The 41,814-nt window shown below is 71.1% G+C and carries 33 protein-coding genes and 2 pseudogenes; 6 read left to right on the top strand and 29 right to left on the bottom strand.

Annotated features, from left to right (window positions below; genetic code table 11):
* Positions 1-338 precede the first annotated feature (338 nt).
* From MED15_RS24270 to MED15_RS24170, 21 genes are all read right to left on the bottom strand, one after another.
* Positions 339-2,447, bottom strand: a complete 2,109-nt coding sequence (locus MED15_RS24270) for a ThuA domain-containing protein (protein WP_112590413.1) — start codon at positions 2,445-2,447, stop codon at positions 339-341.
* A 75-nt stretch (positions 2,448-2,522) separates the two neighbouring features.
* Positions 2,523-5,378 carry a PQQ-dependent sugar dehydrogenase gene (locus MED15_RS24265; RefSeq protein ID WP_181549399.1) on the bottom strand — a complete coding sequence of 952 codons (2,856 nt, stop codon included), beginning with the start codon at positions 5,376-5,378 and terminating at the stop codon, positions 2,523-2,525.
* A gap of 218 nt (positions 5,379-5,596) precedes the next feature.
* Positions 5,597-6,664, bottom strand: a complete 1,068-nt coding sequence (locus tag MED15_RS24260) for a polyprenyl synthetase family protein (RefSeq protein WP_112590410.1) — start codon at positions 6,662-6,664, stop codon at positions 5,597-5,599.
* The gene (locus tag MED15_RS24255) at positions 6,661-8,076 is read right to left on the bottom strand and encodes an alkaline phosphatase family protein (RefSeq protein ID WP_112605369.1); all 1,416 of its coding nucleotides are present in this window, start codon (positions 8,074-8,076) and stop codon (positions 6,661-6,663) included. Before MED15_RS24255 ends, MED15_RS24260 begins: the two co-directional genes overlap by 4 nt.
* Positions 8,073-9,272, bottom strand: a complete 1,200-nt coding sequence (gene eboE / locus MED15_RS24250; RefSeq protein WP_112590405.1) for a metabolite traffic protein EboE — start codon at positions 9,270-9,272, stop codon at positions 8,073-8,075. Before eboE ends, MED15_RS24255 begins: the two co-directional genes overlap by 4 nt.
* Positions 9,272-10,129: a TatD family hydrolase gene (locus tag MED15_RS24245; RefSeq protein WP_112590402.1), complete on the bottom strand. Its 858-nt coding sequence runs from the start codon at positions 10,127-10,129 to the stop codon at positions 9,272-9,274. Before MED15_RS24245 ends, eboE begins: the two co-directional genes overlap by 1 nt.
* Positions 10,130-10,738 carry an EboA domain-containing protein gene (locus MED15_RS24240; protein WP_091409016.1) on the bottom strand — a complete coding sequence of 203 codons (609 nt, stop codon included), beginning with the start codon at positions 10,736-10,738 and terminating at the stop codon, positions 10,130-10,132.
* 43 nt (positions 10,739-10,781) lie between these two features.
* Positions 10,782-11,708: a sugar phosphate isomerase/epimerase family protein gene (locus tag MED15_RS24235; protein ID WP_112590400.1), complete on the bottom strand. Its 927-nt coding sequence runs from the start codon at positions 11,706-11,708 to the stop codon at positions 10,782-10,784.
* Positions 11,705-12,664, bottom strand: a complete 960-nt coding sequence (locus tag MED15_RS24230; RefSeq protein ID WP_112590397.1) for an SCO3242 family prenyltransferase — start codon at positions 12,662-12,664, stop codon at positions 11,705-11,707. Before MED15_RS24230 ends, MED15_RS24235 begins: the two co-directional genes overlap by 4 nt.
* The gene (locus MED15_RS24225; RefSeq protein WP_112590395.1) at positions 12,648-13,814 is read right to left on the bottom strand and encodes an inositol-3-phosphate synthase; all 1,167 of its coding nucleotides are present in this window, start codon (positions 13,812-13,814) and stop codon (positions 12,648-12,650) included. The genes MED15_RS24230 and MED15_RS24225 overlap by 17 nt, the downstream gene beginning before the upstream one ends.
* A 643-nt stretch (positions 13,815-14,457) precedes the next feature.
* On the bottom strand, positions 14,458-15,633 hold the full coding sequence (locus tag MED15_RS24220; protein ID WP_373861117.1) for a Gfo/Idh/MocA family protein: 1,176 nt from the start codon (positions 15,631-15,633) through the stop codon (positions 14,458-14,460).
* Positions 15,634-15,687: 54 nt separating this feature from the next.
* The gene (locus MED15_RS24215; protein WP_112590389.1) at positions 15,688-16,740 is read right to left on the bottom strand and encodes a substrate-binding domain-containing protein; all 1,053 of its coding nucleotides are present in this window, start codon (positions 16,738-16,740) and stop codon (positions 15,688-15,690) included.
* 97 nt (positions 16,741-16,837) lie between these two features.
* Complete coding sequence (locus MED15_RS24210; protein WP_112590387.1) at positions 16,838-17,965, bottom strand: ABC transporter permease; 1,128 nt, start codon at positions 17,963-17,965, stop codon at positions 16,838-16,840.
* Complete coding sequence (locus MED15_RS24205; protein WP_181518705.1) at positions 17,962-19,470, bottom strand: sugar ABC transporter ATP-binding protein; 1,509 nt, start codon at positions 19,468-19,470, stop codon at positions 17,962-17,964. Before MED15_RS24205 ends, MED15_RS24210 begins: the two co-directional genes overlap by 4 nt.
* Positions 19,471-19,603: 133 nt before the next feature.
* Positions 19,604-20,782 carry an ROK family protein gene (locus MED15_RS24200; protein ID WP_091408992.1) on the bottom strand — a complete coding sequence of 393 codons (1,179 nt, stop codon included), beginning with the start codon at positions 20,780-20,782 and terminating at the stop codon, positions 19,604-19,606.
* Between the two features lie 260 nt (positions 20,783-21,042).
* The gene (locus MED15_RS24195; RefSeq protein ID WP_112737054.1) at positions 21,043-22,062 is read right to left on the bottom strand and encodes a YihY/virulence factor BrkB family protein; all 1,020 of its coding nucleotides are present in this window, start codon (positions 22,060-22,062) and stop codon (positions 21,043-21,045) included.
* Between the two features lie 64 nt (positions 22,063-22,126).
* Positions 22,127-22,936, bottom strand: coding sequence for an ABC transporter permease (locus tag MED15_RS24190; RefSeq protein WP_112725995.1), 810 nt, complete (start codon positions 22,934-22,936; stop codon positions 22,127-22,129).
* Between the two features lie 68 nt (positions 22,937-23,004).
* Positions 23,005-23,793 carry an ABC transporter permease gene (locus tag MED15_RS24185; RefSeq protein ID WP_112725996.1) on the bottom strand — a complete coding sequence of 263 codons (789 nt, stop codon included), beginning with the start codon at positions 23,791-23,793 and terminating at the stop codon, positions 23,005-23,007.
* A 168-nt stretch (positions 23,794-23,961) separates the two neighbouring features.
* Positions 23,962-24,309, bottom strand: a complete 348-nt coding sequence (locus tag MED15_RS33615; RefSeq protein ID WP_167457718.1) for a hypothetical protein — start codon at positions 24,307-24,309, stop codon at positions 23,962-23,964.
* 52 nt (positions 24,310-24,361) lie between these two features.
* Positions 24,362-24,553, bottom strand: coding sequence for a DUF397 domain-containing protein (locus MED15_RS24175; protein WP_112606220.1), 192 nt, complete (start codon positions 24,551-24,553; stop codon positions 24,362-24,364).
* Positions 24,544-25,347 carry a helix-turn-helix domain-containing protein gene (locus tag MED15_RS24170; protein ID WP_244220567.1) on the bottom strand — a complete coding sequence of 268 codons (804 nt, stop codon included), beginning with the start codon at positions 25,345-25,347 and terminating at the stop codon, positions 24,544-24,546. The genes MED15_RS24175 and MED15_RS24170 overlap by 10 nt, the downstream gene beginning before the upstream one ends.
* A gap of 251 nt (positions 25,348-25,598) precedes the next feature.
* Here MED15_RS24170 and MED15_RS24165 point away from each other — a divergent pair, with 251 nt between their 5' ends.
* Positions 25,599-25,835 (top strand): flavin reductase, encoded by a 237-nt coding sequence (locus MED15_RS24165; RefSeq protein WP_112590369.1) that lies wholly within the window; start codon positions 25,599-25,601, stop codon positions 25,833-25,835.
* Positions 25,836-25,997: 162 nt separating this feature from the next.
* Here the strand turns inward: MED15_RS24165 and MED15_RS24160 are convergent, their stop codons facing one another.
* Positions 25,998-26,537: a hypothetical protein gene (locus tag MED15_RS24160; RefSeq protein ID WP_112725999.1), complete on the bottom strand. Its 540-nt coding sequence runs from the start codon at positions 26,535-26,537 to the stop codon at positions 25,998-26,000.
* A 314-nt stretch (positions 26,538-26,851) separates the two neighbouring features.
* Positions 26,852-27,784: an ABC transporter ATP-binding protein gene (locus tag MED15_RS24155; protein ID WP_091408968.1), complete on the bottom strand. Its 933-nt coding sequence runs from the start codon at positions 27,782-27,784 to the stop codon at positions 26,852-26,854.
* A 423-nt stretch (positions 27,785-28,207) separates the two neighbouring features.
* Between MED15_RS24155 and MED15_RS24150 the strand changes: the two genes are divergently transcribed.
* Together MED15_RS24150 and MED15_RS24145 are read left to right on the top strand one after the other, a co-directional pair.
* Positions 28,208-30,235, top strand: a complete 2,028-nt coding sequence (locus MED15_RS24150; RefSeq protein WP_425271090.1) for a TRAP transporter permease — start codon at positions 28,208-28,210, stop codon at positions 30,233-30,235.
* Positions 30,232-31,251 carry a TAXI family TRAP transporter solute-binding subunit gene (locus MED15_RS24145; protein WP_112606206.1) on the top strand — a complete coding sequence of 340 codons (1,020 nt, stop codon included), beginning with the start codon at positions 30,232-30,234 and terminating at the stop codon, positions 31,249-31,251. The genes MED15_RS24150 and MED15_RS24145 overlap by 4 nt, the downstream gene beginning before the upstream one ends.
* Before the next feature lie 9 nt (positions 31,252-31,260).
* Here the strand turns inward: MED15_RS24145 and MED15_RS24140 are convergent, their stop codons facing one another.
* Positions 31,261-31,797 carry a hypothetical protein gene (locus MED15_RS24140; protein WP_112590355.1) on the bottom strand — a complete coding sequence of 179 codons (537 nt, stop codon included), beginning with the start codon at positions 31,795-31,797 and terminating at the stop codon, positions 31,261-31,263.
* Positions 31,798-33,700, bottom strand: a pseudogene (dnaG, locus tag MED15_RS24135) (DNA primase).
* A gap of 166 nt (positions 33,701-33,866) precedes the next feature.
* Between dnaG and MED15_RS24130 the strand changes: the two are divergent.
* A complete protein-coding gene (locus tag MED15_RS24130; protein ID WP_167457717.1) occupies positions 33,867-35,018 on the top strand; it encodes a low temperature requirement protein A in 1,152 nt (383 codons plus the stop codon).
* Between the two features lie 7 nt (positions 35,019-35,025).
* Here MED15_RS24130 and MED15_RS24125 read toward each other — a convergent pair whose 3' ends face one another.
* The 3 genes from MED15_RS24125 to MED15_RS24115 form a co-directional block, all read right to left on the bottom strand.
* Positions 35,026-35,874, bottom strand: a complete 849-nt coding sequence (locus MED15_RS24125; protein ID WP_112590346.1) for a siderophore-interacting protein — start codon at positions 35,872-35,874, stop codon at positions 35,026-35,028.
* 15 nt (positions 35,875-35,889) lie between these two features.
* Positions 35,890-37,161: a deoxyguanosinetriphosphate triphosphohydrolase gene (locus MED15_RS24120; protein WP_112590344.1), complete on the bottom strand. Its 1,272-nt coding sequence runs from the start codon at positions 37,159-37,161 to the stop codon at positions 35,890-35,892.
* 101 nt (positions 37,162-37,262) lie between these two features.
* The gene (locus tag MED15_RS24115; RefSeq protein ID WP_112590341.1) at positions 37,263-37,616 is read right to left on the bottom strand and encodes a VOC family protein; all 354 of its coding nucleotides are present in this window, start codon (positions 37,614-37,616) and stop codon (positions 37,263-37,265) included.
* A gap of 253 nt (positions 37,617-37,869) precedes the next feature.
* Between MED15_RS24115 and MED15_RS24110 the strand changes: the two genes are divergently transcribed.
* A complete protein-coding gene (locus MED15_RS24110; protein WP_112590338.1) occupies positions 37,870-38,370 on the top strand; it encodes a roadblock/LC7 domain-containing protein in 501 nt (166 codons plus the stop codon).
* A 42-nt stretch (positions 38,371-38,412) separates the two neighbouring features.
* Here MED15_RS24110 and ppdK read toward each other — a convergent pair whose 3' ends face one another.
* Complete coding sequence (gene ppdK / locus MED15_RS24105; protein WP_112590415.1) at positions 38,413-41,121, bottom strand: pyruvate, phosphate dikinase; 2,709 nt, start codon at positions 41,119-41,121, stop codon at positions 38,413-38,415.
* Between the two features lie 317 nt (positions 41,122-41,438).
* Here ppdK and MED15_RS24100 point away from each other — a divergent pair.
* Positions 41,439-41,814 (top strand): annotated as a pseudogene (locus MED15_RS24100) (glycoside hydrolase family 20 zincin-like fold domain-containing protein); the annotation flags it as partial.

Here is a 41,814-nt window from a genome sequence, read left to right as displayed (position 1 = left end):
CCCACCCTTTCCACCCACACCCCCGTCCCGACCCCACCCCCGGCGCCAACCCCCGGCGTCCCCCGCAACGCGCCCACCCTGTCGGCGCTCTCGACGGCACCGCGTCGACGGGCCGCGTGTCACGGGCGAGATCTGCGTCGGGGCACACACCGGTGCGAGCGCTATACCTGTGAGTCATAACTATGACTCACAGGTATAGCGCTCGCGGGTGACACCTCCCGAGCCTCGCCGCTCCGCCAGAGCCGACGAACCCGGCCGGTCGGGGCACACCCGGCCGGGCATGGTCGGCCGCCGGAGCGGGAGGGGCCAACAGCGTCGACCCCTCCAGCCCTAGTCGGTCAGGGCAGGGTCCACTTCTGGTTGGCCGCGTTGAGGCAGGTCCAGAGGTGCACGACGGTGCTGTCGGCGGAGTTGTTGCCGGAGACGTCCAGGCACTTGCCCGACGACGGGTTGCGGAGGGTGCCGTCGGACGCGGCCGCCCAGTTCTGCGCGCCGCTGCCGTTGCAGGTCCAGAGCTGGATCTTGGTGCCGTCGGCGGTGCCGCTGCCGGAGACGTCCAGGCACTTGCCGAGCGCCTTGATCGTCGAGTTCGGCGTCACGGTCCAGGTCTGCGCCGTGCTGCTGTTGCAGGTGTAGATCTGGATCTGGGTGCCGTCGGCGGTGCCGGCGTTGCGCACGTCCAGGCACTTGCCGGCGAGACCCTTGATCGGGCCGACACCGGTGCCGCCCCCACTGCCCTTGACCAGGGTGAAGTCGTCCAGGTCGAAGAGCCCCGTGCCGCTACCGGTGAAGGTGAGGTAGAGGTTCTGGGTGCTGGACGGGACGTTGGACAGTGCCGTGGAGACGTTGGCGAAGGTCGTCCAACTGCCGGTGTTGGGCACCGCGACAGTGCCGAGCACCGGGCCGGTGGCCGAACCGGTGCGCACCTGGATGGCGCCACCCGCGCCGCCGGAGACGACCCGGGCCGTGAACGAGGTGACCCCGGCCAGGTTGACCCCGTTGTACGCGGCCCAGTCACCCGGGTCGATGTAGCCGACGGTCTGCCCACCGTTGGCGCCCGCCTTGGTGAACGCGGAGACGCCGTTGGCCGAGCTGAACGCCTCGGCCTGGATCGTGCCGGTGGGCGGCGGCGTGGTGCCCAGCTCCTTGATCCGGATGTTGCGGAAGGAGGCGTCGTCCCCGGTGCCGTGGTTCTGAATGCCGATGTGACCGGCCAACGAGCGGACCGGGTTGGTGTTGGTGAAATCGTTGATCTTCACCCCGTTGAGGAAGATCTGTAGCCGCTCGCCCTCGACCAGCAGCTCGTACGTGTTCCACTCCCCCGCCGCGTTCAACGCCGCGTCGCGGGCGGCGATGTCGGCGGACTTGTAGGTGTAGACCGCGCCGGTGGTGCGGTCGGCCGCGTCGGTGGCGTCGATCTGGATCTCGTACCCGTTGTCGACAGCCGACCACGGGTCACTCGACGGTGGGAACCCGATGAAGATGCCGGAGTTGTCGTCACCGGCCAGCTTCCAGTCCATCTTCAGCGAGTAGTTGGTGAACTGCTTGGCGTTGTACCAGTACAGCCCCATGCCGCCGACCGAGGTCAGGGTGGCGTCGGTGTTGGTGAAGCTGCCCGGGCCGGCCTGTGACCAGCCGGCCGTCGAGCCGTTGAACAGCGGGGTGTAGCCGGTCTCGGGCCGGCAGTCGGCCTTGCTCCGACCGGAGGCGTACCGGATGCCGCCGAGCAGGTGGTTGCGGAACCCCGCCTCCGCGTACGACGCCTGGGTGTGCCCCGCGCCGGTGTAGAAGGACCGGCCGCCGCTGTAGCTCTTGCACCAGCTCAGCGGGTGGTCGGCGCCCATCCCGCCGCCGGAGTACGACGACTCGTCGAGGGTGGCCAGCACGTGGGCGCTCGACCGGGCGTTGGTGCGGTAGTTGTACCACTCGTCGGTGCGGGTCCAGGTCTGCGGCAGGTGAGCGGTGGCCGCGTGGCCCCGGTCCTCCACCTTCATGTTGGCCTGCTGGATGGCGGGGTGCGAGGCGAACCACGCGCCCACGAGGTTGCCGTAGAACGGCCAGTCGTACTCGGTGTCGGCTGCGGCGTGCACACCCACGTACCCGCGGCCGGAGCCGATGTACGACTCGAAGGCGGTCTGCTGGCTGGCGTTGAGCACGTCGCCGGTGGTGTTGAGGAAGACGACAGCCTCGTACTGGTTGAGGTTGCTCGTGGTGAACGCGGCGGCGTCCTCGGTCGCGGTGACCGTGAAGTTGTTCGCCGCGCCCAGGTCGCGGATGGTCTGGATGCCGACCGGGATCGCGTCGTGGCGGAAACCAGCGGTCTTGGAGAAGACCAGCACGTCGTACGGGGCGTCGGCGGCGCTGGCCGGGGTGGCCGGGGTGGTGCAGGCGATGACGGCGAGTGCGGCCATGGCCGCACCGAGGACGGGTCGCAGGCGTCTGCGCATATCGCTCTCCTAATTGCGGTTAGGAGGGGCCCCTCGCATCACACTAGGCGTTGTCGAAGGGCCCCTCCCGCCAGCTCAGGGCAGGGTCCACTTTTGGTTGGCGGCGGCGGTGCAGGTCCAGAGGTGGACCACCGTGCTGTCAGCGGAGCTGTTGCCGGAGACATCGAGGCACTTGCCCGACGACGTGTTGCGCAGCGTGCCGTCGGCCTGGGCCGCCCAGTTCTGCGCGGCGGTCCCGTTGCAGGTCCAGAGCTGGATCTTGGTGCCGTCGGCGGTGGCACCGCCCGACACGTCCAGGCACTTACCCAACGACTTGATCGTGGAGTTGGGGGTGACCGCCCAGGTCTGCGCGGCACTGCCGTTGCAGGTGTAGATCTGGATCTGCGTGCCGTCGGCCGTGGCGGCGTTGCGCACGTCCAGGCACTTGCCGCCGAGGCCCTTGATCGCCCCAGCCCCACCGGCCGGGGGTGTCCCGGTGACGAGGGTGAAGGCGTCCAGGTCGTAGAGCGCCCCGGTGCCCGACCCGGCGAAGGTCAGGTAGAGCGTGGTCGTGCCGGTCGGCGGGTTGCTGATCGTCCCGGTGACAGTGGTGAAGGTTTCCCAGCCGCCGGTCACCGGGACCGTGGCCGAGCCGAGCACGGTGCCGGTGGCCGAGCCGGCCCGGACCTGGAGGGTGCCACCGGCGCCCGCCGAGGAGACCCGGGCGTTGAACGAGGTCACGTTGCCCAGCCGGTACGGCTGGAACGCGATCCAGTCGCCGTTGTTGATGTCGCCGACGGTCTTGCCACCCTCGGCCGGGGTCTTGCTGAACACGTTGATCCCCGACGAGGTGCCGTAGAACTCGGCCTGGCGGTGCCGCGGCGGCAGCGTGTGCTGGGTGTGCGTGGTCAACCCACCGGCGTCGGTGTACTCGGCGTCGAAGATCGCGAAGATGTTCGCCGCGTCGTCGTGCTCACCGTCGACCGGGATGGTGATCGAGCCCGAGCAACCGGTCTTCGAGGTGATCTGGTGCCCGTGCTGGTCGTGCCCGAGCACGTAGGTCATCTTGACCTTCGTGCAGTCGATGGTGCCGTCCTCCGGGTCGGACACCGTGATGCTGTACGCCACCGTGTCCCCGAAGCCGAACAGCTGACCGTTGCCCGGGTTGTTGATCGTGACGGTGGGCGCGGTGTTGCCGACGCTGATCTGCACGCTGCTGCTGCCGGTGGCGCCCTGCGGGTCGCGCACCGTCAGCGTGGCGGTGTAGGTGCCGTTGGCGCTGTAGGTCTTCGTCGGGTTGGCGGCGGTCGAGGTGGTCCCGTCACCGAACGCCCACGCGTAGGTCAACGCGCCGCCCTCGGGGTCGGCCGAGCCGGCCGAGGAGAACGTCACAGCGAGCGGGGCCGCGCCAGAGGTGCGGTTGGCGCTGGCCTTCGCGGTGGGCGCCCGGTTGCCGCCGCCGACGTAGTCGAAGCGGTAGAGCGCCGAGTTGGCGTCACCGTTGAAGTAACCGGTGCCGTAGTCGAGCACGTAGTACGCGCCGTCCGGGCCGAACGCCGAGTCCATCACCTGCTTGCCGACCCACGGGAAGGTGTCGATGGCGCCCCGGGAGCCGTCGGAGTTGACGTGGATCGGCTTGATCCAGCCTCGGCCGAACTCGGTGGCGAAGAACTGCCCGTCGAACGACTGCGGGAACTTGGTGGTGGAGGTCGACGAGGCGTTGTACCGGTAGACCGGGCCGCCCATCGGCGACTCGGAGCCGCCGCCGAACTCGGTCGGGGTGCCGGCGTCACCGGCGTACCGGATCCAGGCGGGCTGGGCCGGCGGCAGGGTGGTCAGGCCGGTGTTGCGGAACGAGTTGTTTGTCGGCCCGCCGGTGCAGTTGTACTTCGCGCCGCTGGCGCTGGTCGCGAAGTCGAACTCGTTGTACGTCTCGGTGCTGGTGTTGGTGCCGGTGCAGTACGGCCAGCCGTAGTTGCCCGGTGCCGCGACCCGGTTGAACTCCACCTGGCCGGACGGCCCGCGGGTGGAGCTGGTGGAGCCGGCGTCCGGCCCGTAGTCACCGACGTAGACCACCCCGGTGGCCTTGTCCACGCTGATCCGGAACGGGTTGCGGAACCCCATCGCGTAGATCTCCGGCCGGGTCCTGGCCGTGCCGGGGGCGAACAGGTTGCCCGACGGGATCGAGTACGTGCCGTTGGCGTTCACCTTGATCCGCAGGATCTTGCCGCGCAGGTCGTTGGTGTTGCCGGCGCTGCGCTGCGCGTCGTACGCGGGGTTGCGGTTGGTCCGCTCGTCCAGTGGTGAGTAGCCGGACGACTCGAACGGGTTGGTGTCGTCGCCGGTGGACAGGTAGAGGTTGCCGGCGGCGTCGAAGTCGATGTCCCCACCGACGTGGCAGCACACACCCCGGCTGGCCGGGACGTCGAGCACGTCGACCTTGCTGGCCTGGTTGAGCGTGAAGTCCGAGTTGAGGGTGAACCGGGAGAGGCGGTTGACCCCGTCAAAGGCCGAGAAGTCGGTGCCGGTGGCCGGCGCGTCGCCGCCGGGGGTGGAGAGCGGCGGGGCGTAGTAGAGGTAGATGTAGCGGTTCGAGGAGAAGCCCGGGTCGACGCCGACGCCCTGCAACCCCTCCTCGTCGTGCGTGTAGACCGACAGGGTGCCGACCACGGAGGTGGTGCCGTTGGCGTCGGTGCGGCGCAGGGTGCCGTTGCGGGCGGTGTGCAGGACCGAGCGGTCCGGTAGCACCGCCAGCGACATCGGCTCACCCATGTCGGTCACGCCACGGGCCAGCTCGACCTGCTGGAAGTCGCTGGCGACGATCGTGTGTGCCTGGGCGGGTGCCGAGCCGGCGGCGAAGGTGACAGTGCCGGCGGCGACCGCCAGCAGCAGCGCGGATCCGGCGGAGAACCATCGTCGGGACCGTTGTCTGGGTGCGTCCTTCATGGACATCTGTGCTGTCCCTTCCTGACGTGTGACTGCCAGGCCGGGCGCGCGCCGTCGCGCCGGATGCCGTAGCGGTGGTGGGGGGTCGATGGGTTACCGCGCCGCCGGTTCACCTCGACGAAACATTGTCGTGTTGGTCACGACACTAAGTCGCACGTGTCGATGTGTCCATACCTTCCGGCGGTTCAGCATCAACTTTCGTCGATTTGATCGAAAGTCGCCGGTCAGGCGCGTCGGTCGATCGCCTGCCCGGCCAGCGCAACCAGGGCCGCGCGGGCCTCATCGGCCACCATGGCGTTCTGCAGGGCGGAGAGCGCGGCCTCGGTCCGGACCCGGATCATCTGCTCGATCCGCTCCCGCGCGCCGGTCGCCTCGATGATGTCGCGCAGCTCCGCCGCGCCCTCGGCGTCCAACGCCGGGTTGCCGAACAGCTCCCGCAGCCGGATGGTCTGCGGCCGGTCGGCGGCGCTGCGGGCCAGCGCCATCATGACGGTGGGCTTGCCCTCACGCAGGTCGTCCAGGACCGACTTCCCGGTGACCGCCGGGTCACCGAACACGCCCAGGACGTCGTCGCGGAGCTGGAACGCGTCACCCAGCGGGTCACCGAACTCGCCCAAGGCGGCGATCAGCTCCGGCCCCGCGCCGGCCAGTGCCGCACCGATCTGCAACGGCCGGGTGACCGTGTACCGGGCAGCCTTCATCCGGATCACGGTGAGCGCGCTGGCCACCGAGCCGTCACCCACGCCCGAGACCAGGTCCAGGTACTCCCCCGCGATCACCTCGGTACGCATCAGCGCGAACACGCCGTACCCCCGGTGCACCTGCTCGGTGCTCAGCCCGCACTCGTGGAACATCTGATCCGACCAGGCCGCGCAGAGGTCCCCGCAGAGCAGCGCGGTGTTGCGGCCGTACGCCTCGGGGTCGCCGCGCCACGACGAGCGGGCGTGCAGGTCGGCGAAGAGCCGGTGCACCGACGGCTCACCCCGGCGGCGGTCGCTGCCGTCCAGGATGTCGTCGTGGATCAGCGCGAACGCGTGGAACAGCTCCAGGGCCGCCGCGGCCACCACGATCGGGGTGCCGTCGGCCGCGCCCGCGCCGCGCCAGCCCCAGTAGCAGAAGAGCGGCCGTAACCGCTTGCCGCCGGCCAGCACGAACCGTTGGAGCGCGGTGAACACGCCCCGCGGCGCCCCGTCCGGCCAGTCCGGGCCCTGCCGGCTGAGAAACCCGGCCAGCTCCGCGTCGAAGCGCGCCCGCAGCTCGCTGGCGTCGGTGGGCACGACGGTGACCGTCATGAGCCCTCCCCCGACCCGACCGCGCCGCCGGGGCTCAGCCCGGCCAGCTCCAGCAGGAGCGCCTTGACCTCGGTCGCCGCGATCTTGTCCCGGGCCGCGGTCGCGTCGGAGCAGAGCAGCACCGGGCCGTCCGCCGGGTCGTCGGGCAGCCGCCCGTGCGAGCCACGCACCGCCCGCGCGCCGGCATCGAGGCCGACAGCGCTCATCAGGTACCGCATGCCGAGCTTCTTGCGGGCCAGGGCCACCCCGGCGCGGGCCTTCGCGGCACCGGGGTTGGCCGGGTCGAAGAACAGCTCCGCCGGGTCGTAGCCCGGCTTCCGGTGAATTTCGACCAGCCGGGCGAAGTCCGGTGCCTGGGCGTCGTCCAGCCAGTAGTAGTAGGTGAACCAGGCGTCCGGCTCGGCCACCAGCACCAGCTCACCGGCGCGCGGATGGTCCAGCCCGTGTGCTGCCTTGCCCTCGGCGTCGAGCACCTCGGCCACCCCGGGCAGGCCCGCGCAGAGCTTCGCCACCGCCGGCACGTCGGCCGGGTCCCGGACGTAGACGTGCGCGATCTGGTGGTCGGCGACCGCGAACGCCTTCGACGTCCACGGATCGAGGTACTCCATGCCCGCCTGGGTGTGCACCCGCAACAACCCCTCGGAGCGCAGCAACCGGTTGACGTCCACCGGCCGGGACACGTCGGTGATGCCGTACTCCGACAGCACCACCACTGTGGCGTCCCGGGCCCGGGCGGCGTCCAGGAGCGGGCCGAGCACCGTGTCCAGCTCCGCAGCCGCCGCGGCGGCCTGGGCCGACGAGGGACCGAAGCGTTGCAGGTCGTAGTCCAGGTGCGGAACGTAGACCAGGGTCAGGTCGGGTGACACGTCGGCGAGGATCTGCTCGGCCGCCTGGCAGATCCACCGCGACGACGGCAACCCGGCCGTCGGCCCCCAGTAGGTGAAGAGCGGGAAGGTGCCCAGCCGCCCGGTGAGCGCGTCGTGCAGCTCCGGCGGGTCGGTGTAGCAGTCCGGCTCCTTGCGCCCGTCGGCGTAGTAGACCGGGCGGGGCGTCACCGTCCAGTTGACGTCGGCGCCCATCGCGTACCACCAGCAGACGTTGGCCACCGTGTAGCCGGGTTCGGCCCGACGGGCGGCCTGCCAGAGCTTGTCCCCGCCGACCAGCGCGTTGTGCTGCCGCCACAGCAACACCTCGCCCAGCTCCCGGAAATACCACCCGTTGCCGACGATCCCGTGCCCGCTGGGCTGCTCGCCGGTGAGGAAGGTGGACTGCACCGAGCAGGTCACGGCGGGCAGCACGGTGCCGAGCTCGGCCCGGAAGCCGCCGTCGGCGACCCCCCGCAGTCGAGGCATGTGCGCCAGTAGTCGGGGCGTCAACCCCACCACGTCGAGGACCACCAGTCGCCGGCTCATCGCGTCACTCCCATGCTCACGGTTCGTTCTGCGGTCAGGCCGAGGCCGACCAGTTCGTCCCGGGCGAAGGCCAGTTCCGCGGCGATGCCGGCGGCCAGCTCCGCGTCGGTGCCGGGCCGTCGGGCGGCCGGCAGCACCCCCCAGGTGTACGTCTCGACGTCGAGGTGGTCGCAGCCGGCGGTCGGGCCGTCGAAGAGCGCTCTCAGGGCCGCGCGGAGCACCGGCAGGGTAGAGCCGAGCGGTTCCTCGGGTGGGGCGTGCAGCGGCACGTGGTAGTGCACCCGCCACGGCCCGGGCAGCGCCCGGTCCAGCGCCTCGTCCAGGTCGTCGGCCGCGTACCTCGGGTCGGCCGGGTCGGCCAGACCGGCGCACCCAGCGCCCCGGGTCTGGTGCAGGAAGCGCGGCTCCACCCAGCGGCGCAACGCCTCGGCTCCGCCCTCCGGGTCGGCGGCCTCGACGGCGGCCGAGACCTGCACCTTCACCACCGGCAGTCCGGCCGCCCGCAGTCGTTCCAGCGCCTCGGCCGGCTCCTCCCAGGCGCAGGCCAGGTGGGCCAGGTCGACGCAGACACCCAGCCGGTCCGTGTCCATCCCGGACAACAGCGCGGCCGCCTGACCGGTGCTCTCCACCACACAGCCGGGCTCCGGCTCGAAGGCGACGCGCACCTCGCGGCCGGTGTCCCGCTGCACGTCGGCCAGGCCGGCTGCCAGCTGGTCCAGTCGACCTCGGGCCGCGTCGGCCCGGCCGGTGTCCCACGGTTGACGCCAGGCCAGCGGCAGCGTGGAGATCGAACCTCGGGCGGCGTCGTCGGGCAGCAGGTCGGCGAGCACCCGGGCCAGGTTCACTGTGTAGGTCAGGCGCTGCTCGGTGGTCCAGTCCGGGTGGTACACGTCCTGCTTGACCACCGGGGCCTGGAAGGCCGCGTACGGGAAGCCGTTGAGGGTGACCACCTCCAGGCCGCGCGCGTCCAGCTCGGTGCGCAACCGGCGGCGTAGCGTCGGGTCGGCGGCCAGCTCGGCGGCGACCGGGGCGGCCAGCCACAGGCCGAGCCCGAGCAGGTCGCTGCCGAGCGCCTCGCGGACCGGCACCGCGTAGGTGTCCAGTTGACCGAGGATGCCGGCGAGGTCCTCGGCGGGGTGCACGTTGGTGCAGTAGCCCAGGTGGACGGTCTCGCCGCCGGCATGTCGCAGCCGCATCAGCTGCCGCCACGCAGGATCGAGTTGCCGGTCTGCGGGTCCACCGCGGCGGCGACGTCCAGGTCGCTGAGGTCGAGCCGCCCCGACTGCCCGTAGAACTCCACCGGGTTTCGCCACAGCACCTTGTCGACGTCGTCGTCGCCGAAGCCGGCCGCGAGCATCGCCTCGCCGGTGGCCCGGGTCAGCAGCGGGTCGGAGCGTCCCCAGTCGGCTGCCGAGTTGACCAGCATCCGTTCCGTGCCGTACTCCCGCAGCAAATCCACCATCCGCTGCGGGGTCATCTTGGTGTCCGGGTAGATGGAGAAACCCAGCCAGCAGCCGCTGTCACGGACCAGCTTCACTGTCACCTCGTTGAGGTGGTCGACGACCACCCGACCCGCGTCGATGCCGGACTCGGCGACCACGGCGAGGGTCCGCTCGCAGCCGCGCGCCTTGTCCCGGTGCGGGGTGTGCACCAGGGCCGGCAGGTCGTACGCCACAGCGAGGGCGAGCTGCGCAGCGAACGCCTCGTCCTCCTCGGGCGTCATCGAGTCGTACCCGATCTCGCCGACCGCCACCACCGCGTCCTTGTCCAGGTAGCGGGGCAGCAGGTCGAGGACCGGCCGGCAGCGCGGGTCGTTGGCCTCCTTGGGGTTCAGCGCGATGGTGGCGAAGTGGCGCACCCCGAACTGCCCGGCCCGGAACGGCTCCCAGCCGATCAGGGAGTCGAAGTAGTCGGTGAACGAGGCGGCGCTGGTGCGCGGCTGCCCCAGCCAGAACGCCGGCTCCACCACCGCGCGCACTCCGGCGGCGGCCATCCGTTCGTAGTCGTCGGTGGTGCGTGAGGTCATGTGGATGTGGGGGTCGAAGATGCGCATTCACGCCTCCCGGGGCAGTGCGGCGGTGAGCCGGTGGAGCAGGTCGTTGGCGTCGGCGGGCAACTCCCGGCCGGCGGCGTGCCGTTCGGCGGCCAGCGCGGCCAGCATCGCGGTCAGCTCGCCGTCGGCCCGGGTGTCCAGGTCGGCCACGTTGGCCAGGGGGACGCCGCTGAACACGCACTTGAGCACCGCCTGCCGCCAGGCGGCCTGGTCGAGGTGCCGGGCGTACGGGCCGAGCGCGGCGGCGACCAGCCGGGTGTCGTTGGTCCGGATCGCGTCGTGCAGCAACGGGACCCCGTCGGCGCCGATCGGCAGCAGCGGCAGGGCGCGCAGCACGGCTCGTCGCTCGGCCGCGTCACCGTGCTGGTAGAGGCGCTCGGCGTACGCCGCGTGCTCGCCGGGCAGGCTGGTGAGCAGCAGCACCCGGGCCGCGTCGTCGGCGGTCCAGCCGGGGGCGTCGGGCAGCGCGGCCCGCCCGCAGCGTCGGCCGACGGCGGGAAAGAGCCGGGTGATCGCGGTGGGCTCGGTGGTGACCCGGCGCAGCGCCGTGTCCAGCCAATCGGGATCGGGTACGCCTCCCAGCGCGGCCCGTAGTGAATCCGGTGTCATCCCGTCTCCTCCCCTTGTTGCTACGCGGGCACCCCAGTTGTTGCTATGCAGGCACCCCAGGAATGTCTGCGGGCGGTTCGTCCTTCGCGCGGCCGGCCAGTGCGGCGGCGCGCAGGAACTCGATCGACCGGGCGGCCACGGCGGGTGCGGCGTGCGAGTCGCGGGGCAACTCCACAGCGACCAGCCCCTGGTAGCCGGCCGCCGCCAGGGCGGCCAGCACCGGCGGGAAGTCGATCTCGCCGACGCCGAACTCCAGGTGCTCGTGCACGCCTCGGCGCATGTCGTCGATCTGCACGTTGACCAGGTGGTCGGCCACCTCGGCGACGCACTGCGGCACCGGCCAGGGCTCCAGGCACCGGCAGTGGCCGATGTCGAGGGTGATGCCGAAACGGGCCGGGCTGTCCAGTGCGGCGTGCAGCCGACGCCAGTCCGCGATGTCCTGCACGAGCATGCCCGGCTCCGGTTCGAAGCCGACTGTGACGCCGGCGGTCTCGGCCGCGTCGACCACCGTGGCGCAGCCAGCCACCAGACGGTCCCAGGCGCACTGCGGTGACACCGCCTCGGGTCGGACACCGGCCCAGAACGAGACGGCCTCCGCGCCCAGGTCGGCGCCGATCCGCACGGCCCGGCGCAGGAACTCGATCCGCCGGGTCGGGTCGTCGTGCAGCAACGTCGGTGCGTGCTTGTGCCACGGGTCGAGCAGGTAGCGGGCGCCGGTCTCGATGACCACCGCCAGGCCCAGCGACTCCAACCGTCGACTGACCGCGGCGACCCGGCGGGTGAGCCCGGGCGCGAACGGGTCCAGGTGGTCGTGGTCCAGGGTGAGCGCCACCCCGTCGTAGCCGAGGTCGGCGATGACGGCGAGCGCGTCGTCGAGGCGGTGGTTGGCGAAGCCGTTCGTGCCGTACCCGAGGCGCAGCGTGGTGGCGTCGGCGGCCGGCGCACCGGGCCGGGGCTCGGGGACACTCATGTCGGGGAGACCTTACGGGCCAGCCGTCGACCCAGCGGCGCGGCCGCCGCGACGGCCACCCCGAGCAGACCCGCTCCACCCCGGGCGGTGAGGGCCCCCTGGAGGGCCGGCAACCCGGTGATCCCGGCGCCGACGGCCGCGCGGACCCGCCCGGCGGACGGGTCCCGGACCACCTCGGCCTGGGCCGCGCCGTACCGGGCGGCGTACCAGCCGGCCAGCACTGCGGGTAGCACCGCCGCGATCGTGGCCGACCGACTGCGACCCGCGCGCACGCCGGTCCCGTCGACGGTCTCGGCCCGGTCGGTGGCCCCGGTCTGGTTCGTCGTTCGGAGGGCTGCGCGTCGGGCGCCCGGCACGGCGACGGCGGCACTGGCGGCGACCAGCGCGGTGCCGGCGAGGGTGCGCATCGGCAGGGTGGCGTCGGCGCCGGTGACCTCCCGGCGGGACAGCGCGGTGACCGTCCAGGTGTGCGCGGCGACGGTGGCCGCCGCCGGCAACGCTCGGGTGATCCGGCCGCCGGACGCGCCGAGCAGCACGTCCAGCCCTCGGCAGGCGGCCATCACGGCCGGGCCGGCCGCGGTGTTCTTGGCCAGCAGGTCGTACCCCCAGATGGTGGCGGCCAGCGGCACGGCGAGCGCGGCGGCGCGTCGACCGCCCGCGGCGGCGGCCAGGCCCACGCCGGCGGCCGTGAGGCCCGCCGCGAGACCGACAGCGGCGGCCGGGGTGATCCGCCCGCTCGGGATCGGCCGCTCGGGCCGTTCCTCGGCGTCCAGGCGCCGGTCGGCCCAGTCGTTGGCGGCCATGCCGGCCCAGTAGAGCAGCACCGAGGCGCCGGCCAGGGCGGGGGTACGCGGGCTCAACGCGCCGGCCGCCGCGGCCCCGGCGATCACGTCACCGGGCACCGAGAGCGCGGCCGGCGCCCGGACCAGCTCGGCGAGATCAGCCAACGTTGTCATGGTCACCGTCCCCGCCGTCGTGCAGGTGCCGGGTGAAGGCGGTCAGCCTGGCCCACTGCTCGCCCAGCGAGTGGGTGGGCGCGCCCAGCGGGTCCTTGAAGAAGAAGCCCAGATCGGCCAGCGGCCCCACCTGCCCGGCGGCGTGCGCGGCGGCGGTGAGTCGGGCCAGGTCGAGCACCAGTGGCGCGGCCAACGCGGAGTCGCAGCCGTGCCAGGTGAACTCCATCCGCATGCCGGTGCCGAGGAATCCGCTGAAGGTGATCAGATCCCAGGCGGTCTTGAAGTCGCCCAGCTCCTCGACGTACTCGATGCGGGTGCCGCCCTGCGGGACGTAGCCCAGCGTCTCGCCGAGCACCCGCTGCTTGCTCTGCACCTTCGCCGCGTTCGCGGCCGGGTCGGCGAGGGTGGCGCCGTCGCCACCGCCGAGCAGGTTGACCCCGGACCAGGAGCCAACGGCCAGGTTGCGCATCGCGAACATCGGCGCGAGCACCGACTTGACCAGGGTCTCCCCGGTCTTGCCGTCGTGCCCGGCGTACGGCAGTCCGGCCTCCTCGGCCAACGCGGCCAGCGCCGGCAGCCGCAGCCCGGTGGACGGGGTGAAGTCGACGTACGGGCAGCCGGCGAGGACCGCCGCGTACGCGTAGAGGGAGCTGACCGGCAGCACCTCGTCCGGACCGTCGAGGGCGGCGCGTAGCGCGACCGGGTCGGCGTGCGCGGGGTGCGGTCGAGGGGCCGGCTCGGTGGCGGACACGTTGACCACCACCACCCGGTCCAGCTCGTGCCGCTGGCGGAAGCTGGTCAGGTCGCGGACCACGGCCTCGGCGCGGTCGGCCTGGGTGTTGCCGACCGGCGCGGGGCGCAGTTCCTGATCGACCACGCCCAGTTCGTCGCGGAGGGCGGCGACCAGTCGCCAGGGGATGACACCGGCGTCAGCGAGGGCCTCGGCGCGCTTGCACAGCGGAGTGGTGGCCAGGTCGTGCCCGCCGAAGACCAGGTCGGCGAAGGCCGGCAGGGCCGGACCGCGCAGCTCGGGAAGCTCGGTGACGCAGCCGGTGGGCCCGGCCAGGCCGGCCCGCAGCGCGAGCCCCCCGACGATGCTGGTGGTCGCGACGGAACCGCGCGCTCCTACCAGCCAGACACCTGTTCGCATGGTGCTCCTTCCCCATTCACGAGGAACCGTCGGTACCGCTAAATATAGGAATATCAGAATATGTTTCGGAAAGATACGGCCCGGTTTCGGAAAGTTTCGAGCCGGGTGGATGGGCCCCGTCCGCTCGCCCCGCACCGGAACAGCACCGGCTTCCGACGTCGGCGTCGGCGGCGACGACGCCGGACCGGATCCCGGCAGGTGCGAGCAGACGGGGCTGGTAGGCAGGGTCGGGTCGGCGTCTCGACCCTGCCTCCCCCGCATCCGGCCGGTCGGGGCATTGGCATGCCCCGGCCGGGCGTCTCAGGCCGCCGCGCCCACCGGAACACCTACCGAACCACGCCCCGCCGGGAACCGGCGAGCGGATGCGGTACGGGTGGGGGCGGCGGCGGGCGGTGTCATCAGGTCCTCCGGAGGTCACCGGTGGTGGCGGTCCTCCGGTGCGGCCGGGGAATCCCGGTCCGGTCGCACCGGACGACCGTCCTGCTCGTGCGCCACCGGGCCGTAGGGCCCGGCTGCACGCTCTCCGAAGCCGACCTCTGTCCCGGCCACGGGGCGCAATCCGTGGCTGGTCCCTCGCCGGTCGGCTTCGGAAAGCCGGTCGGGCGATGGCGGTGCGAACACCGCCGTCGCGGATGGTCAATGGTCAGACGGCCGCCGCGGTCAGCGCCGGTTCCACCTCGGCCCAGGAGGAGCCGAGCTCCGCCGAGCGGGCCACCGCGTCCAGCACCAGCTGGACCTGCAACGCGTCGGCGAAGGAGGGAGTCGGGTCGACACCGGTGGCGACCGCCTCGATGAAATCGCGCATCTCGTGCGTGAACGAGTGCTCGTAGCCGATGATGTGGCCCGGGGGCCACCACGCCGACATGTACGGGTGCTCGCCCTCGGTCACCAGGATGCGGCTGAAGCCCTGCTCCACGGCCGGGCGGGTCGCGTCGTAGAACTCCAGCTCGTTGAGGCGCTCCAGGTCGAAGACCACACTGCCCAGCGAGCCGTTGATCTCGACGCGCAGCGCGTTCTTACGGCCGGTCGCGAAGCGGCTCGCCTCGTACGTGGCCAGGGCGCCACCGTCGAGCCGGGCCACGAAGACAGCGGCGTCGTCGACGGTGACCGTCCCGGTGGGCGCGGTGTGGCCGTCCACCGAGGCCGCCAGACCGCTCGACTCGGCCGGCAGCGGCCGCTCCTTGACGAAGGTCTCGGTGACCGCGCTGACGCCGCTGATCCGCTGACCCGTGACGAACTGGGTCAGGTCGATGATGTGCGCACCGATGTCACCGAGCGCGCCGGAGCCCGCCCTGTCCTTCTGCAACCGCCAGACCAGCGGGAACTGCGGGTCCACGATCCAGTCCTGCAGGTACGTCGCACGGACGTGTCGAATCACCCCGAGCCGTCCGTCGGCGACCAACTGGCGCATCATCGTGACCGCGGGGACCCGGCGGTAGTTGAACCCGCACATCGACCGCACTCCGGCGGCCCGGGCGACGTCCGCCGCAGCGGTCATCGCCCGTGCCTCCTCCACCGAGTTGGCCAATGGCTTCTCGCACAGAACGTGCTTGCCTGCGGCCAACGCGGCGAGAGCGATCTCGGCGTGGCTGTCGCCCGGGGTGCAGATGTCGACAACGTCGATGTCGTCCCGGTTGATCAGGTCACGCCAGTCGGTGGTGTACGCGTCCCAGCCGAGTGTGTCGGCGGCGTCAGCCACCTTCGCTGTGTCTCGGCCGCAGATCAACGCCATCCGGGCCCGCGCCGGCAGGTCGAAGACGCGATTCACGGTGCGCCACGCCTGTGAGTGCGCGGCGCCCATGAACGCGTAGCCGACCATGCCGACCCGCAGTTCTTTGTCTGTCGTGGACAAGGTGGGTCTCCCCCCGGTATGTCAGAACCCGAGCTTGTCGTAGCTGCTCGCGTTCTCCTTGGTGATCGTCTCCGAGGCCAGGGTCACTTCCTTGGGCACCTGCAGCTCCGTCAGGTCGCCCAGGCCCCGACCCTGCGCGATGAGCCGCGCGAGCGAGACCGCCGAGGAGGCCATCGACGGGTTGTAGGTGACAGTGGCCTTCAGCACGGTGTTGTCGGCCTTGATGGCGTCGATCGCGAGCTTGGAGCCCGCGCCGCCGACCATGAAGAACTCCGACCGGTTGGCCTGCTTGATGGCCGCGAGCACACCGATGCCCTGGTCGTCGTCGTGGTTCCAGATGGCGTCGATCTTCGGCAACGCCTGGAGCAGCTGGGACGCCTCGCGCTGACCGCTGTCGGAGGTGAACTCGGCCGACCGACGGTTCTTCACAGTGAACCCGTAGGTCGCCAGGGCGGCCTTGAAGCCCTCGCTGCGCTCGACGGTCAGCGGGATCTCCAGACCGGCGATCTCACCGATGACCGGGTTGGCGACGCCCTTGTCCTTGAGCATCTTGCCGATGTAGTGCCCGGCCGAGACGCCCATGCCGTAGTTGTCGCCCTTGATGACCAGCCGCGAGGCCAGCGCGTCGGGGAACGCCCGGTCGAGGTTCACGATCGGGATGCCCGCCTGCATCGCCTGGAGGGCAACGGCGTTGACCTCCTTGCCGTCGTGCGGCAGCACGACGATGATGTCCGGCTTCTGGGCGATCAGCGTGCCGAGCGTGGAGCGCTGGGCCTCGGAGTTCGACCCACCGTCGACCTCCTTGAACTCCACGTCCGAGTAGGCAGCGGCCTGCGCCTTGGCGTTGGCGTGGATCGCGCCCATCCAGCCGTGGTCGGCGGCCGGGGCGGAGAAGCCGATGACGACCTTCTTGCCCGGGGCGTTGTTGCCTTCGCTGTTTCCGGCGGCCTTGGTCTGGGTGCTGGCGGCCGGGGTCTCGTTGCTGGTGCAGGCGGTGAGGAGGGTGGCAGCGCCCACTGCGGCTCCACCGAAGAGCAACCGGCGGCGCGACAGGTCGCGACTGTGCTGGGTCATGAATGACCTCCTGGGAGCGGGATTTGACTTATTGAGGGTGTGCGAGGCCCGGCCACCGTCGAATGTCTCGACGTCGCCAGGACAACGGTGCGGTGCGTCAGGTTGCGGTGGTGACCCTGTTCCGCGCGAGGAGCCGAGTGACTGACTTGAACTGGAACTGCTGGACCAGGACGGCGGCGACGATGATGCCGCCCTTGACCATGTTCTGCGCCTCGATGGAGAGGCCGTTGATGGCGAAGAGGTTCGTGATGGTGGCGAAGATGATGACGCCGAGCAGCGAGCCGACGATCGTGCCCCGGCCGCCGCTGAGCAGCGTCCCGCCGATGATCGCCGCGGCGATCGCGTCCAACTCGTACAGGTTGGCCATCGCCGCCTGCGCCGAGGTCGCCTGCGAGGTGAGCATGATGGCGGCGATACCGCAGCAGAGACCGGAGAGCGCGTAGAGCAGCATGGTGTGCCGCCGGACGTTGATGCCGGCCAGCCGGGCCGCCTCCGGGTTGCCGCCGACGGCGATGGTCCGCCGGCCGAAGGTCGTGCGGTTGAGCACTACCCAACCGGCCAGCACTACCGCGCCGAGGATGTAGACCAGGATCGGGATCCCGATCACCTTGCGCGCCGCGATGTCGTTGATGAACGTGCTGCTCGACACCTGGGTCTGCTTGTTGGAGATCGACGCAGCGAGCCCTCGCGCGGCCACCAGCATCGCGAGCGTCGCGATGAAGGGGACCAGCCGCCCGTACGAGATGAGCACACCGTTGACGAGGCCGACGCAGATGCCGACCGCGAGGGCGGCGAAGATCATGCCGCCGGCGCCGTAGCTCTGGGTGGCCACAGTGGTGCACCAGACCCCGGCCAGCGCGACGATCGCGCCGACCGACAGGTCGATGCCACCACCGATGATCACGAAGGTCATCCCGACAGTGACCACGCCGACCACCGAGGCCAACTGGAGAATGGCCAGGACGTTGTTCCAGACCCAGTTCGGGTCGCCGTACAGGTCGGGCTTGGTGATCGCGCCGACCACGATGAGCGCGGCCAGCACCCCGATCAGACCGAGGTTGCGCTTGGCGCCGTCGCCACCGTCACCCCGCCACCAGGAGAGCTTGCCCCCGGATCCTGCCTTGTTGCCGGCCACCGCCGTCTCCGCCGGGTCCACCGGCGGCGACTGCGCCGGAAGCTGCGGGCGCTCCGGTGTCGCGGTGGGAGTGGGAGTCGCGTCGCTCATGCCGGTGCGCCTTCCATCAAGGACCCCGCCATCACGAGGTCAAGCACAGTGTTCTCGTCGAGTTCGCCGGCCGCGGCTTCGCGGACGACCCGCCCTTCCCGCATCACCAGCACCCGGTCGGCCAGACCCAGCACCTCGGGCACCTCGCTGGAGACCAGCAGCACCCCCACGCCCTGAGCGGCCAATGCCCGGATGACCTGGTAGAGCTCAGCCCGGGCGCCCACGTCCACGCCCCGGGTCGGCTCGTCGAGAAGCAGTAACTTGGTGCCGCCGAGCAGCCAACGCCCGACCACCACCTTCTGCTGGTTGCCACCGGACAGCGTGCGTACCGGCCGGTCGACGTCCCGGGGCCGCAGCTCCAGGGTCTCCGCGATCCGGTCCGCCTCGGCGCGTTCCTTGGCGGCGTTGGTGAAGCCGAGCCGCGCGTACCGGCCGAAGGTGGCCAGCGTGACGTTGCGGTAGATCGGCTCGCCGAGCAGCAGCGCCTGGCTCTTGCGTTCCTCCGGGGCCATTCCCATGCCGGCGCGAACCGCCGCGCCGACGCCGGGCCGTAGGACCTTTCCGTCCATCTGCACCGTGCCGGCCTCCGGGAGGCGCGCACCGTAGATCGTTTCCAGCAGCTCGGAACGACCGGAGCCGACCAGCCCTGCGATGCCCACGATCTCCCCGGCACGCACGTTCAGCGACACGTCGGCGAACTCGCCAGTGCGGGTCAACCCCTCCACCTGGAGCAGGTCCGCACCCGCGGAGTCGTCGGTCGGCCGGTCCGGGAAGACGTACTCGATGGTGCGGCCGGTCATCCGGCTCACCAGGTCGCGGGTCGGGGTGTCGCGCGCCGGCAGGTTCGCCGCCGTGGTCCGGCCGTCCTTGAGTACGGTGACCCGGTCGCCGATCTCGCGGATCTCCTCCAGGCGGTGGGAGATGTAGATGACGGCGATGCCCTGAGCGGTCAGCTCTCGGATGATCCGGAACAGGTTGCCGACCTCGTCGTGGGCCAGCACCGCGCTCGGCTCGTCCATGATGATCAGTCGGGCCTCGTGCGACAGCGCCCGCGCCATGCTGACGATCTGCTTGCCGGCTGCCGGCAGCGACCGGACCATCCGCCCCGGCGGGATCTCACCGTGGCCGAGCCGGCTGAGGATCTGCCGGGTGTGCCGGGCCATCCGGCCGCGCCGGACGAAACCGAAGCTGCGGTACTCGTGCCCGAGGAACGCGTTCTCCGCCACCGACAGATCCTCGACGAGGTCGAGCTCCTGGTAGATCGTGGCGATGCCCGCCTTCATGGCGGCCTGCGGGTTGGCGAACGTCGCGGGCTCACCGCGCCACTCCACCTGCCCGGAATCCGGTTGGTGCACCCCGGCGAGCACCTTGATGAGTGTGGACTTGCCGGCGCCGTTCTGCCCGAGCAGGCAGTGCACCTCGCCGGCACGCACCTCCAGCTGCACGCCGTCGAGCGCGCGTACGCCGGGGAAGGTCTTCACCAGGTCGGTGAGGCGCAGGACCACCTCGCCCGCGACGGTGTCGGCGGGAGCCTCGACCAGCGGCGCCTCGGCGACGGCCTCGGCCGACGCGGTGGCGGGGTCATCCTCGGGCAGAGCCACAGTCTCCTCCTCGCTCACGACGGAATCTCGAACAGCTTCATGCGGCTTCCCCGAAGGCGACGTCGCTCGCGAGCACCGCCGCGCCGGCGACGCCGGCACGGCCGCCCAGCTCGGACAGGACGACGGGAAGGTTGCCGGTGGCCAGCGGCAGTGACCGGCGGTAGACCACACTGCGGATCTCGGCGAGCAGGATGTGGCCCAGCTGGGCCAGCCCGCCGCCGATCACGATCATGGACGGGTTGGTGAAGCTGACCAGGCCGGCGAGCACTCCACCGACCCGCCGCCCGCCGTCGCGGATCAACTGGATGCAGGTCACGTCGCCCTCGACGGCGCCCTCGGCGACGTCCAGCGCGGTGACGACACCCCGCAGCGCCAGCCGCTCGGCCAGCGCCGGCGACGTGCCACTGCGGGCGGCGGCTGCGGCGTCCTTGGCCAGCGCGGCGCCGCTGAACAGCGCCTCCAGGCAGCCGACGTTGCCGCAGGAACACATCGGACCGTGCGAGTCGACCTGGATGTGCCCTATGTCGCCGGCACATCCGTCGGTGCCCCGGTAGACCTCACCGGTGAGGTAGATGCCGCACCCGATGCCGGTGCCGATCTTCACGAAGAGGAAGTCGTCCACCGAGTGGGCGACCCCACCGTGCCGCTCGCCGATCGCCATGATGTTGACGTCGTTGTCGACCACCGCCGGGCAGCCGTGCTCACGGCTGAGCAGCTCACGCACCGGGAACCGGTCCCAGCCTGGCATGATCGGTGGTGAGACCGGAACGCCGTCGCGGAAGCTGACCGGGCCGGGTACGCCGATGCCGACCGCGTCCAGTCGCTCGTACGCGCCGTCGACCCGGGCCTTGTGCAGCAGTTCGTTGACCCGTTGCAGGGTCACCTTCGGGCCGTTGCGGATGTCGGCTGCCTCGGCGTAGTGGGCCACCGGTTCGAGGCGGCCGTTGACCACCTCGACGTCCATCGAACTGGCGCCGAGGTCGACGGCGGCGAAGCGCAGCTTCGGGTTCAGCTCGACAAGCGTCGAGCGACGCCCACCTCGGGAAGCGGCGAGCCCGGCCTCGGCCACATAACCCAGCGTCACCAGGCGATCCAGCTCGGCCAGCATGCGCGGACGCGGCATCTGGAGCCGGTCGCCCAGCTCGGCCCGGGACACGGCGCCCTCGTCGCGGAGCAGCCGCAACAGGCGCACGTGTAGGGGGTCGACGGTGCGCACCCGGGGCCCCCTCTTCTTTGGCAGCGTTCACATCGACGCAATGTCGATGTGTTGTGTCCGACACAGTAAGAGCGTTCCACGCCGCCTGTCCAGAGCTTCAGCCGTTCCGAGACCAACTTTTGTCCGAAAGAACAAAAGCTACTAGTCGATCAAGGAAAGGATCACGGACCGCCCGCGTCCCCTCGCCAGCAGTTCCATCGATGGACACGCAAACGCCCCGCCAGCCGATCCTCGGTGGCGGGGCGATTGGCGCGGGGCCGTCAGCGACGGCCGGCAGAATTTCGCTTCTTGCGGAGCTTGCGGTCGTCGCGCAGCTCGACGTACGGCTCGTCGTCCACCGCGTGGCCGGCCGAGATGGCGCGGCCCCGCTCCAGCTCCGCGTCGAACTCCGCCCCCAGCAGGATCGCGATGTTGCTGAGCCAGAGCCACACCAGGAAGATGATCACCCCGGCCAGCGTCCCGTACGTCTTGTCGTACGAACTGAAGTTGCTCACGTAGAAGGCGAACAGGCCGGAGATCACCAACCAGATCACCACGGCCAGCACCCCGCCCGGGCTGACCCAGCGGAAGCCGCCGTGCCGCGCGTTCGGTGAGGCCCAGTACAGGATCGCGAACATCAGGCTGACCAGGATCAGCAGCACCGGCCACTTCGCGATGTCCCACACCGCGACCGCCGTCGAGCCGAGCCCGATCACGTCACCGACCGATTCGGCGAGGCGGCCGGTGAAGACGACGATCACCGCGCAGACCAGCAGCAGCACGCCGATCACCGCTGTCACACCGGCCCGGATCGGCAGCGTCTTCCAGATCGGCCGGCCTTCCGGCACGTCGTAGATGGTGTTGGACGCACGCATGAACGCACCGATGTAGCCGGACGCGGACCAGAACGCGGCCAACAGACCGATGATCGCCGCGATGCTGGCCAGGCCGCCGTTCTGCTGGGCGGTATTGATCGCGCCCTCGATGATCTTCTGGATGCTGTCGTTCGGCACCGCCTGGTTGACGGTGTCCTTGACGCCCTCGGTGGCGCTCTCACCGAGCAGGCCGAGCAGGGAGATCAGCACCAGCACGCCGGGGAAGATGGACAGCACCCCGTAGTAGGTCAGCGCGGCGGCCCAGTCGGTGAGGCTGTCGTCCTGGAACTCGGTGATCGTCCGGCGCATCGCCGCCTTCCAGCCACTGCCGGGCAGGTCGGTGGGGCTGTCCGGGCCCGCGTCGGGCCCGACCGGCGTGGTGGCCGGATCACGCTCACGCTGGGCGGAAGACTCGTCCGAGGCCATCGCCCCTCCTCCTGGTCGGCGGTGTCACCTCCGGACATGCCCCGTCGACGGGCGCGCATAACCCCTACTTGTAGAGCAACCTCGCCATTCGGCGAGAAGCCACCAGCAGACCGACCGCCATCATCGCCAGCAGGTAGAGCACGTCGAGCAGCCAGAGCCAGCCATCACCGCCCAGCGCGAGCCCGCGGATCAGGTGCACCGACCGGTACAGCGGGGTGATCTCGACGAGCCAGTGCAGCACTGTCGGGTATGCCTGCGCCGGAACGAAGGTGCCGGAGAAGAGAAAGAGCGTGAACTGCGCGGAGGCCATCAGGTCGAAATCCTGCCAACTGCGCATGAAGGTGGAGATCGCCATGCCGAGCGCACCGAACGCGAAGCCGACAAGCACCGCGGCCGGGAAGGCGGTCAGCGCGCGGGTGACGCTTGTCAACTCCAGCGCGACCATCACACCGAGGAACGCCGCCGAGTAGGCGCTCCCCCGCAGCATCGCCCAACCCAACTCGCCCACGGCGATCTCGAACGGCCGTACCGGGGTGGCGATCACCCCGTCGTACAGCTTCATGTACTTCATCTTGCCGAAGAAGTTGAATGTGGTCTCCGAGATCGCCCCGGTCATCGCCGAGGAGGCGAGCATCGCCGGGGCCACGAACTCGGCGTACGAGACCAGCCGCCCGTCGGGCAGCGGCAGGTCGCCGACCAGCGCGCCGACGCCCACCCCGATGGACAGCAGGTAGAGCAGCGGCTCCACGAAGCCGGAGAGCAGCAGCAGCCAGTAGACCGGCTTCAGCGCCGCGACGTTGCGCTCGAACACCGACGCCGACCGCCGGGACGCGGCGGAGACGTCGACCAGCCGGGGCAGGATCAGCGTGACCACGACACCCTCTCTGCTTGCTCTTCAGACGACGAGTTGCTCCTGCTTGCTCGGCTGCCGGGCCTGCTCGGCTAGACGACGAGCTTGCGACGGAACGCGCGCACCGCCAGCAACCAGCCGGCGACCGCCCAGGCGGCCAGGTAGAGCAGGTGCCCGACGGCCGACCACTGTGGGGCGACGCCGAGCGTGGCCGCGCGGCACAGGTCCACGGCGTGCCACAACGGCGTCACGTACGCCAGCCACCGCAGCGCGTCGGGCAGCGACTCGACAGGGAAGAACACCCCGGCGAAGAGCGTCATCGGGATGACCGCGAACCGGAACAGCATCGCGAGCCAGTTGTCGCTCGACACCGACGCGGCGTACGCGAAGGTCGGCGCGGCGACGGCCAGCCCGAGCAACGCCACCACCGGCAGGGTGACCACCGCCCACGGCGACCGCAACGCCCCGAACAACCCGGTGACCAGCAGGAACGCCGCGATCGTGGTGAGCACCCGGAACAGCACGAAGGCCAGGTGCCCGGCCACGATGTCACAGACGCGCAGCGGCGACGCGCCCTGCGCGAAGTAGGTCTTGACCCACTGGAAGTTGCTGAACACCGGCCACGTCGAGTCGCCGACGGTCACCTGGAGCGCGGTCGAGGCGATCAGCCCGGGGACCAGCCAGTCGAGGTAACGCACCCCACCGACGCCCTGGTCGATGTAGGCGCCGACGCCCACCCCGAACCCGAGGACGGTCAGCACCGGGAGCAGGAACGAGGAGAACACCCCGGCCCGCCAGGTGCGCCGCAGACCCACCAGGTAGTGCTCGAACACCGCGTACGCCGGCACCCATGGGAACCGCGCCGATCCCGCCACACTCACCCGATCACCCCGCCCGCCACGCCGGCCACCACGACCTGTCTACCCCCGGGGTACGACAGACCGCCGGTCACCCTACGACGACCCCGCCGACGTGTCGCCCGGGTTTCCCCACGTCGCCCGTGGGGCGGGGTCGTGCTTGATCGACTCGGTTTTCAGGAAGTCGCGGTGTCAGAGCCGCCCTGATGCCCCGATTTCCGGAAAGCCGAGTGGATCTAGACCGGTGGCCGCCGGTGCGGTGACCGGAGACGTGGACAGGATTGGCAACCCGCGGCAGGAGCCGCCACGCTGTTCCTCGTGGGCCAACGTGATGACAGGGATTCTGAAGTCCAACGAATCCTCGAAGAGCTGTGCATCAAGCTGGGCTTCTGCCTGCCCCCTGAAGAGAACCTTCGGCTCCGCGAGTCCCCTCCCAGCGACGCGGACAGCTTTACCGACGCGGTCTTCGAAGCCGAGGGGATGGGCGATATGAGCGACACGGACCTCCGTCGCCGAGTACGAGAGGTCGTCGAGCAGCACATGACCCGATGGGTAGGGACGGCCGATCAAGCAGCCAGAGACTGAGCGCCAGCTACCGGCGGACGGCGTCGGACCCGACGAACGCGCGCCACGCGTCAGGCGGGAAGAGCAGCACGGGCCCGGTCGGGTCTTTGGAGTCGCGCACGGCCACCAGCCCAGGCAGATTGCCGGCAACCTCCACACAGTTGCCGCCGCTGCCGTTGCTGCGAGTGCTCTTGCGCCATCGGGCGCCGGTCAGCTCCATGTCTCCGCCACTTCCGCGATCAGGTCGAGGGACTGCTGCTGCGATAGTGCCTCACCCCGGATCGACTCCCACACCTCGACCATCTGCCGGACGTACTCGGACCGGTCGATGACCTGCCCGTGGCGCTGCCCGTCCAGGTAGACGACGTCCTCACCGGTGGCGGTGGTGGCGATCACGAAGGGACCATCGAGCCCAGCGTACGCACCGGCCGACAGCGGCACGACCTGGATTCGGACCCGGGGCAGGGCCGAGCCGAGCTTCACCAGGTGGCGCAACTGCTCGCGCATCACCTCCGGCCCGCCGACGTGGCGGCGCAGCGCGTACTCGTCGACGACCAGGCTGAGCAGCGGTGGCCGGTCCCGGGTGAGCACGTGCTGCCGGTCGAGCCGGGCGGTCACCTGCTGCTCGACCTCGTCCGCCGCGAAGAGCCCGGCACCGGCCAGGATGGCGCGGGCGTACCCCTCGGTCTGCACCAGGCCCGGCACGTAGAGCGGCTCGAACGAGCGCAGCGCGGTGGTCTCCTGCTCGATGCCGGCCCAGTCGCGGAACCACGGCACCACGGCCTCCCGGCTGATCCGCCGCTGGATGCGTTCGAACCGACCGTCGGCTGAGAACACGGCGTCACACCGGCGGGCGAAGTCCAGACTCGGCCGGCGCTCGGATGTCTCCACCTTGGCGACCAACGCCCCGGAATAGCTCAACGCCTCGGCCAGCGCGGCCTGTGACATCCCGTTGGCGGCCCGGGCCAGTCGTAGCTCCTCGGCGAAGTGCTCCAGCATGGACGAACTCTCCACGGACACCCTCCGTACATTCCCGTACCGAGCCGGGCCGATTGCCGTACGCGCTGGTCGTCGGCGTGCGGAACCTCCCACCGTAGTCGCGTCCTCACCAGACTGTCACGCAGCGGAACCGCTCACGGGATCAGACGGCGGGCGGAACCAGGCCGGGAGCGCCCCGTGACCCCCGATCCGGGGCGCTCCCACCCACCCGATGGAGGTTCCCTCGTGCGACTGACCTGGTCGGCCCATAACGGCGGCGGGCACTGATGCCGCGGTACCGCCCACACGTAGCGGCACGCCCGTCCTGGCGCTGCCGGGTCTGCGGCGCGGCGTGGCCCTGCTCGCCGGCCCGCCTGGCGCTGCTCGGCGAGTACCGCGAGGACCGGATCGGCCTGCTCATCTACCTCGCCACGTTGCTCTACGAGGCGGCCGGGGACCTCGCGGGCCAGGCCGGTCACGACCGACTGACCGACCGATTCATCACCTGGGCCAGAGCCCGTTGAGCGGTGATCGTTGGCAGCTCAGCAGTTCGACACGCCGGAACGGTTGCTGCTGAGCTGCCAACGATCGGACGGTCGACCGTCGATGATCGGACCGGGTGCTCGGTGGCCGGGCCGAGGTGTCTACGGGCGGGCGGCGGCCCCAACCTCGGCGGGCTGCGCCGGTCAGGCCGGTCGGTACGCGCGGATCAGCGCCTGCACGGCGTAGGCGAGCAGCAGCACTCCCGCGCCGATGCCGACCACCAGACCGGCGGAGACCGCCGAGGCGAGCCCGGCGACGAGGCCCACCGCCGCCACCAGGCACAGCGCGGCACCGAGTGGGCGAAGCAACGGATCCCGCAGGAGCGGGGCGAGCGGGAAGAAGTGCAGACCGACCACCAGGCAGACCAGCACCGGCACGTACTCGGACCAGTTGGCCGCGACCAACACGGCGGCACCCAGCCCGGCGGCGGCGAACTCGGCCACGACGATGAGCAGGTACGGGCGGTCGGCGGCCCGGTCCCGGGGGCTGCCGGCACCCCGCAGTCGGGAGGACAGCACACCGCCCAGCACGGCGGTGAGCAGCGCGACGATGCTGCCCAGCACGAGCAGGGCACGCAGCGGCTGCTCCGCCGCCGGCACACTGAACCAGACCATCGCGAAGATGCCCAGGTAGAGGGCGGTGAGCCCGGCCTGACGTCGGTTGGCGGTCACCAGATCAGACATGAAACTCCCCCGGGTTACGACAGACCGCCGGTCACCCTACGACGTTCCCGTCGACTTGTCGCCCGCGTTCGACCCGGTCGTCGGGGCCCCGTCCGAGGCCCGGCCTCCTGGAGCCGCCGTTGATCGACTCGGGTTTCAGGAAATCGGGCCGTCCGCTCCGCCGTATCACCCCGACTTTCAGGAAGCCGAGTCGATCAAGCGGAGGTCCGGGGCGATACGCCGGAAATGTCGCGGGGCTGAGTCGCCAACGGTCCTCTTTGACCGCTCGCGCCCCAGGCCGCCAACGCCAAGGTCGACGAGCAGGCCAGCGCCCGTCAGTCGACCAGGGTGCGGCCGGTCAGGTGCAGGAAGACGTCCTCCAGGCCGCTGCGTCGAACCAGCACGTTCGCCGGCTGGAGCCCCAACGCGGTGACCTCGGCGACCGCCGCGTCGCCGTCGGGCACGTAGAGCAGGACCCGGTCGGGCAACACCTCGACCCGCTCCCCCAGCCCGTCGAGCTTGCCGGCGAACGGCTCCTGCGACTCGGCGGCGAAGCGCAGCTCGACCACCTCACGGGTCGAGTGCTGCTCGATCAACGCTCGAGGTGAGCCCTCCGCGACGATCCGGCCGCCGTCCATCACCACCAGGCGGTCACAGAGCTGCTCGGCCTCGTCCATGTAGTGCGTGGTGAGCACCAACGTGACGCCCTGCTGCTTGAGCCGGAACAGCCGCTCCCACACCAGATGCCGGGCCTGCGGGTCGAGCCCGGTGGTCGGCTCGTCGAGCAGCACGATCTCCGGATCGTTCACCAGCGCGCGGGCGATGGTCAACCGACGCTTCATGCCACCGGACAGCGGCTCGACCTTGCTGTCGGCCCGCTCGGTGAGCTGGACGAAGTCGAGCAGCTCGGCGGCGCGCTCCCGGGCCGCCCGGCGGGAGATGCCGAAGTAGCGGGCGTAGACGGTCAGGTTTTCCCGGACGGTCAGCTCCGGGTCGAGATTGTCCAGCTGCGGGCACACTCCGAGACGCGCCCGGATCGCCGGCCCGTCCGCCACCGGATCCATGTCGAGGATGCGCAGCTCACCCCCGCTGGGCGGGGAGATGCAGCCGACCATCCGCATGGTGGACGACTTGCCCGCGCCGTTGGGCCCGAGGAAGCCGAACGCCTCACCCGGGCGAACCTCGACGTCGATGCCGTCCACAGCGGTGAAATCACCGAACCGCTTCACCAGCCCGCGAGCCTGAATCAGTGGTCGCCCCGAAGTCACCGCCCGACCCTAACCGCCGGGTCCGACAGCCCTCCACGCAAATATCCGCCGGCGACCCGCCGGTCACCCCGGTGTCCGTACCACCGGGGACGAAACACCGATCGATGCCCCACCCGTCAGCCAATCGACGTGTATCGTCCCTTCGTGTCGCCCATCAGCTCGCCCGATGGCTCGCCGCCACCTGCCCGACCAGCCAACTCTCCCGTTGATGGGTCCGCAGCGAGCCCCGGCGGCGGGCCACCCCGACCACGACCGGAAATCGAGCCGACAGAGCCCGACCCAGGCAAGCCCGACCCAAGCGAGCCCGACGCAAGCGAGCCCGACCCGAGCGTCGCCGAGCGGGCGACTCGGGACCTCGCCGCCCAGTTCGAGGACGAGAAGCCGGGACGGGTGCTCTCCGGGCCGGCTGGTCTGCTCCTCACCATGGCGGCGCTGGCGGTCGGCGCTCTGGCCCTGTGGCAGGTGTTCCGCCCTCTGTCGCAGGGCAGCAAGTACTACCTGATCATCTTCCTGGCCGGCGTACTCCCGCTGGTCTTCCTCGCCTACCCGGCCGACCTGCGGCTGCCGGCCCGCCTACGCGCCCGGCGACGACGCGCCAACCGCGCCGAAGCCACCGAGAGCGACAGCGACAGGCGCACCCCGGCACTCGCGTCGTCGGGGCCCACATTGGCCGACTGGGTTCTGGTCGCCCTGGCCGTCGCGGCCTGTCTCTATCCCGTCCTGCCGATCCGGATCGGCAGCGGTGGCGGCGGCTACAACGCGTTCCTCGACCGGCAGGGCCTGCTGGCGCCGACGGATCTGGTGCTGGGCACCGTCCTGCTGCTCCTGCTGCTCGAAGCGTGTCGACGTACCACCGGTTGGATCCTGCCGGCGGTCTGCCTGCTGTTCCTCGGCTACGGCTACTACGGCGGGCTGTTGCCGCAGTCCTGGCCTGTCGCGCACGCCGGGCTCGACTTCAGTCAACTGGTCGACGCGTTCTACAACTCCGACAGCGGCTTCTACGGCACCCCACTCGACGTGGCCGCCTCGTACATCGTGCTGTTCACCATCTACGGCGCGGCGCTGGAGTTCTCCGGGGCCGGGCGGTTCTTCGTCGAGTTGTCGGCGGCGGCGTTCCGACGTTCCCGTACCGCCGCCGGCCGGACGGCGGTGGCCTCGGGTTTCCTGCTCGGCACCGTCTCCGGCTCCGGCGCGGCGACGACGGTGAGCATCGGCGCGGTCACCTGGCCGCTGCTGCGCCGCGCCGGCTACCCGCCGGAGCGGGCCGGCGGCATGCTGGCCGCGGCCGGGGTGGGCGCCATCCTCTCCCCGCCCACCCTGGGTGCGGCAGCGTTCATCATCGCCGAGTACCTGGGCGTCTCGTACCTCCAGGTGCTGGGCTGGGCAACGGTACCGACGGTGCTCTACTACCTCGGCATCCTGCTCGCCGTGGAGATCGACGCTCGCCGGTCCGGCGTACGCCCCGTGGTGATCGACGTCGACTCGCCCTGGCGTCTGCTGGCCCGGTTCGGCTACCACTTCGCCTCGCTCATCGCCATCATCGTGTTCCTCGCGATCGGTGTGTCCGCGACGAGGGCTGTCGTCTTCGCCATCGTGCTCACCGTCGCGTTGTCGTTCCTGGCCCCCAGGAACGAGGACCGCGCGCACCGACTCACCCCGGGCCGGCTGGTGACCGCGCTCGTCACCGGCGTACGCGGCGTCCTCGCCGTCACCGCGGTCTGCGCCGCCGCCGGCATCATCACGGCGACCACCACGAAGACCGGCCTCGGGCCGCAGGCGGCGGCGCTGCTGATCGGCGGGGCGCAGGCGGCCACCTCGGACCCGACGCTGGTGCTGGTGCTCACCGCGCTGCTCGCCGCCGTCGCGCTCACCCTGCTGGGCCTGGCCGTGCCGGTCACCGCGTCGTTCGTGATCGGTTGGGTGATCGTCGGTCCGGCCCTGCTCGACCTGGGTGTCACCGCGCCGGCGGCGGCGATGTTCGTCTTCTACTTCGCGGTGCTGTCCGAGGTGTCCCCACCGACGGCGCTCGCCGCGGTGGCCGCCGCCGCGGTCACCGGCGGCCGGCTGGTGCCGACCATGTGGCAGACCCTGCGGTACGCGCTGCCGGCGTACCTCATCCCGATCGCGTTCGTCATCACGCCGGCCGGGCTCGGTCTGCTCGGCATCGGCGGCGTCCAGCGGATCGCCTTCGCCGCCGGAGTCACCGCGCTCAGCGTGGCGGTGCTCGCCGTCGCCGCCGGTGGCTGGCTGCCCGGCGTGGGTCCTGTCGGCGCCCCGGAACGGGTGCTGGGCGCCCTCGCCGGCGTCGCCCTGCTCTGGCTCGAACCCGTGCCGGTCACTGTCGGCGCGGCACTGGCCGTCGTCGCGGCGGCGGGCGTGTTCATCCGACGCGGCTCCGCCGACCGGTCATCGTCCGGATCACCAGCCAATCCTGTGGAGGAACAACTGTGAGACGAATCGACGTACGGCTCGCGGCGGGCCTGAGCGTGCTCGCCCTCGTCACGGTCGGTGCCGCGGGTTGTGGAGGTCAGCAGGGCGGCGCGGCCACTGACGACACGGCCAGCGAGGTCACCTGCGAGGTGACCAAGGAAACCCGCGTCGGCATCGCCACCGGCAACGCGACGGGCGTCTACTACGTGGTCGGCAACGCCCTGGCCGGGCAGTTGTCCGGGTCGACCGGCGGCAAGCTCACCGGCACCGCCGCCGAGACCGGCGCCTCGGTGCAGAACATCGAGCAACTGGTCGGTGGCCAGTACGACGTGGCGTTCTCCCTGTTCGACACGGCGGTCAACGCGGTCGAGGGCAAGGGCAGTTTCACCGCGCCGCAGCCGGTGGAGGCGCTGGCCCGCATCTACGACAACTACACGCAGGTGGTGGTCCGCAACGACTCCGGGATCACCTCGGTGGCCGACATGCGCGGCAAGCGGATCTCCACCGGTTCACCGAAGTCCGGTACGGAGGTGATCGCCAACCGCTTGCTGGAGGCCGCCGGCCTCGACCCGGCGAAGGACATCCGGGCGCAGCGACTGGACCTGACCAAGACGGTCGAGGGGGTCAAGGACGGCAGCGTCGACGGCTTCTTCTGGTCCGGCGGTCTGCCCACCGGGGGTCTCACCGACCTGTTCACCACGGCCGGCGACTCGGTGAAGTTCGTCGACATCTCGCCGTTGCTGCCGAAGATGGCCGCGTTGAGCCCCGGCTACCAGGAAGGCACGATCGGCCGGGACGCGTACAAGACGGCGGCCGACACCCCGACGATCGTCGTACCCAACGTGTTGTTGGTCCGTAAGGACCTGGACGCCAACGTGGCCTGCGCGATCACCCGGACGGTGTTCGACAAGCGCGACGCGCTGGCCCAGGCGAACCCGGCGGCCAAAGGGATCTCGCTGGAAAAGGCCCGCAGGACCCTGCCGGTGCCGCTGCACCGCGGCGCGGAGAAGGCATTGAAGGACCTCGGCGCCAACTGACCCTTCCGGTCAGAGATCGGCCGGCGCGGTGGCGGCACGGGCCACGCCGACCAGCCGGTCGGTCTCGGCGAGCAGGGCTTCGTCGTCCGCGGGGGTGCCGGGGTCGAGTCGGACCGTCCAGGTCAGACCGTCGGCCCCGGCCACGCGGCGGGCCGCGACCCGCGCCGAGCCGCCGGGCACCGGCTGGTGCTCGGTGTACGCGACCGAGCGGGTCACCCGCGCCCGCACCTGGTGCGGCAGCTCGCGCGGGTCGAGGAGGAAGTACGTCTCGGCCGGGCCGTCGGCGACCACCGTGTAGCCGTCGCGTTCGACGACGGTCTCGGCGGGGGTGACGGTCAGCTCCCGGCCGGACCAGACCGCCTTGAGGATGACGTGCCAACCGAGTCGGTGCCCTCGACCGGGCAGCCACAGCCCGAGGTTGGTGGCGACCACCACCCCGTCGCCCTCGCCGTTGCCGACGGCCGCCCAGGCCAGCACCCGCTCGTCGGCGGTCAGCGGCGGCCGGTCGGCCGGCGGCAGCTTCGGCTTGCGGCTGAACAGTCCCATCTAGAGGCCTCCCGCAGCCTGCTCGCGCAACGCCCGGGCGTGCTGCTCCAGGGACAGCAGCTCACCGAAGGCGGCGAAGTACTCGTCCTTGTTGTTGACCGGGTTGATCCGCTGGATGCGGGACTTGAGGTCCCGGACCCGGGCGGTCACCGACCCGAACTGCACCCGCGCCATGGTGATCGACACGTAGCGCGGGTCCGGTTCGCCGTCGATCCGCAGTGGTTCGACGGCCAACTCACCGACCAGCGCCGCGGCAGCCAGGTCATCGCAGGCGTCGCGGACCGACTCGATCCAGACCGCGCCGCCGGTCGCCGACGCGGCACCACCGGCCGCCGCGATGGCCGTACGCACCGCGACGTGCACCGGGTGGCGGTATTCGGTGGCCTCGACCGCGTCGAACATCGGCCCGGCCAGGACCGGTTGCTGGAGGGCGAGTTTGAGCGCCTCCCGCTCGACCATCGACTGCGGGCTGTCCACCGCCGGCTCCGGGCGGGCCGAGGTCGGCCGGGCGGCGGGGGCGGCCTCGCGGGTGCCGGACGGCGCGGTGTTGCCGGCGGCGAGCACCGCCCGCTGCACCGGCTCGATCTCCATGCCGAGGTCCATGGCGAGCTTGCGGACGTACTCCGGACGCTTCTCCCGGTCCTTCAGGCGCGCGACCAGCGGCGCGGCGTGCCGCATCGCCTCGACCCGGCCGTCGACGGTGTCCAGGTCGAAGCGGCTGATCACGTGCCGCAGCGCGAAGTCGACCAGCGGCTCGCGGCGGGCGACCAGGTCACGCACCGCCAGGTCGCCCTTGGCCAGCCGCAGGTCGCACGGGTCCATGTTGTCGGGGCTGACCGCGATGAACGTGCGCCCGACGAAGCGCTGGTCGTCTTCGAAGGCGCGCAGCGCGGCCTTCTGCCCGGCGGCGTCACCGTCGAAGGTGAAGATGATCTCGCCGGCCACTTCGTCGCTGTCGAACAGGAGCCGACGCAGGACGGAGATGTGGTCCGCGGCGAAGGCGGTGCCGCAGGTCGCCACCGCCGTGGTCACCCCGGCCAGGTGACAGGCCATCACGTCGGTGTAACCCTCGACGATCACCGCCCGCCCCTGCTTGGCGATCTCCCGCTTGGCCTGGTCGATGCCGTAGAGCACGTGCGACTTCTTGTAGATCGGCGTCTCGGGGGTGTTCAGGTACTTCGGGCCGTCGTCGTCGTCGAAGAGCTTGCGCGCGCCGAAGCCGATCACGTCGCCGGCGAGGTCGCGGATCGGCCAGAGCAGCCGGCGGCGGAACCGGTCGATCAGGCTGCCGGAGCGGGCCTCCCGGGACAGCCCGGCCGTGACCAGCTCCTGGTGGGTGAAGCCCTGCTGGCGCAGGTGCTTGGTGAGCAGGTCCCAACCGTCGGGCGCGAAGCCACAGCCGTAACGCTCGGCGGCGGCCCGGTCGAACCCTCGCTGGGCCAGGAACTCACGCGCCGGCCGGGCACCCGCGGTGCTGAGCTGCGCCCGGTAGAACTCGACGGCGGCGGCGTGCGCGGCGACCAGGCGCTGGCGCTGGCCCTGCTGCGGGCGAGGGCGGGGGGCGCTCTTGTCGTCCTCGATGTAGCGCAACTGGATGCCGGCGCGGCCGGCCAGCCGCTCGACGGACTCCACGAAGCTGAGGTGGTCGGCGTCCATCAGGAACTTGATCGCGTCCCCGCCGGCCCCGCAGCCGAAGCAGTACCAGACGTTGCGGGCCGGGGACACGTTGAACGACGGGCTCTTCTCGTCGTGGAACGGGCACAGGCCCTTGAGGTTGCCGCCGCCGGCGGACTTCAGGGTGACTGTCTCGGAGATCACATCCCCGATCGAGGTGCGTTCCCGGACCAGTGCGATGTCCTCGTCCCGGATCCGCCCAGCCATGCGCCACCCCCTCGCCGTACATCCTGCCCTGCCGGACTGACGACACGCCGGCCGGGGGACGCCGGTGTGGCGGCGGCCGCTGCCGGCTGGGCGGTTCCGGCCCGCAGCCGGGTCCGCACGGGGACCATGACCAGATGCGCCGGGTACGGACCAAAGCCCCCCGCCTCCCGAGATGGCTTGCCGATCGGATGGGGCTACCGGGGCAGACCCCGCAGACGGACGAGGCCGGCCACCGGCACGCCACCTGGCTGGAGCTCTTCCTCGACCTCATCTTCGTGTACGCGCTGGCGGCGGTGGTGGCCCGGCTGGGCAACGAACCGTCCCCGTCGCCGAAGGCCGTGCTGGCCGTGATCGGGCTCTTCGTCGTGATTCAGTGGGCCTGGATGGGGCAGGTGTACTACGACACCCGGTTCGATCCGGACGACGCGTTGCACCGACTGCTGGTGCTTGTCGCGTTGGTCGGCGCGGGAGCGATGACTCTCGGGGTCGACGAGGTCCCGGAGAGCGTGCTCCTGCCGGTCGGGTACCTGATCGTGCGGGGTGTGCTGCTCCTGCTGTACCTGCGTGCCTGGCCGACCAGCCCGAGCGCCCGGATGGTGACGACTGTCTATCTGATCGGCTTCGGGTCGGGCTGGTTGATCTGGCTGGTGTCGCTGACCGTGCCCACCGAGCTGCGCCCGGTCCTGTGGATCGTCGCGATGGTCATCGAACTGGCCACGCCCTGGGTCGGGGTGCGCTGGCTCAACCGTTGGCCGGTGGACAACCGGCACCTGCCGGAACGGATCGGCCAGTTCACCATCATCGTGCTGGGTAGCGCGCTGGCCAGCCTGCTCTTCGCCGTGCCGGACCACCCCCCGCCACACATGATCCTCACCGCCGCGATGGCCTTCCTGATCCCGGCCGCGGTCTGGTGGGTCTACACCACCTTCGTCACCACCCGGTTGACCCAGAGCCGGCTACGCGGCGGGCAGGCGTACAGCTACCTGCACATACCGCTCGGCGGTGCGCTGCTGCTGCTCGGCTGGGCGCTCGGGCAGGTGGTTCGGCTGGTCGACGACAACGCCAACCGCCTGCCGCTGGAGCTGCGGCTGCTGCTGGGCGCCTCGATGGTGGTGTGGACGGCCTGCGGGCTCGCCCTGTACTGGCTGTGGACCCGACCGAGCGCCGCCCGGTTGGCGATCGCCGCCTACGGGGTGGTCTCGGTCAGCCTGATCACCGCGACCGTGCACCAGCCGAGGCTGATGCTGTCGCTGCTCTCCCTGGCCATCGTCGGGTACGCCGTACTGCTCAGCCGGCGCCTCGCCCGGGCCGGCAGGGAGATGAACACCCCCGAGGGGTGAGCGGCGCTCAGGCCGCCGCGGCGGGCTCCGGAATGGTTGTCTCCTCGGCCGCCACCTGCTGGTTCCAGTCGGCCTTGGTGGAGCGCCAGCCCTCGTCGTCCATGCCGCGCCGCCAGTAGCCGGAGATGGAGAGCCGGTCGAGGGGTACGCCCCGCTCGCCGCGCAGCAGCCGGCGCAGCTCCCGGACGAAGGCGGCCTCGCCGTGCACGAACGCGTGCACCTGGCCGGCCGGGAACTCCAACGCCCGCACCGCCGCGACCAGCGCCTCGCCCACCGGGCGTTCGCCGCGATGCAGCCAGGTCAGCTCGACCGCGCCGGGGCTGAGCAGCTTCTGCTCCTCCGCCGGGTCGGCGATCTCCACGAAGACGTGGGCGGGGGCACCCAGCGGGAGGCGCTCCAAGGCGGCGGCGATCGCCGGCAGGGCGCTCTCGTCACCGACCAGCAGATGCCAGTCCGCGTCCGGGTTCGGGGCGTACGCGCCGCCGGGGCCGACGAAGTGCACCGGATCGCCGGGACGCAGCGCGGCGGCCCACGGACCGGCCAACCCCTCGTCGCCGTGGTGCACCACGTCGACGGTCAGCTCCCCGGACAGCGGATCCCAGCGCCGCACCGTGTACGCGCGCAGCCGGGGCCACTGCTCCCGGGGCAGGTCCCGGCGGATCGCGGCGAGGTCCAACGGCTGCGGGTACGCGACCCCCGACTGCGGGAACACCACCTTGATGTAGTGGTCGGTGAACTCGCCCACCGGCAGGCCGACCAGTTCGTCCCCACCGAGGACGAGCCGGATCAGGTGCGGGGTGGGCCGCTCGGTGCGCAGCACCCGGGCCGAGGTGACGTTCCTGGGGCGTTCCGTCATGCCAGTTAGGTTAGCCTAAGTTGACTCGTGGTCAATCGGGGGTGTCCCGTTGCCGACCAGGCGGGTGTGCCAGGTCACCGCCGCCGGGTCGGTGAGCGAGGCGACCTGGTCGATCACCACCCGCAGTCTGGCCCGGTCGTCCGGGGCGGCCTCCCACAGCGGGGCGAAGATCGGATCGAGCCCATCCGGGGCACGCCGGACCAGCGCGGCGACCAACTCCGCCAGCATCGTCCGCTGCCGCTCGTAGCGGCCCCGGAAGCCACTGCGACGCATCACGTACCGCAACGCGATGCCCTTGAGCAGCGCACACTGCGCCCGCACCAGGCGGGGCACCACCAGGTCGGCGGCGTAGCGGCGGTGCGGGCCCGGACCGAAGCGCTCCTCCGTCGCCGCCACCGCCGCGGACACGAACAGCCCGGTCACCCCGCTGGTGGTGGCCTTCAACGCGACCTGCGCGCGATGGCTGCCGTCGTACCCGGTGAACGGGGCGAGCAGCGGACCGGCCAGCAGATCGACGAGCACCTCGGCCAGGTCCGCCGCCGACTCCCCGGAGTAGGCGGCGGCCACGTCGGCGCAGAGCGCGGCCCGCTCGTCGGCATCGGTGAGCAGCGGATGCAACGTGACATAGCCACCGTGGATGCCGTCCTCCACGTCGTGCACCGAGTAGGCGACGTCGTCGGCCCAGTCCATCACCTGGGCCTCCAGGCAGCGCCGGTCGCCGGGCGCCCCGGCGCGGATCCAGTCGAAGACGGCCGCGTCGTCGGCGTACACCCCGAACTTGCGCTCCCCCGGCCGGCGTGGCCAGGGGTACTTGCCGATCGCGTCCAGCGACGCCCGGGTCAGGTTCAGCCCGGCGGACGAGCCGTCCGGGGCGAGCACCTTCGCCTCCAGGCGGGTCAACACCCGCAGGGTCTGCGCGTTGCCCTCGAAGCCGCCGCACGGCGTGGCGAGCAGGTCCAGCGCAGCCTCGCCGTTGTGCCCGAACGGCGGGTGCCCGAGATCGTGCGCGAGCCCCGCGACGTCCACCACGTCCGGGTCGCAGCCCAGCCGCGCACCCATCTCCCGGGCGATCTGGGCCACCTCCAACGAGTGCGTCAGCCGCGTACGCAGGAAGTCGTCAGTGCCGGCGGTGTGCACCTGGGTCTTGGTGGCCAGCCGGCGGAACGCCGCCGAGTGCAGCACCCGGGCCCGGTCGCGCTCGTACGGCGACCGGCGATGCCCGGTGTCCTTGGGCGGCTCCTCGACCAAACGCGCCTCCGCCGCCCCCGGCTCAGTCCTCGCGCTCACAAGGCTTCTGTTGTTCGCGACTGCGGGGCTCGCAAGACCGGCTCACTCCTCGCGCTCACAAGGCTTCTGTTGTTCACGACTGCGGGGCTCGCAAGACCGGCTCACTCCTCGCGCTCACGCAGCACGCAGAACTCGTTGCCCTCGGGGTCGGACAGCACGGTCCACTCGACGTCGCCCTGACCGATGTCGACGTGCCGGGCGCCCATGTCGACCAGGCGCTCGACCTCAGCCTCCTGGTTGGCGGGGCGCAGGTCGAGGTGCAGCCGGTTCTTGCGCTCCTTGCCCTCGGCCACCGGGCCGAAGAACAGGGCGGGCAACTGGTCCGGGGACTGGCGGATCTCCACGCCACTCGGAGTCTCGGTGACGACCTGATAGCCGAGCGCCTCGGCCCACCAACGGGCCAGTCGGGCCGGATCGCGGGCGTCGACAGTCAGGCTCTCCCAGACACTGGTCATGCAGTCACCTCTTCCCGTTCGACGCGGCGCCCAATCGGCCGTGTGCGAGCGAGCCAAGATTACGCCCGCCACCACTGCTCGACCCGCTCACGACGCATCGACGAAGGGCACACAACCACCGATTGGCCCGCAGTTGCCGACCGATCGCCGAGGGTTACGGGCTCGCGGCCGGAAGTCGCCACCGGTAGCGTTCCCAGCGCGGAACGTAACCAGCCGACTGACACGCAGAGCCGACCGGTGAGGGGTAACGCTCGTGGACGCAGACACGGTGATGGGAACGGAGCTACGCGGGCTGCGCCAGCGACGACCCGACATCGCCGGCACGGTGCTCGCGGGCACCGACGGCCTGCTCATCTCCAGCGACCTACCCAGCACCGACGCCACCCATCTCGCCGCGCTCGCCGCCGCGAGTTTCGGGCTCGGGCACCGGGTGGCCGACACCGTCCGGCAGGGCGAGTTCCGGGAGTCGGTCGTGTGCACCACCGCCGGCTGCGTGGTCACCTACCCGGCCGGGCGCAGCGCCCTGCTGACCCTCGTCACCGCGTCCGCGGCGGGGGACCTGGAGGCGCTGCACGAGGAGGCGCGGGCGGTCGCCCGCCGGGCGGGGTCGTTCCTGGACGTTCGCGGCGGAGGCATCGGCGCGACGTCCGTACCGGACGCGCACGCCCCGCTGGCCACGCGTACCCCGATGGCGACCCTGCCGGCGCAGTTGCGCCGCTCGTCCCGACCCACCTGGCGTCGCCCGCCGATCTGAGCGCCGGCGGCGGCCGGGTGACCAGGCCGCCGCCGACGTGCGTCAGCGGCTGTCCGACCCGCCGCTCTCCACGACCGCCCGACCGGCCTCCAACCGGGCCACCGGCACCCGGAACGGCGAGCAGGACACGTAGTCCAGGCCGACCTCGTGGAAGAAGTGCACCGAGTCCGGGTCGCCACCGTGCTCACCGCAGATGCCGAGCTTCAGTCCGGGCCGGGCGGCCCGACCCTCCTCGGCGGCGATCCGCACCAGCCGACCGACGCCGTCGCGGTCGATCGACTCGAACGGCGAGATGCCGAAGATGCCCAACTCCAGGTAGCGCCAGAAGAACGCTCCCTCGACGTCGTCGCGGGAGAAGCCCCAGCCCATCTGGGTCAGGTCGTTGGTGCCGAAGGAGAAGAACTCGGCCGCCTCGGCGATCTGCCCGGCGGTCAGCGCCGCCCGGGGCACCTCGATCATGGTGCCGATCAGCACCTCGACGCCGCTGTCCCCGACCACCTCGGCAATGATCTTCTCGGCCTCGGCGCGGACCGTCTCCAACTCCTGCACGGCCCCGACCAGCGGCACCATGATCTCCGGTTTCGCCACCCCGCCGCCGCGGGCACAGCTGACGGCCGCCTCGGCGATGGCCCGGACCTGCATCGCGAACAGGCCGGGGATGACCAGGCCGAGGCGTACGCCCCGCAGCCCGAGCATCGGGTTCTCCTCGTGCATCCGCCGGACGGCGGCGAGCAGCGCCTCCTCCTTGGCCACGTCCTCGCCGCGTTCCTGGGCAACCGCCACGTTGACGGCGAGCTGCTCCAGCGGCGGCAGGAACTCGTGCAACGGCGGGTCGATGAGCCGGACGGTGACCGGCAGGCCGTCCATCTCGCGGAAGATCTCCTCGAAGTCGGCCCGCTGCAACGGCAGCAGCGCCGCCAGCGCCGCCTCCCGCTCGCCCGGGGCCCGGGCCAGGATCAACCGCTCGACCAGCTCCCGCCGGTCACCGAGGAACATGTGCTCGGTGCGGCACAACCCGATGCCCTCGGCGCCGAAGCGCCGGGCCCGGGCAGCATCCGCGCCGGTGTCGGCGTTCGTGCGGACCGCCAGCCGCCGCTTCCCGTCGGCGTGCGTCATGATCCGGTGTACGGCCCGGACCAGCGCGTTGTCGATGTGCTCGGGGTCAAGGCTGCCCTCGAAGTACTGCACGACCTCGGAGGGCATGACCGGCACCTCGCCGAGATAGACCTTGCCGGTGGTGCCGTCGATGGAGACGACGTCGCCCTCGTTGACGGTCTGCCCGGCGACTGTGAACCGCTTGGCCGGCACGTTCACCTCGATCTCGTCGGCACCGGAGACGCAGGTCTTGCCCATGCCCCGGGCCACCACCGCGGCGTGGCTGGTCTTGCCGCCGCGCGAGGTGAGGATGCCCTTCGCGGCGATCATGCCGTTCAGGTCGTCCGGGTTGGTCTCCCGGCGCACCAGGATCACCGACTCACCCTCGGCGGCCAGCTCGACGGCCCGGGCGGAGGTGAAGACCACTGTGCCGGACGCCGCGCCGGGCGAGGCGCCGATGCCCTTGGCGACCGGCTGGAACTCGTGGTCGAGCTGGAAGCGCGGGAACATCAGCTGGGCCAGTTGCGCGCCGTTGACCCGGTGCAGCGCCTCGTCCAGGTCGATCAGGCCCTCGTCGACGAGTTGCCCGGCGATGACGAACGCGGCGGCGGCGGTGCGCTTGCCGACCCGGGTCTGCAACATCCACAGCTTGCCGCGCTCGATGGTGAACTCGATGTCGCAGAGGTCCTTGTAGTGCTCCTCCAGCCGGGCCATGATGCCGAGCAGCTCGTCGTAGGAGGCCTTGTCGAGCTGCTCCAACTCCTGCAACGGCACTGTGTTGCGGATGCCGGCGACCACGTCCTCACCCTGGGCGTTGGCCAGGTAGTCGCCGTAGATGCCCTGCGCGCCGCTGGCCGGGTCGCGGGTGAAAGCGACCCCGGTGCCGGAGTCGGGCCCGAGGTTGCCGAAGACCATTGTCACCACGTTGACCGCGGTGCCCAGGTCGGCCGGGATGCGCTCCTGGCGGCGGTAGAGCACCGCGCGCTCGGCGTTCCACGACTCGAAGACCGCCCGGATGGCCAGGTCGAGCTGTTCGCGTGGCTGCTGCGGGAACTCCCGACCCGTGTGCTTCAGGAAGATCTTCTTGTACGCGTCGACCAGCCCCCGCAGGTCGTCGGCGTCCAGATCCAGGTCGTTGTGGGTGCCCTTGGCGTGCTTGGCCTCGTCGAGCGCGTGCTCGAACTCCTCGCCCGGCACCTCGCAGACGGTCTTGCCGAACATCTGGATGAGTCGCCGGTAGGAGTCCCAGGCGAACCTGTCGTTGCCCCCCGCCTGCGCGGAGAGCCCGACCACGCTCTGGTCGTTGAGACCGACGTTGAGGACGGTCTCCATCATGCCGGGCATGGAGAACTTGGCACCGGAGCGGACGGAGACCAGCAGTGGGTCCTGCGGGTCACCGAGGCGCTTGCCCATCGCGCGCTCCAGCGATTCCAGGTGTGCCTCGATCTGACCGGCCAGCCCGTCCGGCTCCCGTCCCGTCGCGAGGTACGCCTGGCACGCCTCGGTGGTGATGGTGAAGCCGGGCGGGACGGGCAGACCCAGGTTGGTCATCTCGGCGAGGTTTGCCCCCTTGCCGCCGAGCAGCTCCTTGAGCTCCTTGTTGCCTTCGGAGAAGTCGTAGACGTACTTGTGATCGACGGTCTCTTGCGCTGCCACCAGAGCCTCCACAACACACGCGCCGGATTGACACTTAACGAAGGTTCAGTTTTCTTCTTCCCCGGGACGGACCGCCGGTAATCCCGGGGTCAACGTCGATCGGTGGGCGAAGGTTAAGCGAACATCGAGTGACCTGGGACCGTTCGGTGACAATTGGCACAGCCATCACGACTATCCGTGTTCGTACCGGTTTTTGGGAACGCTTCCATGCGCACCATCACGCATCCCGGCCGAGCGTCGTACGCTTGACGCCACGCCAGCCGGTGAACCTCACTTTTGCCATAACCGACGCGAATACACCCCCCGGAGTCGCCGCCGTGTCGACCACCCCCTCCCCCGGCCCCACCGCCGTCCCCGTGCCGCTCTCGGCGGGGGAACCGGACGCGGCCACGCTGGCCCGCGCGGCCGAGCAGACCGCTGGCACATTGCTCGCCCCGGCGGCCCCGCACCGGCTGGCCGAGGTCGTGCCCGCCCCACAGCACGTCCAGCCGGACCCGACCGCCGACTGGGTCCTCCCGGCCGACGCGGTCATCGTGACCAGCGCCAACCCCGCCGCGCTGGCGGTCGCCGAGCAGCTCGCCCAGCTCCTGCGTCCGGCCACCGGCTACCCGCTGCCGGTCACCGACGCCACCACGCCGGAGCCCGCCGGTGGCATCGCGCTGGTGCTCGACGACAGCGCCGACCTCGGCGCGG

It is taken from the genome of Micromonospora noduli (genome assembly GCF_003264475.1).
GTDB lineage: Bacteria > Actinomycetota > Actinomycetes > Mycobacteriales > Micromonosporaceae > Micromonospora > Micromonospora noduli.
Note: the sequence above shows the minus strand (reverse complement) of the source record. Positions and strands in the feature narration are given on the sequence as shown.

Coding starts and splice junctions, on each gene's coding strand:
- MED15_RS24270 (WP_112590413.1), bottom strand. CDS start 2,447: ATGCGCAGACGCCTGCGACCCGTCCTCGGTGCGGCCATGGCCGCACTC.
- MED15_RS24265 (WP_181549399.1), bottom strand. CDS start 5,378: ATGTCCATGAAGGACGCACCCAGACAACGGTCCCGACGATGGTTCTCC.
- MED15_RS24260 (WP_112590410.1), bottom strand. CDS start 6,664: ATGACGGTCACCGTCGTGCCCACCGACGCCAGCGAGCTGCGGGCGCGC.
- MED15_RS24255 (WP_112605369.1), bottom strand. CDS start 8,076: ATGAGCCGGCGACTGGTGGTCCTCGACGTGGTGGGGTTGACGCCCCGA.
- eboE (WP_112590405.1), bottom strand. CDS start 9,272: ATGCGGCTGCGACATGCCGGCGGCGAGACCGTCCACCTGGGCTACTGC.
- MED15_RS24245 (WP_112590402.1), bottom strand. CDS start 10,129: ATGCGCATCTTCGACCCCCACATCCACATGACCTCACGCACCACCGAC.
- MED15_RS24240 (WP_091409016.1), bottom strand. CDS start 10,738: ATGACACCGGATTCACTACGGGCCGCGCTGGGAGGCGTACCCGATCCC.
- MED15_RS24235 (WP_112590400.1), bottom strand. CDS start 11,708: ATGAGTGTCCCCGAGCCCCGGCCCGGTGCGCCGGCCGCCGACGCCACC.
- MED15_RS24230 (WP_112590397.1), bottom strand. CDS start 12,664: ATGACAACGTTGGCTGATCTCGCCGAGCTGGTCCGGGCGCCGGCCGCG.
- MED15_RS24225 (WP_112590395.1), bottom strand. CDS start 13,814: ATGCGAACAGGTGTCTGGCTGGTAGGAGCGCGCGGTTCCGTCGCGACC.
- MED15_RS24220 (WP_373861117.1), bottom strand. CDS start 15,633: ATGGTCGGCTACGCGTTCATGGGCGCCGCGCACTCACAGGCGTGGCGC.
- MED15_RS24215 (WP_112590389.1), bottom strand. CDS start 16,740: ATGACCCAGCACAGTCGCGACCTGTCGCGCCGCCGGTTGCTCTTCGGT.
- MED15_RS24210 (WP_112590387.1), bottom strand. CDS start 17,965: ATGAGCGACGCGACTCCCACTCCCACCGCGACACCGGAGCGCCCGCAG.
- MED15_RS24195 (WP_112737054.1), bottom strand. CDS start 22,062: ATGGCCTCGGACGAGTCTTCCGCCCAGCGTGAGCGTGATCCGGCCACC.
- MED15_RS24175 (WP_112606220.1), bottom strand. CDS start 24,553: ATGGAGCTGACCGGCGCCCGATGGCGCAAGAGCACTCGCAGCAACGGC.
- MED15_RS24165 (WP_112590369.1), top strand. CDS start 25,599: ATGCCGCGGTACCGCCCACACGTAGCGGCACGCCCGTCCTGGCGCTGC.
- MED15_RS24160 (WP_112725999.1), bottom strand. CDS start 26,537: ATGTCTGATCTGGTGACCGCCAACCGACGTCAGGCCGGGCTCACCGCC.
- MED15_RS24150 (WP_425271090.1), top strand. CDS start 28,208: ATGGCGGCGCTGGCGGTCGGCGCTCTGGCCCTGTGGCAGGTGTTCCGC.
- MED15_RS24140 (WP_112590355.1), bottom strand. CDS start 31,797: ATGGGACTGTTCAGCCGCAAGCCGAAGCTGCCGCCGGCCGACCGGCCG.
- MED15_RS24130 (WP_167457717.1), top strand. CDS start 33,867: ATGGGGCTACCGGGGCAGACCCCGCAGACGGACGAGGCCGGCCACCGG.
- MED15_RS24125 (WP_112590346.1), bottom strand. CDS start 35,874: ATGACGGAACGCCCCAGGAACGTCACCTCGGCCCGGGTGCTGCGCACC.
- MED15_RS24115 (WP_112590341.1), bottom strand. CDS start 37,616: ATGACCAGTGTCTGGGAGAGCCTGACTGTCGACGCCCGCGATCCGGCC.